At 71.2% G+C, this 57671-nt stretch carries 47 protein-coding genes, 1 tRNA gene and 3 pseudogenes (2 of these 51 cut by a window edge); 29 read left to right on the plus strand and 22 right to left on the minus strand.

What is annotated here, in order from left to right; translation table 11 throughout:
- From ABZZ74_RS00260 to ABZZ74_RS00270, 3 genes are all read left to right on the plus strand, one after another.
- A protein-coding gene (locus ABZZ74_RS00260; RefSeq protein WP_356760572.1) for an IclR family transcriptional regulator crosses the window boundary here: on the plus strand, positions 1-198 show its end. 558 nt of this gene lie to the left of the window's left edge; only the last 198 of its 756 coding nucleotides appear in the window; the start codon falls outside the window, past its left edge; its stop codon occupies positions 196-198.
- An 88-nt stretch (positions 199-286) separates the two neighbouring features.
- Positions 287-1471 (plus strand): sensor histidine kinase, encoded by a 1185-nt coding sequence (locus ABZZ74_RS00265; RefSeq protein WP_356760573.1) that lies wholly within the window; start codon positions 287-289, stop codon positions 1469-1471.
- Positions 1468-2136 (plus strand): response regulator transcription factor, encoded by a 669-nt coding sequence (locus ABZZ74_RS00270; protein WP_356760575.1) that lies wholly within the window; start codon positions 1468-1470, stop codon positions 2134-2136. Before ABZZ74_RS00265 ends, ABZZ74_RS00270 begins: the two co-directional genes overlap by 4 nt.
- On the opposite strand, the gene ABZZ74_RS00275 is transcribed toward ABZZ74_RS00270, so the two are convergent.
- A complete protein-coding gene (locus ABZZ74_RS00275) occupies positions 2133-2534 on the minus strand; it encodes a VOC family protein (RefSeq protein WP_356760577.1) in 402 nt (133 codons plus the stop codon). The genes ABZZ74_RS00270 and ABZZ74_RS00275 overlap by 4 nt on opposite strands.
- A gap of 205 nt (positions 2535-2739) precedes the next feature.
- On the opposite strand from ABZZ74_RS00275, the gene ABZZ74_RS00280 reads away from it, so the two are divergent.
- The 3 genes from ABZZ74_RS00280 to ABZZ74_RS00290 all read left to right on the plus strand — a co-directional run bounded on the left by ABZZ74_RS00280 (position 2740) and on the right by ABZZ74_RS00290 (position 7763).
- Entirely contained in the window at positions 2740-4839 is a 2100-nt protein-coding gene (locus ABZZ74_RS00280) for an MMPL family transporter (RefSeq protein WP_356761081.1), read from the plus strand.
- A 140-nt stretch (positions 4840-4979) separates the two neighbouring features.
- Positions 4980-6218: an Ig-like domain-containing protein gene (locus tag ABZZ74_RS00285; protein WP_356760578.1), complete on the plus strand. Its 1239-nt coding sequence runs from the start codon at positions 4980-4982 to the stop codon at positions 6216-6218.
- Between the two features lie 156 nt (positions 6219-6374).
- Positions 6375-7763, plus strand: a complete 1389-nt coding sequence (locus tag ABZZ74_RS00290) for a glycoside hydrolase family 16 protein (protein ID WP_356760580.1) — start codon at positions 6375-6377, stop codon at positions 7761-7763.
- Between the two features lie 52 nt (positions 7764-7815).
- Here ABZZ74_RS00290 and ABZZ74_RS00295 read toward each other — a convergent pair whose 3' ends face one another.
- Entirely contained in the window at positions 7816-8721 is a 906-nt protein-coding gene (locus ABZZ74_RS00295; RefSeq protein WP_356760582.1) for an AraC family transcriptional regulator, read from the minus strand.
- A 146-nt stretch (positions 8722-8867) separates the two neighbouring features.
- On the opposite strand from ABZZ74_RS00295, the gene tkt reads away from it, so the two are divergent.
- From tkt to ABZZ74_RS00335, 8 genes are all read left to right on the plus strand, one after another.
- Entirely contained in the window at positions 8868-10961 is a 2094-nt protein-coding gene (tkt, locus tag ABZZ74_RS00300; protein WP_356760583.1) for a transketolase, read from the plus strand.
- A gap of 22 nt (positions 10962-10983) precedes the next feature.
- Positions 10984-12168, plus strand: coding sequence for a transaldolase (gene tal / locus ABZZ74_RS00305; protein ID WP_356761083.1), 1185 nt, complete (start codon positions 10984-10986; stop codon positions 12166-12168).
- Positions 12165-13709, plus strand: coding sequence for a glucose-6-phosphate dehydrogenase (gene zwf, locus ABZZ74_RS00310; RefSeq protein ID WP_356760585.1), 1545 nt, complete (start codon positions 12165-12167; stop codon positions 13707-13709). Before tal ends, zwf begins: the two co-directional genes overlap by 4 nt.
- Positions 13706-14632 carry a glucose-6-phosphate dehydrogenase assembly protein OpcA gene (gene opcA, locus ABZZ74_RS00315; protein WP_356760587.1) on the plus strand — a complete coding sequence of 309 codons (927 nt, stop codon included), beginning with the start codon at positions 13706-13708 and terminating at the stop codon, positions 14630-14632. The genes zwf and opcA overlap by 4 nt, the downstream gene beginning before the upstream one ends.
- Position 14633: 1 nt before the next feature.
- Positions 14634-16286, plus strand: a complete 1653-nt coding sequence (gene pgi / locus ABZZ74_RS00320; protein WP_356760589.1) for a glucose-6-phosphate isomerase — start codon at positions 14634-14636, stop codon at positions 16284-16286.
- Between the two features lies 1 nt (position 16287).
- Positions 16288-17166: a phosphogluconate dehydrogenase (NAD(+)-dependent, decarboxylating) gene (gnd, locus tag ABZZ74_RS00325; protein WP_356760591.1), complete on the plus strand. Its 879-nt coding sequence runs from the start codon at positions 16288-16290 to the stop codon at positions 17164-17166.
- Between the two features lie 7 nt (positions 17167-17173).
- On the plus strand, positions 17174-17767 hold the full coding sequence (locus tag ABZZ74_RS00330; protein ID WP_356760592.1) for a histidine phosphatase family protein: 594 nt from the start codon (positions 17174-17176) through the stop codon (positions 17765-17767).
- Positions 17768-17881: 114 nt separating this feature from the next.
- Entirely contained in the window at positions 17882-19345 is a 1464-nt protein-coding gene (locus tag ABZZ74_RS00335) for a membrane-associated oxidoreductase (protein WP_356760593.1), read from the plus strand.
- Here ABZZ74_RS00335 and ABZZ74_RS00340 read toward each other — a convergent pair.
- Both ABZZ74_RS00340 and ABZZ74_RS00345 read right to left on the minus strand, forming a co-directional pair.
- Positions 19332-21128, minus strand: coding sequence for a TIM barrel protein (locus tag ABZZ74_RS00340; protein WP_356760595.1), 1797 nt, complete (start codon positions 21126-21128; stop codon positions 19332-19334). The two genes, ABZZ74_RS00335 and ABZZ74_RS00340, sit on opposite strands and share 14 nt — an antisense overlap.
- 16 nt (positions 21129-21144) lie before the next feature.
- Positions 21145-22020 (minus strand): shikimate dehydrogenase, encoded by an 876-nt coding sequence (locus tag ABZZ74_RS00345; RefSeq protein WP_356760596.1) that lies wholly within the window; start codon positions 22018-22020, stop codon positions 21145-21147.
- Between the two features lie 143 nt (positions 22021-22163).
- On the opposite strand from ABZZ74_RS00345, the gene ABZZ74_RS00350 reads away from it, so the two are divergent.
- Entirely contained in the window at positions 22164-22829 is a 666-nt protein-coding gene (locus ABZZ74_RS00350; RefSeq protein ID WP_356760597.1) for a TetR/AcrR family transcriptional regulator, read from the plus strand.
- A 187-nt stretch (positions 22830-23016) separates the two neighbouring features.
- On the plus strand, positions 23017-24357 hold the full coding sequence (locus ABZZ74_RS00355) for an MFS transporter (RefSeq protein WP_356760599.1): 1341 nt from the start codon (positions 23017-23019) through the stop codon (positions 24355-24357).
- Positions 24358-24431: 74 nt separating this feature from the next.
- Here the strand turns inward: ABZZ74_RS00355 and ABZZ74_RS00360 are convergent, their stop codons facing one another.
- The gene (locus ABZZ74_RS00360) at positions 24432-24842 is read right to left on the minus strand and encodes a VOC family protein (protein ID WP_356761085.1); all 411 of its coding nucleotides are present in this window, start codon (positions 24840-24842) and stop codon (positions 24432-24434) included.
- Positions 24843-24993: 151 nt separating this feature from the next.
- Positions 24994-25431: a PPOX class F420-dependent oxidoreductase gene (locus tag ABZZ74_RS00365; RefSeq protein ID WP_356760600.1), complete on the minus strand. Its 438-nt coding sequence runs from the start codon at positions 25429-25431 to the stop codon at positions 24994-24996.
- Between the two features lie 172 nt (positions 25432-25603).
- On the opposite strand from ABZZ74_RS00365, the gene ABZZ74_RS00370 reads away from it, so the two are divergent.
- Positions 25604-26833: a serine hydrolase domain-containing protein gene (locus ABZZ74_RS00370; RefSeq protein ID WP_356760602.1), complete on the plus strand. Its 1230-nt coding sequence runs from the start codon at positions 25604-25606 to the stop codon at positions 26831-26833.
- Positions 26834-26839: 6 nt separating this feature from the next.
- Here the strand turns inward: ABZZ74_RS00370 and ABZZ74_RS00375 are convergent, their stop codons facing one another.
- Genes ABZZ74_RS00375 through ribA form a run of 4 tightly spaced genes read right to left on the minus strand, consistent with a single transcriptional unit; the run spans position 26840 to position 30852 of the window.
- Positions 26840-27994 carry a saccharopine dehydrogenase family protein gene (locus ABZZ74_RS00375; RefSeq protein WP_356760604.1) on the minus strand — a complete coding sequence of 385 codons (1155 nt, stop codon included), beginning with the start codon at positions 27992-27994 and terminating at the stop codon, positions 26840-26842.
- Positions 27987-29045: a saccharopine dehydrogenase gene (locus ABZZ74_RS00380; protein ID WP_356760605.1), complete on the minus strand. Its 1059-nt coding sequence runs from the start codon at positions 29043-29045 to the stop codon at positions 27987-27989. The genes ABZZ74_RS00375 and ABZZ74_RS00380 overlap by 8 nt, the downstream gene beginning before the upstream one ends.
- The gene (locus ABZZ74_RS00385; RefSeq protein ID WP_356760607.1) at positions 29042-30181 is read right to left on the minus strand and encodes an FAD-binding oxidoreductase; all 1140 of its coding nucleotides are present in this window, start codon (positions 30179-30181) and stop codon (positions 29042-29044) included. The genes ABZZ74_RS00380 and ABZZ74_RS00385 overlap by 4 nt, the downstream gene beginning before the upstream one ends.
- An 11-nt stretch (positions 30182-30192) precedes the next feature.
- A complete protein-coding gene (gene ribA, locus ABZZ74_RS00390; RefSeq protein WP_356760608.1) occupies positions 30193-30852 on the minus strand; it encodes a GTP cyclohydrolase II in 660 nt (219 codons plus the stop codon).
- Positions 30853-30890: 38 nt separating this feature from the next.
- Between ribA and ABZZ74_RS00395 the strand changes: the two genes are divergently transcribed.
- Positions 30891-31655, plus strand: coding sequence for a creatininase family protein (locus ABZZ74_RS00395; protein WP_356760610.1), 765 nt, complete (start codon positions 30891-30893; stop codon positions 31653-31655).
- 122 nt (positions 31656-31777) lie between these two features.
- On the opposite strand, the pseudogene ABZZ74_RS00400 reads toward ABZZ74_RS00395, so the two are convergent.
- From ABZZ74_RS00400 to ABZZ74_RS00420, 5 genes and pseudogenes are all read right to left on the minus strand, one after another.
- Positions 31778-32923, minus strand: a pseudogene (locus ABZZ74_RS00400) (lysylphosphatidylglycerol synthase transmembrane domain-containing protein); the annotation flags it as partial.
- A complete protein-coding gene (locus tag ABZZ74_RS00405; RefSeq protein WP_356760611.1) occupies positions 32920-34059 on the minus strand; it encodes a class I SAM-dependent methyltransferase in 1140 nt (379 codons plus the stop codon). The pseudogene ABZZ74_RS00400 and the gene ABZZ74_RS00405, both read right to left, overlap by 4 nt.
- Positions 34056-35246 (minus strand): glycosyltransferase family 4 protein, encoded by a 1191-nt coding sequence (locus ABZZ74_RS00410; RefSeq protein ID WP_356760613.1) that lies wholly within the window; start codon positions 35244-35246, stop codon positions 34056-34058. Before ABZZ74_RS00410 ends, ABZZ74_RS00405 begins: the two co-directional genes overlap by 4 nt.
- Positions 35243-35641, minus strand: a complete 399-nt coding sequence (locus ABZZ74_RS00415; RefSeq protein ID WP_356760615.1) for a 6-carboxytetrahydropterin synthase — start codon at positions 35639-35641, stop codon at positions 35243-35245. The genes ABZZ74_RS00410 and ABZZ74_RS00415 overlap by 4 nt, the downstream gene beginning before the upstream one ends.
- Positions 35642-35806: 165 nt before the next feature.
- On the minus strand, positions 35807-36790 hold the full coding sequence (locus ABZZ74_RS00420) for a dehydrogenase (protein ID WP_356760617.1): 984 nt from the start codon (positions 36788-36790) through the stop codon (positions 35807-35809).
- A 108-nt stretch (positions 36791-36898) separates the two neighbouring features.
- Here ABZZ74_RS00420 and ABZZ74_RS00425 point away from each other — a divergent pair, with 108 nt between their 5' ends.
- Positions 36899-37678, plus strand: a complete 780-nt coding sequence (locus tag ABZZ74_RS00425; protein WP_356760619.1) for a CDP-alcohol phosphatidyltransferase family protein — start codon at positions 36899-36901, stop codon at positions 37676-37678.
- 254 nt (positions 37679-37932) lie between these two features.
- Here the strand turns inward: ABZZ74_RS00425 and ABZZ74_RS00430 are convergent, their stop codons facing one another.
- From ABZZ74_RS00430 to ABZZ74_RS00445, 4 genes are read right to left on the minus strand one after another with little or no spacing between them, the layout of a single operon-like run.
- Positions 37933-39297 (minus strand): GH1 family beta-glucosidase, encoded by a 1365-nt coding sequence (locus tag ABZZ74_RS00430; RefSeq protein WP_356760620.1) that lies wholly within the window; start codon positions 39295-39297, stop codon positions 37933-37935.
- A 29-nt stretch (positions 39298-39326) separates the two neighbouring features.
- Positions 39327-40166 carry a carbohydrate ABC transporter permease gene (locus ABZZ74_RS00435; RefSeq protein ID WP_356761087.1) on the minus strand — a complete coding sequence of 280 codons (840 nt, stop codon included), beginning with the start codon at positions 40164-40166 and terminating at the stop codon, positions 39327-39329.
- 7 nt (positions 40167-40173) lie between these two features.
- Entirely contained in the window at positions 40174-41163 is a 990-nt protein-coding gene (locus ABZZ74_RS00440) for a sugar ABC transporter permease (RefSeq protein ID WP_356760622.1), read from the minus strand.
- A gap of 5 nt (positions 41164-41168) precedes the next feature.
- Positions 41169-42485, minus strand: a complete 1317-nt coding sequence (locus ABZZ74_RS00445) for a sugar ABC transporter substrate-binding protein (protein ID WP_356760624.1) — start codon at positions 42483-42485, stop codon at positions 41169-41171.
- Between the two features lie 211 nt (positions 42486-42696).
- Here ABZZ74_RS00445 and ABZZ74_RS00450 point away from each other — a divergent pair, with 211 nt between their 5' ends.
- A complete protein-coding gene (locus ABZZ74_RS00450) occupies positions 42697-44466 on the plus strand; it encodes a coagulation factor 5/8 type domain-containing protein (RefSeq protein WP_356760626.1) in 1770 nt (589 codons plus the stop codon).
- Between the two features lie 45 nt (positions 44467-44511).
- Here ABZZ74_RS00450 and fusA read toward each other — a convergent pair whose 3' ends face one another.
- Entirely contained in the window at positions 44512-46554 is a 2043-nt protein-coding gene (fusA, locus tag ABZZ74_RS00455) for an elongation factor G (protein WP_356760628.1), read from the minus strand.
- Positions 46555-47065: 511 nt separating this feature from the next.
- Between fusA and ABZZ74_RS00460 the strand changes: the two genes are divergently transcribed.
- The 3 genes and pseudogenes from ABZZ74_RS00460 to ABZZ74_RS00470 form a co-directional block, all read left to right on the plus strand.
- Positions 47066-47521: a TerB family tellurite resistance protein gene (locus ABZZ74_RS00460; protein ID WP_266962873.1), complete on the plus strand. Its 456-nt coding sequence runs from the start codon at positions 47066-47068 to the stop codon at positions 47519-47521.
- Between the two features lie 32 nt (positions 47522-47553).
- Positions 47554-48049: pseudogene (locus ABZZ74_RS00465) on the plus strand (hypothetical protein); the annotation flags it as partial.
- A gap of 164 nt (positions 48050-48213) precedes the next feature.
- Positions 48214-48513 (plus strand): annotated as a pseudogene (locus ABZZ74_RS00470) (hypothetical protein); the annotation flags it as partial.
- On the opposite strand, the gene ABZZ74_RS00475 reads toward ABZZ74_RS00470, so the two are convergent.
- A tRNA-Leu gene (locus ABZZ74_RS00475) sits at positions 48475-48562 on the minus strand. The pseudogene ABZZ74_RS00470 and the gene ABZZ74_RS00475 overlap by 39 nt on opposite strands.
- Before the next feature lie 195 nt (positions 48563-48757).
- The gene (locus tag ABZZ74_RS00480) at positions 48758-49075 is read right to left on the minus strand and encodes an ANTAR domain-containing protein (RefSeq protein ID WP_356760630.1); all 318 of its coding nucleotides are present in this window, start codon (positions 49073-49075) and stop codon (positions 48758-48760) included.
- 427 nt (positions 49076-49502) lie between these two features.
- On the opposite strand from ABZZ74_RS00480, the gene ABZZ74_RS00485 reads away from it, so the two are divergent.
- The 6 genes in view from ABZZ74_RS00485 to ABZZ74_RS00510 are tightly spaced (at most 8 nt apart) and all read left to right on the plus strand, a layout consistent with a single transcriptional unit that may run on beyond the window.
- A complete protein-coding gene (locus ABZZ74_RS00485; protein ID WP_356760631.1) occupies positions 49503-51923 on the plus strand; it encodes a glycosyltransferase in 2421 nt (806 codons plus the stop codon).
- Positions 51920-53431, plus strand: a complete 1512-nt coding sequence (locus ABZZ74_RS00490) for a glycosyltransferase family 39 protein (protein WP_356760633.1) — start codon at positions 51920-51922, stop codon at positions 53429-53431. The genes ABZZ74_RS00485 and ABZZ74_RS00490 overlap by 4 nt, the downstream gene beginning before the upstream one ends.
- Positions 53428-54684 carry an alkaline phosphatase family protein gene (locus tag ABZZ74_RS00495; protein WP_356760635.1) on the plus strand — a complete coding sequence of 419 codons (1257 nt, stop codon included), beginning with the start codon at positions 53428-53430 and terminating at the stop codon, positions 54682-54684. The genes ABZZ74_RS00490 and ABZZ74_RS00495 overlap by 4 nt, the downstream gene beginning before the upstream one ends.
- 8 nt (positions 54685-54692) lie before the next feature.
- The gene (locus ABZZ74_RS00500) at positions 54693-55670 is read left to right on the plus strand and encodes a hypothetical protein (RefSeq protein ID WP_356760637.1); all 978 of its coding nucleotides are present in this window, start codon (positions 54693-54695) and stop codon (positions 55668-55670) included.
- Entirely contained in the window at positions 55667-56764 is a 1098-nt protein-coding gene (locus ABZZ74_RS00505; protein ID WP_356760638.1) for an endo-1,3-alpha-glucanase family glycosylhydrolase, read from the plus strand. Before ABZZ74_RS00500 ends, ABZZ74_RS00505 begins: the two co-directional genes overlap by 4 nt.
- A protein-coding gene (locus ABZZ74_RS00510; RefSeq protein WP_356760639.1) for a fibronectin type III domain-containing protein crosses the window boundary here: on the plus strand, positions 56761-57671 show its 5' portion. 580 nt of this gene lie beyond the right edge of the window; the window shows 911 of its 1491 coding nt (coding positions 1-911); its start codon is at positions 56761-56763; its stop codon lies beyond the right edge, outside the window. The genes ABZZ74_RS00505 and ABZZ74_RS00510 overlap by 4 nt, the downstream gene beginning before the upstream one ends.

A 57671-nucleotide genomic window follows, 5' to 3' on the forward strand; every position in this document is an offset into this window, starting at 1 on the left:
GTGAGCAGCCGGCAGGTCACCGACGACGCCCTGTCGGTGGCCGCACCGGTACGCGGACCGGGCGGCGCGGTGACGGCCGCGGTGTCGGTGGTGGTACCGCAGACCGACGCCCAGATCCCCGTCCTCATACCGGCGGTACGACTCGCGGCACGAGGAATCTCCCGAGCCCTGGGCTGGCGGCCGCCGAAGGAGCCGTAGGGCTGCAGGGCTCATATCCCTCTCACCGGCGAGGCGCGCGCCGCCGCTCGTCGGGATACTGGAACGGCCCTTGTCCGAGGAGCCGCTCATGTCCCCGTCCTCATGGATCCCGCGGATCGCCGCGCGTGTGCGTGCCGCGAATCCGTACGTCGTCGACACCGCCCTCGCCGCGCTCGTGCTGTTCGCCGTGTCCCTGCAGTGGCTGTTCCCCGACGAGGGCGACGACCGCCTCAGCTGGCAGGGCTGGCTGCTCGGCGCGGCGACCGCGGTGCCGCTGGTGTGGCGGCGGCGCGCGCCCTTCGCCACCGCGGGGGTGATCTCCGCCGCGACGCCCGCGATGGCCGTCTACCACGCGCCGCCACCGGACGTGGTGTGGGGCGGCCTCGTCGTGCTGTACACGCTGGCCGCCCGCTCGCCCGCCTGGCAGCGCCGCCTGATGCTGGCGGGCTGGCTGCTCGGCACGACGCTGACCATGCAGCACAAGGAGAACGCCCGGCCCTTCGAGTACGCCTTCCATCTGCTGACGATCCTGTGCGCGTACGGGCTCGGCACACTGGCCCGGGTGCAGCGCGCGTACACCGACGCGATCGAGGACCGGGCTCGGCGTCTGGAGGGCGAGCGGGCCGCTGACACCGCACGGGCCATCGCCCAGGAACGGGCCAGGATCGCCCGGGACATGCACGACGTCCTCGCCCACGCGGTGAGCCTGATGGTGGTGCAGGCGGAGGCGGGACCGGTCGTGGTGCGCAGCGATCCGCAGCGCGCGGAGGCCTCCTTCGACGCGATCGCGACGGCCGGCCGGGACGCGATGGCGCAGCTGCGGCGGATCCTCGGCGTGCTCAAGGAGGAGCCCCGCGACGGCACTTCACCCCAGCCGGGGACGGCGGCCCTGCCCGCGCTGGTGCGCCGGGTCGGTGAATCCACCGGTCTGCGCGTGGAGTTGCGCACGACGGGCGAGCCGCGACCGCTGCCGCCGGACGCGGAGGTCGCCGCCTACCGGGTGACGCAGGAGGCGCTGACGAACACGGTGAAGCATGCGTACGCTGCCTCGGCGACGGTCGAACTGGAGTGGACGGAGGACGCGTTGACCCTGACGGTGACCGACGACGGACGGGGCCCGGCGGGACCGGGCGGCGGACACGGGCTCATCGGCATCCGGGAGCGGGCCTCCGCCTGCGGAGGCAGCGCGGACACCGGACGGGGACCTGACGGCGGCTTCCGGGTCGCCGTACGGCTGCCCGTCGCGGCGGACCGGCAGGCGGCGCTGGGGTGAGCATCCGCGTGGTCGTCGCCGACGACCAGGAACTCGTGCGCAGCGGGTTCAGCATGATCCTCGAAGCCCAGCAGGACATCGAGGTGGTCGCGGAGGCCGGGGACGGCGCCGAGGCGGTCGCGGCGGTGCACCGGCACGCGCCGGACGTGCTGCTCCTCGACATCCGCATGCCGGAGATGGACGGCCTGGAGGCGGCCCGGCGGGTGTGCGCGCAGTCCGTGTGCAAGGTCGTGATGCTGACGACGTTCGATCTCGACGAGTACGTGTACGAGGCGCTGTACGCGGGCGCCAGCGGCTTCCTCCTCAAGGACGTGCGCCGCGACGACCTGGTGCACGCCGTGCGGGTGGTCGCGGCCGGTGACTCCCTGCTCGCTCCCACGGTGACCCGGCGCCTGGTCGCGGACGTCGTCCGGCGCCGCCGGGAGGAGGCCGCCGCCTCGGCCACCCCGCAACGCCTGGAGGTCCTGACCGCCCGCGAGGTGGAGACCCTGCGGCTGCTGGCCCGCGGTCTGTCCAACGCCGAGATCGCCACGGCCTTCTTCGTCAGCGAGCACACCGTCAAGACCCACGTCAGCAACGTCCTGGCCAAGCTCGGCCTGCGGGACCGGGTGCAGGCGGTGATCTGCGCGTACGAGACGGGGCTGGTGGCGCCCGGAGCTCCCTAGCCGAGCTCCTCGAAGAGGGTCAGCTGGAGCGCGCCCGGGGCCTCGAGCCGCGAGTTCAGGGAGTTCCAGGGCGTGCGGGTCGGCTCGGCGAGGACGTCGGCTCCGGCGGCGGCGAGCCGTGCCGTGACGGCGGTGGAGTCGTCCACCTGGAAGGCGACCCGGATCGGCCCGGCCATGCGCCGCCCCACCTCCACCTCGTCGATGAAGGCGGCGTGACCCGGGTCGGTCAGCTCCAGGGTGGCCCGGCCCGCCTCCAGGATGGCGACCCGGCCGTCGGGGGACGAGAAGGCGGCACGCTCGGGCATGCCGAGGACGTCCCGGTAGAAACGCAGCGCCTCGTCGTAGTCGGACGCCGTGACGACGAGACGGAGTTCGCGGACAGGGGATTCCTCGGACACGGGGCGCTCCTCGACGGCGGGGTGTGGTGAGTCGGTCAACCTCCGCCGCGACCGGAACGATTCCCGCCTCCCCCCGGAGAGTGAGCCGCACCCCCGTCTCCCCCGGGCGGCCGAGGACTCGAAACCGCTCGCTCCGGCGATCCGGGAGCGCACCCGGCCGCACGAGCCTGAGGGCATGTCCACCGACGCCCCGCAGGGAGGGACCGTGCTCTCCGTCCTCGCCCGGACGGCCACCCGCCGTCCGCTCACCGTGATCCTGTTCTGGCTGCTCTTCCTGCTGCTCGGCTTCGGGCTCGGGACGGGCGTCTTCGGGCAGCTCTCCGACAACGTGCCCGACGTCCCCGGCACCGAGTCCGAGCACGCGGCCCAGTACCTCGACCGGACCGATCCGACCGGTGAGTCGATCACCGGGGTCGTGGCGGGCGTCGCGGTGAGCGGCGCCGGCCTGCGCACCCAGGTCGAACGGGCCGTCGCGGACGTGCGTCGCGTTCCCGGGGTGGCCGCCGTACCGGATCCGTACACCACCCGCGGGCTCACGGCGCGCGACGGGCGCGCCCTGATCGTCCCGGTCACCCTCGAGGGCGGTCTCGGCGACGACGCCGAGGAGAAGGCCGTCGACGCGGCCGCCGCGCGCATCAAGCGGATCGAGGCGCCCGACGTGCACGTCAGCGGCGGCCCGTTGCTCGGCAAGCAGCTCGGCGAACGGGCCCAGGAGGACGTGCGCGACGCCGAGTTGATCTCCCTGCCCGTCGTCCTCGCCCTGCTGCTCGTGGTGTTCGGCGGACTGCGCGCGGCCGGGCTGCCGCTCGTGATCGCGGTCAGCGGGATCGCGGGCGCGTTCCTGGCGCTGTTCGGCTTCAGCCAGGTCACCGACATCTCGGTGTACGCGATCCAGGTCACCACCATGCTGGGGCTCGGACTCGCCGTGGACTACGCCCTGTTGATGCTGGTCCGCTTCCGGGAGGAACGCCGGCACACCGAGGACGTGGTCGAGGCCGTGCACCGTACGGTCGCGGCGGCCGGGCGGACCGTGCTGTTCTCCGGGCTCACCGTCGCCGTCAGCCTCACCGGACTGCTGGTCTTCCCGAGCGTGTTCCTGCGCAGCATGGGCCTCGCGGTGGCGGCGGTCGTGGTCGTCGACATGCTGGCCGCGGTGACGCTGCTGCCCGCGCTGCTGACACGGTTCGGCGCGCGGATCGCCCCCGCGAAGACACGGCCGGAGGGCGAGGAGGGCCGCTTCTTCGCCCGCCTCGCGCGCTTCGCCGCCCGCCGCCGGATCGCCGTGCTCGCCACCGTCGTACCGGCCCTGCTGGTCCTCGCCCTGCCCGTCACCGGCATGCGGATCGAGATCGGTGACGCCACCCAGCTGCCGTCGAGCACCGAGGCACGGCAGTTGTACGACACCGTCGGCGCCCACTTCCCGCCCGGCACGGGCGTCTCGCCGGTCACGGTCGTCCTGAAGCCCGGCACCGACGCGGCGACCGCCGACCGCATCCGCGCCCTCTCCCCGACCGCCGAGGTCCGTACCCTGCCGGACGGGGCGAGGGTCGTGCAACTGCAGCCCTCCGGCCGGGTCGACGGCGCGGCGGCGACCGGTCTGGTGCGGCAGGTGCGGGAGCTGCGCGGCTCGGAGCCCGTGCAGGTCACCGGGTCCGCCGCCCGGCTCGTCGACTTCCGCGCGATGCTCGCCGACCGGGCGCCCTGGGCGGCCCTGACCGTGCTCGTCGGCATCTTCGCGCTGCTGTTCGCCTTCACGGGCTCGGTGCTGATCCCGCTGCGCACGATCCTGACCACACTGCTCAGCCTGGGCGCCGCGCTCGGTGTGGTGGTGTGGGTCTTCCAGGACGGTCATCTGGCCGGCGCGCTGGGCGCCGAGGGCCTGGGCGCCCTAAGCCTGACCGCGCCACCGCTGATCGTGGCCATCGCCTTCGGACTGGCCATGGACTACGAGCTGTTCATCCTGGCCCGGATGCGCGAGGCGCGCCGGCTGACCGGGGACGACCAGGAGGCCGTGGTGACCGGTCTGCGCCGCTCCGGGCGCGTGGTGACCTGCGCCGCGCTGCTGCTGGCCGTCGTCTTCGGCGCCTTCATGACCGGCGGCTTCTCCCCGATCCTGCAGATCGGCCTCGGACTGACCCTCGCGGTGCTGATCGACGCGACGGTCGTACGGATGCTGCTGGTCCCGGCGACGATGGCGCTGCTGGGGCGGCGGGCGTGGTGGGCGCCGAGGCCGCTGCGGCGGGTGCACGAGCGGTTCGGGGTGAGCGAGGAGGCTCGAAGGCCGGTCGAGCCGGCGCACCTCTGAAGCAGGAAGGCACGGAACGGCCGGGCCCCCGGGGAGTCCTCACCGGAATCTCAGGAAGCGGCCCGGCCTTTCAAAGGATCAGCACATCCGCGCGGCGCAGGATCCATCCGGACAAGGTGGAAATCCCAGGAAGGCCTGCCGTGGGCGTCTCGCACATATCGAACCGGTCCCCGCAGCGGTCGGGGAGGTGGTCCCGGCGCGGTGTGCTCGGCGCGCTCGGCGTCGTACCGGCCGCCGCCGTACTGAGCGGGTGCAGCGGTTCGGCGGGCGCCTCCGAGGACACGGCCACGCCCGCCGCGTCCGCGAAGGCGGCGGCGAGGAGGCCGACGGTCTCGGTCACCCCCGCCGACGGCACCAGGAAGGCCGGCTTCGCGAACCCGGTCGAGGTCACCGTGACCGACGGCACGCTCGCGTCGGTGAAGGTCACCGGCAACGACGGCTCGACACTGGCCGGTTCCTTCAACGCGGCCAGGACCAGGTGGACGTCCGCGAGAAACCCGTACTCGGGCACGAAGTACACGGTGACCGCCACCCCGAAGGGCGGCTCGGCGCGGACCACGACCTTCACCACCAAGTCGCCCGGCGAGACCTTCGTCGGCTACTTCACGCCCGAGGCGGACTCGACCTCCGGCGTCGGCATGCCCGTGTCGATCAACTTCACGCACGCCGTGAAGGACAGGGCGGCCGTGCAGAAGGCCATCACCGTCACCGCCGAGCCCGCCGTCGAGGTGGTCGGCCACTGGTTCGGCGACACCCGGCTGGACTTCCGGCCCGAGACGTACTGGGCGCCCGGTACGAAGATCACCCTCAGCCTGCGGCTGAAGGACGTGCAGGGCGCCGAGGGCGTCTACGGCGTCCAGCACAAGGACGTCACCTTCCACATCGGCCGCGCCCAGATCAGCACCGTCGACCTGGCGAGCAAGGAGATGGTGGTCAAACGGGACGGGGAGACCGTCGCCACCTATCCGGTCTCCGGCGGCAATGCCCAGCACACCACCTGGTCCGGGATCATGGTGATCAGCGAGCGGTTCCAGCAGACCCGGATGGAGTCCTCCACGGTCGGACTCGGCGACGAGTACGACATCCCGGACGTGCCGCACGCCCAGCGCCTGACCACCTCCGGCACCTTCGTGCACGGCAACTACTGGGCGTCCACCTCGGTCTTCGGCCACGAGAACACCAGTCACGGCTGCGTCGGTCTGCACGACGCGAAGGGCGCGAAAGACCCCTCCGTGGACGGCTACAAGTTCTACAGGAGCTCGATGCTCGGCGATGTCGTCATCGTCAGGAACTCCGGCGAGCGGACGGTGGATCCGGCCAACGGGCTCAACGGCTGGAACCTGTCCTGGGCCCAGTGGAAGGCGGGGAGCGCCGTCTAGCACAAACGGCATTCATGGGGTGAACTCACCCGCGCCGGAAGGACTTTCCTTGTTTTAAGTCTTGACGACCGGTGTGGGCGGGAGCACATTGGGGCCACTTTGAGAGCGCTCTCAATCGGCACCCCGCAGCCAACCCCGTACCCGAGAGGCACCCCCATGAGTGCAAGCTCCGGCATACCGAGACGGCGACGCGCGCTCGTCGCCGTCCTCAGCACGCTCGGCCTGGCGGCCGCGCTCGCCACGGCCGCCACCCAGTCCGCCGACGCCTCCGCCCCCACACCCCCGGCGGGCTGGACCCAGGTCTTCCTCGACGACTTCAACGGCTCGGCAGGCACCGGCGTCTCCACCTCCAACTGGCAGTACGACACCGGAACCTCGTATCCGGGCGGCCCCGCCAACTGGGGCACTTCCGAGGTCGAGACGATGACCAGCAGCACCAGCAACGTCGCCCTCGACGGCAGCGGCAACCTGAAGATCACCCCGATCCGGGACGCGGCCGGCAACTGGACCTCGGGCCGTATCGAGACCAACCGCACCGACTTCCAGCCCCCGGCGGGCGGCAAACTGCGCGTCGAGGCCCGGATCCAGATGCCCAACGTCACCGGGAACGCGGCGGCCGGCTACTGGCCGGCGTTCTGGATGCTGGGCGCGCCCTACCGCGGCAACTACCAGAACTGGCCGAGCGTCGGCGAGCTCGACATCATGGAGAACGTCAACGGCATCAACAAGACCTGGGCCACCATGCACTGCGGCACGGCCTCGGGCGGCCCCTGCAACGAGACGACGGGCCTGGGCAATTCGACGGCCTGCCCCAACACGACCTGCCAGTCGGGCTTCCACACCTACACCATGGAGTGGGACCGCTCGGCCAGCCCCGAGGCGATCCGCTTCTACGTCGACGGGGTCAACTACCAGACGGTGACGGCCGGTCAGGTGGACGCGACGACCTGGGCCAACGCCACCAACCACGGCTTCTTCGTCATCCTGAACGTCGCGATGGGCGGCGCCTTCCCGGCCGCGTTCGGCGGCGGACCGACCAGCGCCACCGAGTCCGGACACCCGATGCTGGTGGACTACGTCCAGGTGCTGTCGTCCAGTGGGAGCGGTACCACCACACCTCCGCCGTCCGGCAACCGTGACGCCTACAGCGCCATCCAGGCGGAGTCGTACGACAGCCAGTCCGGCGTCAGCACCGAGACCACCTCGGACACCGGTGGCGGGCAGGACGTCGGCTACATCGCCAACGGCGACTGGGCCCTCTACAAGGGCGTCAACTTCGGCTCCACGGCAGCCAGGCAGTTCTACGCCCGGGTGGCGAGCGGCGCGGCGAGCGGGGTGAGCGGTCTGGTCCAGGTACGCCTCGACAGCGCCACCAGCACACCCGTCGGCAGCTTCGCCGTCGCCAACACCGGCGGCTGGCAGTCCTGGACGACGATCCCGGCCAACATCAGTGCGGTCACCGGCACCCACGACGTCTATCTGACCTTCTCCAGCGGGCAGCCGGCGGACTTCGTGAACGTGAACTGGTTCGACTTCGGTCACTGACGGCACGGTTCACGCAGAGAGGGGCCTCACGCCTGGAGCGTGGGGCCCCTCTTCAGTGCATCTCGGCCCGGAACGCCGCCGGTGTCATGTCCGTGTGCTGCTGGAAGAACTTGGAGAAGTTCGCGGCGTCCGGGAAGCCGACGGCCGCGCCGACGCGGCCGATCGGGAGGTCGGTGTGGGCCAGGAGGCGCTTGGCCTCCAGGACGACCCGTTTGTCGATGAAGCCCTTGGGGGTCTCGCCGGTGGCGGCGCGGACCGCGCGGACGAGGGTGCGGCGGGAGTAGCCGAGCGAGTCGGCGTAGGCGCTGACGCTGTGATTGGTGGCGAAGCCCTTCTCCACGGCGTCCCGGAAGAGAGTGAAGGTGGTGTCCGACTGACCGCGGGCCGCCTGGGCCGAACTCGCCGCCAGATGGGCGAGACGGAGCAGGAACGCCGTCAGGGAGTGGCGCAGGACCGCCGTGTGAAGACTCAGCGGAAGTGTCGTGGTGTCCTCGTACTCGTATCGCAACTGCGTCAGGGCCGAGCGCAGGGCGGCCAGTTGGGCGTCGTCCGGGCGGAGCAGGGGCGGGAGGTCGTAGCGGTAGAGGCCCGTGGCCTCCACCGTGGCACGGGGCAGGAAGCCCGGCTGCATGGTCAGCACGGTTCCGCGGTACTCGCTGACCTTCGGGAAACGGTGGACCTGGCCCGGGCGGATCCACAGCACGTCCCCCGCCGTCGCCTCGTACTCGGCGAAGTCGATCATGTGGCGGACGGGGCCGTCGTCGAAGAGCATCACGACATGGAAGTCGATGCGGTGGACACGGTGCAGCGGGGCATCCGCGTGCCAGGTGCGTCCGGCTCCCATGGGGCCGACCTGCATGCCGACCCCGCACACACTCAGCTCGACCGGGAAGGGGAACGTTCTGATCACGTCCACGCCCCCTTCACCGTCGCCGCCTTGGATGGTTCTGTCCGCCATGTCCCTCTCACGCCGCCCGGCTGGTGCTGTCGGTGTCCCACTTTCACCACAGGCTGGCACACGAGGACCTACCACCGTAAAAGTCAGACTTTTAAGTTTGAACGCGTCAGGCCAGAACCACCGCTGCGATCAAGGACTTCTTGAAGATGAGCACGCAGACACCGGACAGCTTCGAATGGACCGAACTCGACCGACGCGCCGTCGACACCGCTCGGTTGCTGGCCGCCGACGCCGTACAGAAGGTCGGCAACGGCCACCCGGGCACCGCGATGGCGCTCGCACCGGCCGCGTACACGATCTTTCAGAAGCTGATGCGCCACGATCCCGCGGACCCCGAGTGGACCGGCCGGGACCGTTTCGTCCTCTCCCCCGGCCACACCTCGCTGACCCTCTACACCCAGCTGTTCCTGGCCGGGTACGAGCTCGAGCTCGATGACCTGAAAGCCTTCAGGACCCACGGGTCCAAGACGCCCGGTCACCCCGAGTACGGCCACACGGCGGGCGTGGAGACCACCACCGGTCCGCTCGGCCAGGGCGTCGCCAACGCCGTCGGCATGGCGATGGCCGCCCGCTACGAGCGCGGTCTGTTCGACCCTGAGGCCCCCGAGGGCACCTCCCCCTTCGACCACACCATCTGGGCGATCGTCTCGGACGGCGACCTGGAGGAGGGCGTCTCCGCCGAGGCCTCCTCCCTCGCCGGGCACCAGAAGCTCGGCAACCTGGTCTTCCTCTACGACGACAACCACATCTCCATCGAGGGCGACACCGCGACCGCCTTCTCCGAGGACGTCCTGAAGCGGTACGAGGCCTACGGCTGGCACACCCAGCGCGTCGAGCCCGCCGAGGACGGCGACATCGACGTACCGGCCCTCTACGCGGCGCTCAGGGCCGCCCAGGCCGAGACCGGCCGGCCCTCCATCGTCGCGATGCGCACGATCATCGCCTGGCCCGCGCCGAACGCGCGCAACACCGAGGCCGCCCACGGCTCGGCGCTCGGCGCCGACGAGGTCGCCGCCACCAAGCGCGTCCTCGGCTTCGACCCCGAGCAGTCCTTCCAGGTCGACGCCGCCGTCCTCGCCCACACCCGCGAGGCCCTGGACCGCGGCGCCGAGGCGCACGCGGCCTGGGACAAGCAGCTCGACAAGTGGCGCGGCGCCGACCCGCAGCGCGCCGAGCTGTTCGACCGGGTGGTGGCCGGCCGGCTGCCCGAGGGCTGGGAGGAGGCGCTGCCGGTCTTCGAGGAGGGCAAGTCGGTCGCCACCCGCGCCGCCTCCGGCAAGGTGCTGCAGTCGCTGGGTGCCGTGCTGCCCGAGCTGTGGGGCGGCTCCGCCGACCTGGCCGGCTCGAACAACACCACCATCGACAAGACCAGCTCCTTCCTGCCGAAGGGCAACCCGCTGCCCGGGGCCGACCCGTACGGCCGTACCGTCCACTTCGGCATCCGCGAGTTCTCGATGGCCGCGGAGATGAACGGGATCGCCCTGCACGGCAACACCCGCGTCTACGGCGGCACCTTCCTGGTGTTCTCCGACTACATGCGCAACGCGGTGCGGATGTCGGCGCTGATGCAGCTCCCGGTGACCTACATCTGGACGCACGACTCCATCGGTCTCGGCGAGGACGGCCCGACGCACCAGCCGGTCGAGCACCTGGCCGCGCTGCGCGCCATCCCGGGTCTGAACGTGGTCCGCCCGGCCGACGCCAACGAGACCGCCGTCGCCTGGGCCGAGATCCTCAAGCGGCACGCCACGAACCCGGCCCCGCACGGACTCGCGCTCACCCGTCAGGGCGTGCCGACGTACGCCCCCAACCCCGATGCGGCGAAGGGCGGTTACGTCCTGAAGGAGTCCTCGAAGGGGACCCCGGACGTCGTCCTCATCGCCACCGGCTCCGAGGTGCAGCTCGCCGTCGCCGCGCGGGAGCAGCTGGAGGCCGAGGGGATCGGCACCCGCGTGGTGTCGATGCCGTCGGTGGAGTGGTTCGAGGAGCAGCCCCGCGAGTACCGCGAGAGCGTGCTTCCGCCGTCGGTGAAGGCCCGCGTCGCGGTCGAGGCGGGCATCGGTTTGACGTGGTACCGCTTCACGGGTGACGCAGGACGCATCGTCTCCCTGGAGCATTTCGGCGCCTCCGCCGACGCGAAGACCCTGTTCGCCGAGTTCGGCTTCACCCCCGAGAACGTCGCCGCAGCGGCCCGGGCTGTGTTCAATTCAACGACGGGCCTCGCCGCCGCCCGCGGTTGATCCGATCGCCAGAAAGAAGATGATCAGTACCATGACCGAAGCAACCGCCACCGCGGGAGCACTCAAGCGCCTCACCGACGAAGGCGTCTCCATCTGGCTGGACGACCTCTCGCGCGGGCGCATCGAGACCGGCAACCTCGCCGAACTCGTCCGCGACAAGCACGTCGTCGGCGTCACCACCAACCCGTCCATCTTCCAGGCCGCCATCGGCTCCGGCGAGGGCTACGAGGAGCAGCTCGCCGACCTGGCCGTGCGCGGCGTGACGGTCGAAGAGGCCGTACGGATGATGACCACCGCCGACGTCCGCGCCGCCGCCGACGTCCTGCGGCCCGTGTACGACGCGACCGGCGGCCGGGACGGCCGGGTCTCCATCGAGGTCGACCCGCGTCTGGCCCACGACACCAAGGCCACCGTCGCCGAGGCCAAGCAGCTCTCCTGGCTCGTCGACCGGCCCAACGTCATGATCAAGATCCCGGCGACCCGGGCCGGCCTCCCGGCGATCACCGAGGTCATCGGCCTCGGCATCAGCGTCAACGTCACGCTGATCTTCTCCCTGGAGCGCTACCGCGAGGTCATGGACGCCTACCTCGCCGGTCTGGAGAAGGCGCAGGCCAGGGGTCTCGACCTCGCGGCCATCCACTCGGTCGCCTCCTTCTTCGTCTCCCGCGTGGACTCCGAGATCGACAAGCGGCTGACCGGCCTGAGCTCCCCCGAGGCGACCACCCTCAAGGGCCGGGCCGCGCTGGCGAACGCGCGACTGGCGTACCAGGCTTATGAGGAGGTGTTCGGCTCCGCCGGCGACCCGTCCCGGTCGTCGGACCGCTGGACCGCCCTCGCCGGCGCCGGCGCCAACCGGCAGCGCCCGCTGTGGGCCTCGACCGGCGTGAAGGACCCCGCGTACAAGGACACCCTGTACGTGGACGAGCTGGTCGCCCCGGGCACCGTGAACACGATGCCGGAGGCCACCCTCGACGCCACCGCCGACCACGGCGGGATCACCGGTGACACGGTGACCGGCGGCTACGCGCAGGCGCGCGCCGACCTGGCCGCCGTGGAGGCCCTCGGGATCTCGTACGAGGAGGTCGTGCAGCAGCTCGAGGACGAGGGTGTCGCCAAGTTCGAGACGGCCTGGCAGGACCTGCTGGAGGCCGTCGCCAAGTCCCTGGACAGCAAGTCCCCGGACAGCAAGGGAGTAGAGGCGGAATGACCGAGATCCCTGCCACCGTCGACTGGGAGAACCCGCTGCGCGACCCCCGCGACCGGCGCCTCCCCCGTATCGCCGGCCCCTCCGGCCTGGTCATCTTCGGCGTCACCGGTGACCTCTCCCGCAAGAAGCTGATGCCGGCCGTCTACGACCTGGCCAACCGCGGTCTGCTGCCGCCGGGCTTCTCGCTCGTCGGGTTCGCCCGCCGGGACTGGGAGGACGAGGACTTCGCGCAGATCGTGCACGACTCCGTGCGCGAGCACGCGCGCACCGAGTTCCGTGAGGAGGTCTGGCAGCAGCTCGCCGAGGGCATGCGGTTCATCCCCGGCGACTTCGACGACGACACCGCCTTCAAGCAGCTGAAGTCGGCCGTCGAGGAACTGGACGCCTCCCGCGGCACCGGGGGCAACTTCGCCTTCTACCTCTCCGTGCCGCCGAAGTTCTTCCCGAAGGTCGTCCAGCAGCTGAAGAAGCACGGCCTGGCGAACGCGCCCGAGGGCGCCTGGCGGCGCGCGGTCATCGAGAAGCCGTTCGGCCGCGACCTCGCCAGCGCCCGTGAGCTGAACGCGGTCGTGCACGACGTCTTCGAGCCGGACCAGGTCTTCCGCATCGACCACTACCTCGGCAAGGAGACCGTCCAGAACATCCTGGCGCTCCGTTTCGCCAACGAGATGTACGAGCCGATCTGGAACCGGTCCTTCGTCGACCACGTCCAGATCACGATGGCCGAGGACATCGGCATCGGCGGCCGCGCCGGCTACTACGACGGCATCGGCGCCGCCCGTGACGTCATCCAGAACCACCTCCTGCAGCTCATGGCCCTGACGGCCATGGAGGAGCCGGCCGCCTTCGACGCCGAGTCGCTGCTCACCGAGAAGCTGAAGGTCCTCAAGGCCGTGAAGCTGGCGGACAACCTCGGCGCCCACACCGTGCACGGGCAGTACGCGGCGGGCTGGCAGGGCGGCGAGAAGGTCCGCGGCTACCTGGAGGAGGACGGCATCGACGCGTCCTCCACGACCGACACCTACGCGGCCGTCAAGCTGAACATCGACAACCGCCGCTGGGCGGGCGTGCCGTTCTATCTGCGCACCGGCAAGCGGCTGGGCCGCCGGGTCACCGAGATCGCGGTCGTCTTCCAGCGCGCCCCGCACTCGCCCTTCGACTCCACCGCCACCGAGGAGCTCGGCGAGAACGCGATCGTCATCCGCGTCCAGCCCGACGAGGGCATGACGGTCCGGTTCGGCTCCAAGGTCCCGGGCACCTCGATGGAGATCCGGGACGTGTCGATGGACTTCGCCTACGGCGAGTCCTTCACCGAGTCCAGCCCCGAGGCGTACGAGCGGCTCATCCTGGACGTACTGCTCGGCGACGCCAACCTTTTCCCCCGCCACCAGGAAGTGGAAGAGTCCTGGAAGATCCTCGACCCGATCGAGGAGTACTGGGCGAAGAACGGCAAGCCCGCGCAGTACGCCTCGGGCACCTGGGGACCCGAGGAAGCCGACGAGATGCTCGCACGAGACGGACGGAGCTGGCGCAGGCCATGAAGATCGACCTGACCGACACCACGGCAAGCAAGATCAACAAGGCGCTGGTGCAGGGTCGCCGCGCCATCGGTACGCCTGCCGTGGGCATGGTCCTGACGATGGTGATCGTCACGGACGAGGAGAACGCCTACGACGCGATCAAGGCGGCCGAGGAGGCCTCGCACGAGCACCCCTCGCGCACCCTGGTCGTCATCAGGCGGCAGGCACGCACCCCGCGCGACCGCGTCGCCTCCAAGCTCGACGCCGAGGTGCGCGTGGGCTCCGACGCCGGCACCGGTGAGACGGTCGTGCTGCGCACCTACGGCGAGGTGTCCGACCACGCCGACTCGGTCGTGCTGCCGCTGCTGCTGCCCGACGCGCCCGTCGTGGTGTGGTGGCCGGTGGACGCGCCCGAGGTGCCCTCGAAGGACCCGCTGGGCGCGCTGGCGCAGCGCAGGATCACCGACCTGTACGCCGTGGAGAACCCCCTTGAGGCCCTGGAGACCCGGGTCCGCTCCTACGCGCCCGGCGACACCGACCTCGCCTGGACCCGGCTGACGCCCTGGCGCTCGATGCTGGCCGCCGCCCTGGACCAGGCGCGGGCGCAGATCATCTCGGGCGCGGTGGAGGCCGAGGCCGAGAACCCCGCCGCCGAGCTGCTGGCGCGCTGGCTGGAGGCACGACTGAACGTGCGGATCGACCGTGTTGTCACGGCCGGCCCGGTCGTCACCGCCGTGCGCCTGGGCACCACCGACGGCGAGATCGTCATCGACCGCCCCGAGGGCCCGCTGGCCACGCTGTCCCTGCCGGGCCAGCCCTCCCGCACCCTCGCCCTGAAGGTCCGCACCACCTCCGAGCTCATCGCCGAGGAGCTGCGCCGCCTCGACGCCGACGAGATGTACGCGATCGCCCTGCGCGGCGAGAGCTTGAAGGAGACCGTCTGACATGTCCGACACCCCAAGTCTCACCCGGCGTCCCGAGTGGACCGCCCTGGAGGACCACCGCGCCCAGGGCGAACCCCGGCTGCGGGAGCTGTTCGACACCGACCCGGGGCGCGCGGAGCGGTACGTCGTACGCGTGGGTGATCTGCGCATCGACTACTCCAAGCACCTGATCACCGACGAGACCCTGACCCTGCTCCGGGAACTGGCCACCGCCACCGACGTGTTCGGGCTGCGGGACGCCATGTTCCGCGGCGAGAGGATCAACACCACGGAGAACCGCGCCGTGCTGCACACCGCCCTGCGCGCCCCGCGCGACGCGGTGGTGGAGGTCGACGGCGAGAACGTGGTGCCGAAGGTGCACGCCGTGCTGGACAAGATGAGCGGCTTCGCCGAGCGGGTCCGCTCCGGCGGGTGGACCGGCCACACCGGCAAGCGGATCCGCAACGTCGTCAACATCGGCATCGGCGGCTCGGACCTCGGCCCCGCGATGGCGTACGAGGCGCTGCGGGCCTTCACGGCACGGGAGTTGACCTTCCGCTTCGTGTCCAACGTGGACGGCGCCGACCTGCACGAGGCGGTGCGCGACCTGGACCCGGCGGAGACGCTGTTCATCGTCGCCTCCAAGACGTTCACCACGATCGAGACGATCACCAACGCCACCTCGGCCCGTTCCTGGCTGCTGGAGGGCCCGGACGGTCTGCACGACGACAAGGCGGTCGCGAAGCACTTCGTCGCCCTGTCGACGAACGCCGGCAAGGTCACCGAGTTCGGCATCGACCCGGACAACATGTTCGAGTTCTGGGACTGGGTCGGCGGCCGCTACTCCTACGACTCGGCGATCGGCCTCTCCCTGATGATCGCCATCGGCCCGGACCGCTTCCGCGAGATGCTGGACGGCTTCCGGATCGTCGACGAGCACTTCCGGAGCGCCCCGGCCGAGGCCAACGCCCCGCTGATCCTCGGCCTGTTGGGCGTCTGGTACGGCAACTTCCACGACGCCCAGTCGCACGCCGTGCTGCCGTACTCGCACTACCTCTCCAAGTTCACGGCGTATCTGCAGCAGCTGGACATGGAGTCCAACGGCAAGTCGGTGCAGCGTGACGGGCGTCCGGTGGAGTGGCAGACCGGACCGGTGGTGTGGGGCACGCCCGGCACCAACGGGCAGCACGCCTACTACCAGTTGATCCACCAGGGCACCAAGCTGATCCCGGCGGACCTGATCGGCTTCGCCCGCCCGGTGGACGAACTGAGCGCCGAACTCAAGGCGCAGCACGACCTGTTGATGGCCAACCTGTTCGCGCAGGGCCAGGCGCTGGCCTTCGGCAAGACCGCCGACGAGGTGCGCGCGGAGGGTGTGCCCGAGGAGCAGGTCGCGCACCGCACCTTCCAGGGCAACCACCCCACCACGACCATCCTGGCCCGCGAGCTGACCCCGTCGGTCCTCGGCCAGCTGATCGCCCTCTACGAGCACAAGGTGTTCGTCCAGGGAGCGATCTGGAACATCGACTCCTTCGACCAGTGGGGCGTCGAGCTCGGCAAGGTGCTCGCCAAGCGCGTCGAACCCGCCCTGACCGAGGGCGCCGACGTCCCCGGCCTCGACCCCTCCACCACCGCACTCGTGGCCGCCTACCGCGACCTGAAGGAAGGCAACTGACATGCAGCTCGGACTGATCGGTCTCGGCAAGATGGGCGGCAACATGCGCGAGCGGATCCGCCGCGCCGGCCACACCGTCATCGGCTACGACCGCAACCCCGACCTCTCCGACGCGACGAGCCTCGCCGAACTGGTCGACAAGCTGGAAGCGCCGCGCGTGGTCTGGGTGATGGTCCCGGCCGGCGCCGCCACCCAGTCCGTCGTCGACGAACTCGGCACCCTCCTCTCCCCCGGCGACACGGTCGTCGACGGCGGCAACTCCCGCTGGACGGACGACGAGAAGCACGCCGAGGAGCTGGGCGCCAAGGGCATCGGCTTCGTCGACGCGGGTGTCTCCGGCGGTGTGTGGGGCCTGCAGAACGGCTACGCGCTGATGGTCGGCGGCGACAAGGAGCACGTCGAGCGGCTCCACCCGATCTTCGAGGCGCTCAAGCCGGAGGGCCCGTACGGCTATGTCCACGCGGGCAAGGTCGGCGCCGGGCACTTCTCGAAGATGGTCCACAACGGCATCGAGTACGCCATGATGCAGGCCTACGCCGAGGGCTGGGAGCTGCTGGAGAAGGTCGCCTCGGTGGACAGCGTCCGCGAGGTCTTCCGGTCCTGGCAGGACGGCACGGTCATCCGTTCCTGGCTGCTGGACCTGGCGGTCAACGCCCTCGACGCGGACGAGCACCTCGACAAGCTCAAGGGCTTCGCGCAGGACTCCGGAGAGGGACGCTGGACTGTGGAAGCAGCCATCGCCAACGCCGTCCCGCTGCCGACGATCACAGCCTCCCTCTTCGCGCGGTTCGCCTCCCGCCAGGACGACTCCCCGCAGATGAAGATGGTCGCGGCGCTGCGCAACCAGTTCGGCGGCCACGCCGTCGAGTCGAAGGAGTAGTCCGGCCGTGGGGGACCTTCTCCTGGTCCGCCACGGCGAGACGGAGTGGAGCGTGTCGGGACAGCACACCAGCTTCACCGACCTGCCCCTCACCCAGCACGGTGAGGAGCAGGCCAAGTCCCTCGCTCCACTCCTCTCCCAGCGGACCTACGCACTCGCCCTGACCAGCCCGCTCGGCCGCGCGATACGCACCGCCGAACTCGCGGGCATCCCCTCGCTCGAGGTCGAACCCGACCTGCACGAGTGGAACTACGGCGCCTACGAGGGCGTCACCACCGTCGAGATCCACCGCACCCGCCCGCACTGGGACCTGTGGCTGCACGGTGTCCCGCCCGGCCCCGACGGCCACCCGCGCGAGTCCCCGGCCGAGGTGGGCGACCGCGCCGACCGGGTGCTGGCCCGGGTGGACGCCGCCCTCGCCAACCGCTCGGGAGACGTGATCCTCGTCGCGCACGCCCACTTCCTGCGCGTCCTGACCGCCCGCCGACTGGGCCTGCCGCCCGCCGAGGGACGGCTGTTCCAGCTCTCCACGGGCACGGTCAGCCGCCTGTCGACCGAGCACGGCCGCCCGGTCGTCGCCGAGTGGAACACCCGGCCGTAACCCTCCCGGCCCGGACCACGCCCGCCTCCGCGCTCGCTCAACACCGCAGACGAGCGGACGCGTTGGTGTCGTGGCCCGGGCCGCTGTCGTGTGGGGGCGTTAGAGTCCCGCCCTGTGGAGATCAACGAACTGACGCCGGCCGAGCGGCGGGTGTGGCGGGCGTTCGCCACGGGGGAAGCGGTCGACTTCGGTACGGGGAACGACGAGGACCCGGCCGAGGGCATGCGGTGGGGACCCGAACGGACGCTGCGGGCGGCCGTGTTGCGGGCCCTGCTGCTCAACGGGCCCGAGGAGCCGGGTGAGATAGCCGCGCTGAAGGTGGACGGCGCCCGGATCACCGGCGTCCTCGACCTGCGGTACGGCACGACCGACCACGCGGTCCGGCTGAGCCACTGCCACTTCGAGGAGGTCCCGCAGCTGTACGGCGCGCGACTGCGCCAGCTCAACCTGAGCGACTCGGTGCTGCCCGGGCTGTCCGCGGCGACGGTCCGGGTCGAGGGGGTGCTACGGCTCACGGACTGCCGGTTCCTGGGGCCGGTACGGCTGGGCGGGGCGCACATGGCCGGGGCGCTGTTCGTCGACCGGAGCGCGTTCGAGGCCGCCGACGCCGAGGAGCCGGTGCTGCAGCTGAACCAGGTGACGATCGGGGACGACCTGTGGGCACCGGGCCTGCGGGCACACGGTCAGGTCCGGCTCACCGGAGCGTCCGTGTCCGGCGCGGTGAACTTCCGCGACACCGAGTTCGACCACCCCTCGGGCACCGCCCTCGACGCACAGAACCTCACGGTGGGCAGCGACGTCCGGGCTGCGTGCCTCACCGCGCGCGGGCGGGTGGACTTCCGGGGCTCCCGCATCCCCGGCTGCCTCGATCTGCTGCACGCCCGCCTCTCCGGGCCGGGCGGGACGGCCCTGCGGGCCAGCAGCAGCGTGATCGGCGAACTCTGGCTGCGTGGCGGTGACCGTGTGGACGGCGCGCTGAACCTGCGCCGGTCCCACATCGAACTCCTCACCCTCGAACCGGCGATGCTGCCCGGCAAGGTGTACGTCAGCGAGCTGACCTACACGGCCCTCACCCCGCACGTGCCCGCCGAGCGCCGCCTGCCCATGCTCGAGCGCGACGGCGACGGCTATGTCCCTTACGCCTACGAGCAGTTGTCGGCCGCCTACCGCCGGGTCGGCGACGACCACGCCGCCCGGCTCGTCCTTCTCGCCAAGCAGCGCCGTCTGCGCTCGACCCGCGCCTGGTACGGCCGCGTCTGGGGCTATGTCCAGGACGCCACCGTCGGCTACGGCTTCCACCCGCTGCGCGCCGCCGTCTGGCTGCTGTCGCTGCTGGCCGTCGGCTCACTCGCGTACGCCCTGCACCACCCGCGCCCGCTGAAGGCGTCGGAGGCCCCGCACTTCAACCCGGTGTTCTACACCCTCGACCTGCTCCTGCCGGTGATCTCCTTCGGCCAGGAGGACGCCTTCGCGCCGAGCGGCTGGTACCAGTACCTCGCCTACGCCCTGATCATCACCGGATGGATCCTGGCCACCACGGTCGTCACCGGCGTCACCCGGACCGTCAGCCGCCAGTGAGGCGGCGGGCGGCATGCTGGGCGGCGAGGCGGACGGGGGCGTTCGAGGCGCCGTACCCGCGATACCCGCCGTCGCGCTGGACGAGTTCGAAGAAGATGCGGCCGACGGTCCTGGTGTAGCAGTGCCGGAACTCGCCGTGCGCGTCACGGTCGTAGAGGACGCCGAGTTCCCGGTACGTCTCCAACTCGCCGTCGGCGAAGTCGAATCGGGCGGCGAGGTCGTCGTAGTGGTTCGCCGGTATCGGCAGCAGCGCGCCACCGGCCGCGCGGAACCGGCGCGCGGCCGCCACCACGTCGTCGGTGGCGAGGGCGATGTGCTGGGCGTGGACGGTGGCATCGGCGGGTGCCGGGCCGACGGACAGGGCGATACGGACGCTTCCGTCGGCGGCGGTGACGGCGCGGCTGCGCAGCAGGCCGTACGGGTCGGCGACGTCCACGCTCTCCTGCGCGGACAGGCCGAGCACGCCGCGGTGGAAGAGGGCGGCCTCGTCGAAGTGGTGCCAGGGCTGGACGAGGGCGAGATGGTCGACGCGGGTCACGGCCGTGTCGGGTCCGGCGCCGGGTACGTCCTCGAAGTCGGCGCGCCAGTTGGGGAGTTCGGGATGGTCCGTCGCGCAGAAGAAGAGTTCCGTGCCGTCGGGCGCCGCCACGGCCTCCAGCGGGGCGTCCTCGGCCGCCCGCCGGCGGGGCAGCACCGGTGCCAGTAGCGCCTCGGCGCGACGGGCCGCTCCGGCCGGGTCCGGTGACTCCAGGCCGATCGCGGCGAGTGTGGTGCCGTCGCGGCGGGCTGCGGGCCCGGTGTTGACCAGGACGCGGGCCTCGCCCTGCTGCCACAGGTCGACCGGCTTGCCGCGGTGCCGTGCCGTGCGGGCGAAGCCGAGGGCGCCCAGCACCTCGGCGACCGGCTCGGCGTCGGGGGTGACCAGCTCGGCGAAGGCGACGCCGGTGGGGACGACCGGGGCGGGCAACTGGGCCAGGCCCACCGTCTCCTGCAGGACGAGGAGGGAGCGGTGCGCGTCCACGGCGGTCGGCCCGGCCTCCGCCTGGCGGAAGACGTCGTTGAAGACCTCGAGGGAGAGGGATCCGGCGTATCCGGTGCGCAGCACGTGCCGTACCAGCCCGGCGACGTCGAAGCCGCCCTGGCCGGGGAAACAGCGGTAGTGGCGGCTCCACTGCAGCACGTCCATGGCGAGCAGCGGGGCGTCCGCGAGCTGGAGGAAGAAGATCTTCTCGCCGGGGATCTCCTCGATGCCCTTGGGGTCACTGCCGCGCGAGAGGATGTGGAAGCTGTCGAGACAGGTGCCGAGCGAGGGGTGGCCCGCCGTCGCGACGATGTGCCAGGCATGGTCGAACGTGCTGACGTGCCGTCCCCAGGCCAGCGCCTCGTAGGCGACGCGGATGCCGAACTCCCCTGCCAGGTCGGCGAGTCGGGACAGCTGTTCGGCGGCCAGGGCGTCGTCGTCGACGGCCGACGGGGAGACGCTGGAGCAGACGAGCACCGTGTCGGCGCCGAGGCGCCGCATCAGCTCGAACTTGTGCCGGGCGCGCCGCAGATTCCGCCTGAACTCCTCCTCGGGCACGGCCTCGATGTCCCGCAGGGGCTGGTAGAGGTCGATGCCGAGTCCCAGGTCGGCGCAGCGGGCCCGGATCTCCTCGGGGGCGAGGGGGCTGGCGAGCAGGTCGTTCTCGAAGATCTCGACCCCGTCGAAGCCGGCCCGGGAGGCGGCGGTGAGCTTCTCCGTGAGGGATCCGCTGAGAGAGACGGTGGCGATGGACGTACGCACCTTCGACTACCTCACTTCACTTCGGGGCGGTGACGGCGCCCGCCAGTTCCCCGATGTCCGAGAGCATCCGGGCCGCGTCGGGTTCCCGGCCGGTGAACAGGCGGAACGCGTCCGCTGCCTGGAAGACGGCCATCCCGCCCCCGTCCAACGTGGCGCACCCGGCGGCACGGGCCGCGCGCAGCAGCTCGGTCTCCAGCGGCCGGTAGACCACCTCGGCGACCCACAGGCCGGGACGCAGCAGCTCCGCGGCGAAGGGCAGGCCCGGGTGCGCGGCCATCCCGGTCGGTGTGGCGTGGACGATGCCGTCCGCGCCGGGGAGCAGGTCGGCGAGCCGGTCCGGCGTGGCGGCGGCGGCCCGTCCCGCGCCGAAGTGCCGGTTCAGCCCCGCCGCCAGATCCACCGCCCGCTCGGCGAGCGCGTCGACGACGGTGACCCGACCGGCGCCGAGGGTGAGCGTGGCGTGCGCGACGGCCGCGCCCGCACCGCCCGCGCCCAGCTGCACGACCCGCTCCAGGGGCACGTCGGGCAGCCCGCGGGCGAAGGACGCGGCGAACCCGGTGACGTCGGTGTTGTGCCCGGTCGCCCGTCCGTCCTCGAAGACGACGGTGTTGACCGCGCCCAGCGCCTCGGCCTGCGGGGCGAGGGCGTCCAGGTGCCCGATGACCAGTTGCTTGCAGGGGTGGGTGATGTTCAGCCCGTCGAAACCGAGGTCGCGGGCGGCGCGCACCAGGTCGCCCACGGACCGCGGGGGCAGGCCCAGCCGGTCGATGTCGATGAGCCGGTACAGATAGCGCAGGCCCTGGCGGTCCGCCTCCCGCTCGTGCAGCGCCGGGCTGAGCGAGGGCCCGATGCCGGCGCCGATCAGTCCGACGAGAAACGAGTCCTTGGCCACACGGACCTCCTGAGCCGATGGTTAATGTACGAACCAGTACGTTAGCTATATCAGTCGCCCGGCGCCCAGGGAAGGTCCCGGTACCGTCCGCCCGGGCGCCTTCTAGAATCTGCGGCACCGGTCCCACCCCCCGAAGGAACCCGATGACCAGCGTCGACGAACCGGCACGACCCGGCGGACGGATCCGTGACGCCGCCCGCACCCAGGCCGAGATCCTCGACGTGGCCACCCAGGAGTTCGCCCGGGCCGGCTACGACGGCGCCCGCGTCGACGAGATCGCCGCCCGCACCCGCACCACCAAGCGGATGATCTACTACTACTTCGGCGGCAAGGAGCAGCTCTTCACCGCCGTACTGGAGCGGGCGTACGGCGTGATCCGCGAGGCCGAGCAGGCCCTGGACGTCGAGCATCTGGACCCGGTGGCGGCCATCCGGCGGCTGGCCGAGCTGACCTTCGACCACCACGAGCAGCACCCGGACTTCATCCGGCTGGTCAGCATCGAGAACATCCACGGCGCCGAGCACATCGCGGCCTCCGGGAAACTCGGCAGGATCGGCTCCCCGGCGCTCGACGTGATCCGCCGCATCCTGGCCGCCGGGCAGGAGTCCGGGCTGTTCACGGCGGACGTCGACGCCGTCGACCTGCACGCGATGATCAGCTCCTTCTGCTTCTTCCGGGTGTCCAACCGGCACACCTTCGGCGCCCTCTTCGGCCGCGACCTGGTGGACCCGGCGCAGCGCGAGCACTACCGCGCCATGCTGGGCGACATGGTGATCGCCTACCTGACCGCGGAGCGCACGGCGGACTGAGGGTCGCGGGGCGCGACCCCTTGACACGCGGGAAACGCGGGCGCAACATCCCACCCACCGCTACTAACTATCCAGTGGGTTAATTAGCCGCTTGATCCGGCTCCCCGCTCGCTCTTCCCTCCCCCCTCTCCGTCTCCCCTTCCCCGTTCGCTCCGCTTACGTTGGAGCCCCCCGAAGGAGCAACGCCGTGTCCGTCCCCGCCGAAGCCGTCGGGCAACCGAAAAAGGCCGCAGCAGCCGCCTGGATCGGCAGCGCCCTGGAGTACTACGACTTCTTCATCTACGGCAGCGCCGCCGCGCTGATCTTCCCGAAGGTCTTCTTCGACGCCTCCGACCCGGCCAACGCGACCCTGCTGTCGCTGGCCACCTTCGGCGTCGCGTACGCCGCGCGGCCCGTCGGCGCGCTCTTCCTCGGTCACTTCGGTGACAGGGCGGGCCGCAAGAGGATCATGGTCTTCACGCTGATCCTCATGGGGCTGTCGACGTTCCTGATCGGCTGCCTGCCCACCCGTGCCCAGGTGGGCTCGCTCGCGCCGGTCCTGCTGGTGCTGTGCCGGGTCCTGCAGGGCGTCTCCGCCGCCGGCGAGCAGGCCAGTGCCAACTCGATGACCCTGGAACACGCCCCGCCGCACCGGCGCGGCTTCTTCACCAGCTTCACCCTCAGCGGCACCCAGGGCGGCCAGCTCATCGCCACCCTGGTCTTCATCCCGGTCGCCGCCCTGCCCGAGGACCAGCTGCTGTCGTGGGGCTGGCGCGTCCCGTTCTGGGCGAGCGTCGCGGTCGCCGTCGTCGGGTACGTCATCCGGCGCCGCCTCGAGGAGACACCGGTGTTCGCCCGGCAGGCGGCGAGCGAGGGCGTCGTGAGGATGCCGCTGTTCGTGCTGCTGCGGGAGCACTGGGGGGATGTGCTGCGGGTGATCGGGGGCGCGCTCATCGCCTCGGTCTCCACGATCTTCACGGTGTGGGCGCTGGCCTACGCCACCAGCGACTCCGTCGGCATGTCCCGCTCGTCCATGCTGTGGGTGGGGGCGCTCGCCAACGCGGTCGCGCTCGCCGCCATCCCGCTGTGGGCGCGCCTGTCGGACCGGATCGGCCGCCGCCCGGTGTTCCTGGTCGGCGCGGTGGGCAGCGCGGTCACCATGTTCCTGTACCTGTGGGCGATCTCCACGGGCGACTACCCGCTGGTGCTGTTCCTGGGCGTCGTCGCCTTCGGTGTCGTCTACAGCGCGGCGAACGGTGTCTGGCCGTCCTTCTACGGCGAGATGTTCTCCACCCGCGTCCGGCTGTCCGGCATGGCCGTCGGCACCCAGATCGGCTTCGCCGTCGCCGGTTTCGCGGTGACCTTCGCGGCGGAGATAGCGGGCCCGGACGGCACCGACTGGTCCTCGGTGGCCCTCTTCACCGCGGCCCTGTGCGTCCCGCCGGTCATCGCGGCCCTCTCGGCCCGGGAAACCCACAAGGTCCCGACGGAGCAGCTGGGCGAGCGCACGGCCCGGTCGGCGTCACAGCCGGAGACGGTCACGGCCTGACCCCGCACCGCCGAACCGCCGCACGCGCCGGGTTCCGTTCCCGGCACGTGCGGCGAACTCCTGTCCGGCCCCGGTCACGCGTTGGACCAGCCCCGTTCGCACAGGACCAGCCGGTACCCGTCCGGATCCTCGACGGTCACTCCCCACCGGTTCCAGTAGGGATTGGGCGAGGACACCCGCTTGCCGCCGTGCGCCTCCAACCGGTCCACCAACTCCTCCGGCACCGGCCCGTCGACGTAGACGACCAGCAGGTCCTCCTCGGTGGGCCGGGGTTCCACCGGCCGGGTGGGCTCGTGCACCAGCTCCAGGTGCCATCCCGCGTCCGGCCACCCGACCATGAGCAGATCGTGCTCACCGGCCTCCGAGCCGCCCTCGGTCCGCCACACCACGCTCAGCCCGAGCCCCTCGACCCAGAACCGCTCGGCGGCCACGAGATCCCTCGAGGGCCGGGCGACACGAACATGGCTGCGTCCGTCGACGGGCATCATGACCTCTTCCCGAGCTGCGCTGTCTTCCCCGGTGAGCCTAGGCAGCCCCGGAGCCCCGGGCCATCGGTCGTGCGCCCTGCGCCCGCAGCCCTAGGACCGCGTGACCGTCTCAGCCCTGGTTGGCGCCCTACGGGATGCCGTAGCCCTCTCAGCCCTTGATGGCGCCCTTCGGGATGCCGTACGCGCGATCCACCTTCAGGCGCACCACCAGTCGGCCGTCGCGGACCATCGAGGCGCGGTAGTCGTCCCAGTCGGGGTGTTCGCCCAGGACGTCCCGGTAGAGCCGGATCAGTTCCTCGACCGTGTCGTCCTGGGGATCCTTCGCGACGGGCGAGAGCTCCGCGGTGCCCTCGACGACCGTGTAGGCCCAGCGGTCCGGGCTGGAGACGTGGTAGGAGGCGCGCGGGTCCCGGCGCAGATTGCGGGTCTTGGCGCGGTCGTCCGTGACCGAGATCCGGACGATGCCCTCCTCCGGGTAGTAGTGGTGGCTGACGTTCGACAGCTGGGGGCGGCCGTCGCGCTTGAGAGTGACCAGCACTCCGCCACGGTGTTCGGAGAGCAGCTCGAGCAGTGTGTCCTGAGTCATACCGCAGTCAACCCGTCCGGCGGATGCCCGCATTCCCAAAACGCTCCCTCACGGAGATCAATCCCGGTCAACAGGGGGACCCGGCCCGTGTTCCTGCGCAACGATGAGTTCTGGGGCCGGTGTGACGCGGCACGCCGCACCGGGCCCCGACGAGCGCATTCGGAGGAGAGCGATGGCACAGCTGCGACAAGAGGTGGACCCGGAAGAGGCCGGGCTGGACGTGAAGGCACTGGACCGCCTGGACCAGCATCTCGCCCACTTCGTCGACGAGGGACGCCTGCCCGGCTACCTGGTGGCCGTGGCCCGCTCCGGACGTGTCGCCCACCTCACCACCCACGGCCGGCGCGACGTCGCGGCCGGGCTGCCCGTCGAGCCGGACACGCTGTGGCGGATCTACTCCATGACCAAGCCGGTCACCACCGTCGCCGCCCTGATCCTCGTCGAGGAGGGCCGGCTCTCACTGGACGACCCGCTCGCCCGGTACCTGCCGGCCTTCGCCGAGCCGCGGGTGTACGAGAGCGGCTCCGGGGCCGATGTCCGCACCCGCCCGGCGTCCGGGCCGATCCTGATCCGCCACCTGCTGACCCACACCGCGGGCCTGACCTTCGGCTTCTACCACTCCCACCCCGTCGACGCCCTGTACCGCGCGGCCGGCCTGGAGTCGTCGGTGGTGCCGGGCACGAACCTCGCCGAGACGGTCGACGTGTACGCGGGTCTGCCGCTGCAGTTCGAGCCGGGCACGGAGTGGAACTACTCGGTGGCCACCAATGTGCTCGGCAGGGTTGTCGAGGTGGTCTCGGAGCAGCCGCTCGACGCGTTCTTCGCTGAGCGCGTCCTCGGCCCGCTCGGCATGACCGACGCCGGATTCCACGTCACCGACGAACAGGCGCCCCGGCTGGCCGAGTTGTACGGCGAGACCGAGGGTGGCGGCATCGAGCCGGTCCCGGGGCTGCCGTTGCGCGGACGCCCCCGTCTGCTGTCCGGCAGCGGCGGCATGGTGGCCTCGGCGCACGACATGCACCGCTTCATGGAGTTCCTGCGCCGTCGCGGCGAACTCGACGGCGTCCGTCTGCTGAAGGCCGAGACGGTCGACCTGATGACCGAGAACCATCTGCCCGGCGGCGCCGACCTGCGCGCCTTCGGCAGCCGTCCGGTCCACGACGAGCCGAACAACGAGGGCGTCGGATTTGGACTCGGTGTCTCCGTCGTCATCGACCCGGACCGCACCCCGACCCCGTCGAGCCTCGGCACCTACGGCTGGAGCGGCGCGGCCTCGACGACCTTCTGGGTCGATCCGCGCCGCGAACTGACCGTGCAGTTCATGACCCAGGTCCGGCCTAAGACCCCGCTCGGGGTCATCCCGGACCTCAGGCGCCTGGTGCACGAGGCGGTCACCGGCTGAGCCCGCCTACTGGTCGGCACGCAGGCTGAACTCCAGCCCCTCCTCGGCCAGTTCACCGAGCCACCGCTCCGACCGGGCGGCCGTCTCCGCCGCCCGGTTCAGGCCCGCGGGCAGGGTGCCGTCGAGGATGTGGCGGACGCCCAGGGCCAGGGGACGGGAGACGCAGCGGGCCATCGCGCTCTCCCGCGCGTCGCCGACCAGGTCGAGGAGGTAGCTCCCCGACCAGCTCCGCCCCTCCTCCGCCCGCACGTCCAGTGACACGGCGAGCACGACCCGGTCCCGGTCGGCGTCCGTGGTCGGGTAGCGGTCGGCCAACTCCCGTGCCAGCGCGGCGATCCGGGCGTCGTCCCCGCCCTTCAGCTCCTCGAACACCGACTCCCAGGCCCGCAGCCAGCCCTCCAGCCGCAGCGTGCCGCGCACGAAGGACCGCGCCTGCCAGGCGGCCGGCAGCCCGTACTGCTCGACGAAGGGGACGCTGTCGCGGTTCGGGTACACCTCGAAGGTCTCACCGTCCAGGACGTGCGGCCGGGTGACCTCCCAGGGCCGGTGGGCGGTGACGGCCACTCCGTCCTCGAGGTAACGCGCGGGCGACCGCAGGGCGTTGAGGACGCCCGCGGGTGCCCAGCTGAAGCGGTACCTGAAGTCGTTCGGGACGGCGGGGATGCCTCCGCAGTAGGACGTGAAGGCGTACGAGGCCGCCGTGGCGTCGCCGACGACCTCACGGGCGCGGGCGACGAGGCTGTGAGCGAAGAGGTGGTCGATGCCGGGGTCGAGCCCGGCCTCCGTGAGGACGACCAGGCCGGCCTTCGCGGCCTGGGGGACCTGCTCCAGGACGGCGTCGGAGACATAGCTGGAGCAGGCGAAATGGGCGCCGGCGGCCACGCAGGCCGCCAGGACGCCGGTGTGCTCGGGCGCGGGCAGCATCGACACGACGACGTCGCCGGGCGCCAGTTCGGCGGTGAGCGCGGGGAGCGTGTAGGCGCGGGGTTCGGCGCGTCCGGTGAGGCCCAGCCGGCCGAGGGCCTCGGCGGCGCGTTCCTCGGTGCGGTGCCACAGCCGTACGCGAGGGGCGCTGTCGCAGAGCCGGGCCAGACCGCTGCCCGTGGACAGTCCGGCGCCGATCCAGTGGACGGTGCCGCTCGCGGCGACGCGGTCAGCCACGGAACTCCCCTTCCTGGATGCCGAGTTCACGGCAGGCCTGGTGGAACCGGTCCAGACAGCGGCCCCACGGCCCGCCGACCCCGAACTCCAGCAGTTGCAGTACAAGCGCCGCGGAGAAGTCGGTGCTGGACTCGCGCGGGAGCAGGGAGGGCAGGTTGTCGATGGCGATGAGGTCGAGCGGGGGTTCCTTGCGCAGGCGTCGGGCCGGATCCGTCCAGTCGGTGGTGCGGTCGTAGACCGGCAGGACGTTCAGGGGTGAGCCGACGTCGCAGGTGACGTCGCAGAGGGTGCGCAGGCGGCGGGCGGGGTCGTCGAGGTCCTGCTCGCGCACGAAGGGCGGGACGGGGCTGATGGCGAGGACGCAGTTCACCATGAGGTCGTGGGCGAGCAGCGCCGGGCGGTCCAGGTCGCGGGTCTCGGCCAGGTCCCAGCAGGTCGGCTCGATCCCGGCCGTGTGGAGGGCGACGCGGGCTCCCCGGCCGCTGCGGCCCAGCGCGCCGATCACCAGGGCCGTGAACTTTTCGTCCCCTTCGGCGCGTTGGAGCGTCTCGTCGAGCTCCTCCTTCGAGGTGGGCGTGAGGGGGGCGACCAGCCTGCCCCGGTGCTGGAGCACGGCGAGGGCGGCGCCGAGGTAGCCGGCCCAGAAGCCGAAGGCGGCCAGCCGGCGGCCGTCGTCGTCCACCAGGTACTCGAGGTCGAGGAGTCGACCTCCCCCGGCGGCGAACCGCCGCAGCAGGGTCTCCGCTCCCGGCTGCCGCTTGTAGGCGTGGCCGAAGAAGATGTGACGGTGAGTCAGTTCCGCTGGTCCGGTTGGGAGTTCCTTGAGGCCCAGGATCACGGCGTCACGGGGCGCCGACACCCACGTCCCCGAGGGCGCGACCGCGCAGCCCGCCGCCTGGTACTCCTCGATCGGGAAGATCCGCTGCGGGGACTCCTCCACCGTCAGCGTCACTCCGGCCTCGACGAGCCGACGCGCGTCGGACGGCACGATCGGTGTGCGTCGTTCGGTCGTGCGGTCCTCGTGGCGCAGCCACAGGTGGAGCTCTGTCATACGAGGTTGGCCTCCGGGCGCGGGGCGTCGGCCGCGAAACGGTCGGCGCTCAAGGGGCTGACGTCCACGAAGGGTACGCGGCCCAGGTACAGGTCGCGGATCACCTCGCCGACGGCGGGTCCCTGCAGGAAGCCGTGCCCGGAGAAGCCGGTGGCGTACAGGAAGCGGGAGACGGAAGTGGCCTCGCCGATCAGGGCGTTGTGGTCCGGGGTGATCTCGTACAGGCCCGCCCAGGTGCCGGTGCGGCGCAGGTCGAGCAGGGCCGGGGCGCGCTGTTCCATCGCGGCGGCCAGGCGGGGGATCCAGCGGTCGTGGGGGTCGGTGGCGAAGCCGGGCTGCTCGTCGGGGTCGGACATGCCCAGCAGGAGACCGGGGCCCTCGGCGTGGAAGTAGAGGCTGGTGGTGAAGTCGATCGTCATGGGAAGGTCGGGCCGCAGTCCCGCGACGGGTTCCGTGACGGCGATCTGGCGACGCAGCGGCACCACCGGCAGCTGGACGCCGGCCATCGCGCCGACCGCCCGGGACCAGGGGCCGGCCGCGCAGATCACCGTGTCGGTGGCGATGCGGCCGAGGGTGGTGGAGACGGCGGTGACGGTGGTGCCCTGCCGTTCGATGCCGGTGGCCTCGGTGTGCCGCAGGATGCGCACGCCCAGGGCGCGGGCGGTGGAGGCGTAGCCGTGGACGACGGCCTCGGGGGTGCAGTGGCCGTCGTCCGGTGAGAAGGCGGCGGCGAGCAGGCCGTCGGTGCTGATCAGCGGCGACAGCTTGCGGGCCTCCTTCGGGGTGATCAGGCGGCTGGGCACGCCGAGGGAGTTCTGCAGCCCCACGCCCGCCTCGAACGAGGCGACCTCCTCCGGCGTCGACAGCAGGAACAGATAGCCGACCCGGTGCAGCCCGATGTCGTACCCGATCTCCTCCTGGAACCGGCCGAAGGCCTCCAGACTGCGCGCGCCGAGCTGGATGTTGAGCTCGTCGGAGAACTGCGCCCGTACCCCGCCCGCGGCCTTCGAGGTGGAGCCGGAGGCGAGTTCGTCCCGTTCGACGAGGACGAGGTCACGGACACCGGCGGCGGCGAGGTGGTAGGCGATGCTCACGCCCATCACCCCACCGCCGATGATCACGGCGCTGGCCCGCATCCGCACCGCGATCAGGACAGGTGGGCCACGGCGTCCAGATGCGGCAGCACATGATCGAGCCGTTCCCGCTTGGTGCGCAGGTAGGTGATGTTGCTCTCGCACGGCTGGATCAGCAGCGGGACCGTTTCGGCGACCTTGATGCCGTGCTGCAGCAACGCCTCGCGCTTGCGCGGGTTGTTGGACATCAGACGGACCGAGTTCACGCCCAGGTCGTGCAGGATCTCCGCGGCGACGCCGTAGTCCCGGGCGTCCACCGGCAGTCCGAGCGCCAGGTTCGCCTCGACCGTGTCCAGGCCCTCCGCCTGCAGCGCCATCGCCCGCAGCTTGGCCAGCAGACCGATGCCGCGGCCCTCGTGGCCCCTCAAGTACACGACGATGCCGCTGCCTTCGGCGACGACGGCCTTCAGCGCGGAGGCCAGCTGGTCGCCGCACTCGCAGTGCTGGGAGCCGAACGCGTCACCGGTCAGGCACTCGGAATGCAGGCGCGTGAGAACGTCGTCCGCGCCGATCTCGCCGTACACCAGGGCGACTTGTTCGTCGCCGCGGTCGTGATCCATGTAGCCCACCGCCCGGAATTGCCCGTACACCGTGGGCAGCGGTGCATTCACGATCCGTTCCACACCCGTGCGCTGCGGGGACTTCTTGCCGAGGACGCCGATTTTATCTGTCATGATCTGATTCCTAAACAGAGACGAAAGGCCGTGAAGAAATGAGTGGTTCGGGCGCGCGTACGGCGGCGGACGGGCTGGTGCCGGCGGACACTACGGAAGAGGTACGGACCAGAGCGGCGGGTGTCTCAACGCAGGTCGCCGTCCTTCCGGTGGGCAGCTTCGAACAGCACGGTCCGTTCCTTCCGCTGGCGACCGACACGCTGGTCGCCTGTGCCGTGGCCCGGGAGATCGCCGCGGCGTACCCGGTGCACCTCCTCCCCCCGGTGACGATCTCCTGCTCGCACGAGCACGCCGCCTGGCCCGGTACCGTCAGCATCTCCTCGGTCACCCTTCACGCGGTGGTTCGGGACATTGCGGACTCGCTGCGCCGCTCCGGCGTCGACGTCCTGGTGGTCGTCAACGGGCACGGCGGCAACTACGTGCTGGGAAACGTCGTCCAGGAAGCCTCCGCGCGCGGCGAGCGCATGGCGCTGTTCCCGGCCGCCGAGGACTGGGAAGCGGCTCGGCTGCGGGCGGGGGTCACCACCTCGCTGCTGACCGACATGCACGCGGGAGAAATCGAGACCTCCATCCTTCTGCACGCTCACCCGGAATTCCTCCGGCCCGGTTATGAGACCTCCGATTTCGTCGCGGACGACCGTCGCCATCTGCTCACCCTCGGTATGTCCGGCTATACCGATTCGGGCGTCATCGGACGCCCTTCGCTCGGTTCCGCGGAAAAGGGGAAGGAACTGCTGGCGAGCCTCGCGGATTCCTTCGGCGCGTATTTCTCGCTGCTCACGTCGGCGGACGACCGCGGGTAGTCGGCGCCCGCGTCGGTCCCGGCGCGCAGGCCCTCGTACCAACGGGCGACGAGGACGGCCGCGCCGGGCAGGGCGGCGACGAAGCTGAGCACGCCGTAGACCACGGCGACGGCCACGCCGCTGCTCGCGCCGAGTCCGGCCGCGCCGAACGCCCAGGCGGTGGCGCCCTCGCGGGGCCCGAAACCGCCGACGTTCAGCGGGATTCCCATGGCGAGCAGCGCCAGTACGGCCAGCGGCAGCAGGACGGCGACGGAGGCTCCGGAGCCGGCGACGCGGGCCGCGAGCACGAACATGGCGAGGTGTCCGGCGAGGACGAGGAGCGAGGACAGGGCGACCCCGGGCCCGTTGCGGCGGGAGAACAGTCCCTCGCGGGCCTCGGCGAGCGTCGCGCGCAGGGCGCGGCCGCGGCGGGAGGGCGCCCGGTTCATCCGCAGAGCCAGGACGACGGCGAGCGCGCCCACCACGGCCAGCGCGACCAGCGGGGCGAAGCTGCGCACCTCGGCCAGCACCGGGGACGGCAGGGTCAGCAGCACCGCGCCACCGACGACGGCCAGCGCGATCTGTCCGGCGACCCGTTCGAGCACCACCGTCCGCACACCGCGGCCGAGGTCACCGGCGTTCTTCCCGTGCCGCACCGCACGGTGCACGTCCCCGAGGACACCGCCGGGCAGGGCGGCGTTCAGGAACAGGGCGCGGTAGTAGTCGGCGACGGCCGCGCCGAGCGGCAGCTCGATCCTGAGCCCCCGGGCCACCAGCGCCCAACGCCAGGCGCTGAGCACGGTGGTGACGGCGCCGATAACGAGGGACAGCACCAGCGTCGTGGCGTCGATCCGCCGCAGCCCGTCCAGCAGCACGCCGGTGCCGAGATGCCACAGCAGGGCGCCGAGGATGACGGCGCCGGCGACCGAGCCGAAGTGGGTGCGCAGAGCACGGGAGTTGAGACGGTTCAGGAGGCTCCGCCACCAGGGCGCCGCGGACGGGGTTCCGGTCCGCGCGGAGGAGACGATCACGCCGATGCGGTCCGCGGAGACGGCGAGTTCGCCGGCCCGCGCCCGCAGGGCCGCGTCGCGCGCCGCGAGACAGTCCTTGCCGTCCTCCCACACCTCGACCACGACGGACGGCACACCGCCGCCGGCCGCGCCCGCGGGTGCCGGAAGGACCGGCCCCTCGGCGCGCACGCCCCTCGGCGCCCCGGACACCACGTCCACGTCCCGCCCGGCCTTCGTCGCGCCGCGCACCACGAACGCCCGCACCGTCTCCACGCTCATGACGCCCCGCCCACCGGCCGGGACAGCGCCAGCAGGTCGCTGTGGTGGACGGTGACGTGGAGCTCGCCGGCCTCGCAGGCGGCCAGCCGGTCGCGCAGATACCGTTCTGCGCGCGATGCCAGCTCCGGGCGCTCCTCGACGGCCGCGCCGACCCAGCCGCGCAGCCACTGGGCGGTCAGCGCCGCCTCGCCGGGGCCGAGCCGCCAGGGGCTCGGGTTGACCCGTACCGTGGCGCCCCGCTCCGAGAAGGCCTCGCAGGCCACCGTGACCGCGTCCGGGCCGAGCAGCCCGTCGCGGCGCTGGTGGGCGTTGAAGGCCTCCATGATCTCCTCGTCCATCGGGTCGGGCGGGGAGAGTTCGACGCGGCCCGCGACCGAGAGGGTCAGCAGGGCCGGGGAGCCCGCACCGGTGCAGGCGGCGGCGAGGGTGTCGATCTCCTCGCGGGTGAGGACGTCGAGCAGGGCCGAGGCGGTCACCAGGGAGGCGCCGGCGAGGGCGTCCGGGGTGAGCCGGGCGACGTCGCCGCGCCGGGTCTCGACGGTGACCCTGCTGCCGTCGGCGGCCGAGCGCGGGGAGGCGACGGCGGCGAAGTGCAACAGGTAGGGGTCGCGGTCGTGCAGGATCCAGTGCTGGGCGCCGTCGAGGCGTGGCGCGAGCCAGCGGCCCATCGAGCCGGTGCCGCAGCCCAGGTCGTGGATGACGTACCCGGCCTTGCCGGGCAGATTGGCGAGCCGGATCCGCAACGGGTCCAGCAGATCGTGCGCCCGGGCCCCGGCGTCGGCGGGCTCCCGCAGCTCCAGCCACTCGGGCGCGTAGCGCGGCGGCTCGTCCGGCCCGGTCTCCCGCAACCGCACGGTGGCCCGCTCCCCGGGCCCCTGGACGGGCCCGGAACCGGGGATCACGCCCCGCGCGGCGGCGTCCGCCACCGGGCTGCCACCGTTCCCGGCCACCTGGCGGCCGCCGTCCGCCGCCGGACCGGTCCCCGGCTCGTGGCGGTCCGTCGCGACCGTCCGGTCCTCAGCGTTCGTGCGGGTGTCCGCCGCCTGCGTTGCCATCTGCTGCCCCCGAACCGTTTCCTTCGGACCCGGCTGTGCCGGGATCTTTCCGCCGGTCTGCGCCGGTGCGGTCCTGTTCATGCCGCCCTCCTGGGTTCGCTCGGCAGCCGGCCCAGTACTCCGGCGAGGCTGCGGGCCGTGGTCGCCCAGCCGTCCAGGGCGGCCCGCCGGCCCCGGGCGGCGGCCTTCAGCCGGCGTCGTACGTCGGCCTCGCCGAACCAGCCGCGCAGTTCGGCGGCGAGGGCGGCGGGGTCCTCCGGCGGCACGAGGATGCCGGGCACCCCGCCGTCGGGGGCGCGGCCGACCGCCTCGGGCAGGCCCCCGACATCCGTCGCGAGCACCGGGATGCCGCGTGCCAGGGCCTCGGTGACCGCCATGCCGTACGTCTCCGCGTAGGAGGTCAGCACCATCAGGTCGGCGGCGTGGTAACTGGCGTCGAGCTCGGCACCGGCCTGCGGACCCGCGAGGTGGATGCGGCCCTCCAGACCGTTCTCCCTGATCAGCTGCCGCAGATGGGCGACGTACTCCGGGTCCTGCCCGAGTCCGCCGACGCACACGCAGCTCCACGGCAGGTCGGCCGCCGCGGCCAGCGCCTGCACCAGCCGGTGCTGCCCCTTGCGCGGGGTCACCGCGGCCACGCACAGCAGCCGCGAGACACCGTCGGTGCCGGAGGCGAGGGGCGCGATGTCGGCGCCGGGGGCGGCGACATGGACCCGCTCGGGCGCGAGCCCGTGGTGCGAGACGAGCCGGCGGACCGCCCAGTCGCTGGTGGCGACGACCGCGGGCACGGCCCGCAGCACGTCCCGCTCCTTGGCGTCCAGCTCGGCGGCCACCGCGGGCTCGAGGCCCGTCTCGTCGCCGAGCGGCAGATGCACCAGCACGGCGAGGTTCAGCCGCTCCGTTTCCGGTACGACGATCTCGGGCACCCCGCAGGCGACGATCCCGTCCAGCAGGACGACCGCCCCGTCGGGGAACTGGCGCAGCGTCCGTGCCAGTTCCGCGCGGGCCGCCGCCCCGGGCCGGGGCCACTCGCCGGCCACGGCGTGCTTGTGGACCTGCCAGCCGAAGCCGGGCAGATCCAGGCTCACCCGCCGGTCGTAGGCGTTGCCGCCGCTCGGCGCGGCGGGGTCGTCGACGCCGCCCGGCATGACGAAGTGCACCAGGCGCAGGGACATGGGCAGGATCTCGGCCTTCTTGACGGCGGCGTTCTGCACGGGCACATAGCCCAGCGCCGGGTTCCCCACCTTCTCCAAGGTCACGTCGGTCACAGGGCACGCTCGTAACTCGCCCAGGCGATGTGCGACTCGTGCAGGGTGACGGCGATCTGGGCGATGCCCTTGGCGCCCTCACCGAGCGCGCCCTTCTCGATGCGCTCTGCGAGCCGGTCGGCGATGACCTTGGCGAGGAACTCCGTGGAGGTGTTGGTCCCGGCGAACGCGGGTTCGTCGTCGAGGTTTCTGTAGTTCAGCTCGCTGACGACCGCGCCGAGTTCCTGGGTGGCCAGTCCGATGTCGACGACGATGTTGTCGTCGTCCAGCTGCTCGCGCCGGAAGGTGGCGTCCACCAGGAACGTCGCTCCGTGCAGGCGCTGCGCGGGTCCGAAGACCTCGCCGCGGAAGCTGTGGGCGATCATGATGTGATCGCGGACGGTGACACTGAACAACGGACGACCCTCCAGGTGCGGCGCGTCTGGTCCCCCGGCCATCGGCCGCCGGGGGATGCCGTGTAGTACGGCTCTTCGGTTCCCCGTGTTCAGCCCCGCCTCACTCTTTTCTCAGGTCAGGCGGTCTTGCGTGGCCGAAAAGTCGTCCCGGATTGAACGACTCCGTCAGGCTGTGTCCGCGTACCTGACCCGGTGGCACAGCGCCGGGATCTCCCCGGAGGCCAGCCTCGGCAGGACGTCGGGCAGTTCCTCGAAGGCGGACTCCCCCGTGACCAGGGCGTCCAGCCCCGGGTCGGCGAGCAGATCGAGGGCGAGCGCGAGCCGGTCGGCGTAGCTGCGGCTGGAGCGGCGGGCCGGGGAGACGGTGCCGACCTGGCTGCTGCGGATGACCAGGCGCCGGGAGTGGAAGGCCTCGCCGAGCGGGAGGGCCACCTGCCGGTCGCCGTACCAGCTCAGCTCCAGCACCGTGCCCTCGGCGGTGAGCAGCTCCAGGGCCCGGGCGAGCCCCTGCTCGGTGGCGCTGGCGTGCACGACCAGATCGCACTCGCCTAGGGCGTCGGCGGGCAGCGCGAAGCCGACGCCGAGCGCCTCTGCGATCTTGGCCCGGCCGGGATCGGCGTCCACCAACTGGACGCGCACGCCCGGGAAGCGGGCGAGCAGCGCGGCCACGGAGCAGCCGACCATGCCCCCGCCCACCACGGCGATCCGGTCCCCGACCAGTGGCGCGGCGTCCCACAGCGCGTTCACGGCGGTCTCCACCGTCCCGGCGAGGACGGCCCGCTCGGCGGGCACGGTGTCCGGAACGACGGTCACGGCGGAGGCGGGGACGACGTACCGCGTCTGGTGTGGATACAGACAGAAGACCGTCCGCCCGACCAGATCCGCCGCGCCCGCCTCCACGACACCGACGCTGAGGTAGCCGTACTTCACGGGGGCGGGGAAGTCGCCCTCCTGGAACGGCGCCCGCATGGCCGCGTGCTGGCTTTCGGGAACACCTCCGCGGAAGACGAGCGTCTCCGTCCCCCGGCTGACCCCGGAGTAGAGCGCACGCACCAGCACCTCGCCCTCACCGGGTTCGGGCAGGTGGACGTCTCGTATCTCGCCCTGTCCCGGACGGCTGAGCCAGAACGCGCGGGCGATCAGGTTCATCTGACGTCCTCCTGAACGATCGGGAAGTGGTTCACGTACCGAGGTGTGCACAGGCCGCGCACAGTACGCGGCGTTGATCGACTCTGTCATACGGCCGGAGGGTGTGCGGTGGCCCTGAACAACACTTACGACGCGAGGCTGGTCCAGCAGGAGACCGCTGTGGGAGCGGGCGTTCAGATCCTGTTGCTGGCCCTGCTCGGCACGGCGATCGGCATGGGGCCGGCGGGTTGGCTGACCGGCCTCGCCTTCGCCGTCGCCACCTGGGCGGTGCTCTCCCGGGCGCTGCACCGCACCCGGCCGCGTTCCTTCGGCCCGGCCAACCGGGTGACGCTCGGCCGCGCGACCCTGGTGGGCGGGGTCACCGCCCTGGTCGCGGACTCCTTCGAGAGCTCCCCGCCGGTCACCGCCCTCGTCGGCCTCACGGCGGTCGCGCTGATCCTCGACGGCGTGGACGGCAAGGTCGCCCGCGCCACGAACACGTCCACGCCGCTGGGCGCACGCTTCGACATGGAGGTGGACGCGTTCCTGATCCTCGTCCTCAGCGTGTACGTCTCCATGGAGTTCGGCCCGTGGGTCCTGCTGATCGGCGGCATGCGGTACGGCTTCGTGGCCGCGGCCCGTGTCTGGCCGTGGCTGAACGCCGAGCTCCCGCCGAGCATGGCCCGCAAGACGGTGGCCGCGATGCAGGGCATCTGCCTGCTGCTGTCCGCCTCGGGCTACCTGCCGAGCACGGCGTCCCTGACGGTCGTCCTCATCGCCCTCGCCTCCCTGACCTGGTCCTTCGGCCGGGACGTCCGGTGGCTCCACCGCAACTCCCGCGTCCAGGACGCGGAGGTCGCGGAGATCCTGGAACTGGCGGCGGAGGAGCGGGAGGCCGTGGCGTCCTGAAGGACGCGGCGGTGACGCGCCGGACACACCGGGAAGCGGTCCGGCGACATCCTCGGGACGCGGACTGTGCCGATGTACGGCTGCGCCGCGCGAGGCCGTGCCGTCCGCCCCACCCGGCCGCGCGTCACTGACGCCTCAGGCCGCCTTCCGGGCCCGCACGATGAGCCGGACACCGAGGACAGCACCCCGGTGATGCCGGCGTTGCGGCCGGCGGTCGTGCCGTCCGCCCCACCCGGCCGCGCGTCACTGACGCCTCAGGCCGCCTTCCGGGCCCGCCCCCGATGCGCCCGGATGATGTCCGCGTACCGGTACCCGGTGCCCTTGATGGTCCGTTTCTGTGTCCGGTAGTCCACGTGCACCAGCCCGAACCGCTTGTCGTAGCCGTACGCCCACTCGAAGTTGTCCAGCAGCGACCACGCGAAATATCCGGCCAGCGGGGCCCCCTTGCGGACGGCGGACGCGCAGGCGGCGAGGTGGCGCACCAGGTAGTCCTGGCGTTCGGGGTCGTCGACGGTGCCGTCCGGGCGTACGACGTCCGGGTATGCGGAGCCGTTCTCGGTGACGTAGATCTTCCGTGCCCCGTACTCCTCCGTCAGGCGGAGCAGCAGCGTCTCGATGTCGTGCGCGTCGATCTCCCAGTCCATGCCGGTGCGCGGGACGCCGATGCGGCGGACCGAGCGGACGTGCGGCGCGGGGGCGGAGGGGTCGTCTGCGACGGTGGCCGGCATGTAGTAGTTCAGGCCGTGCCAGTCGAGCGGGGCGGCGATCCTGGCCAGGTCACCCGCCCGCTCGGGGAGGTCGACGCCGTACACCTCGCGCATGTCGGCCGGGAAGCCCCGGCCGTACACCGGGTCCAGCCACCAGCGGTTGACGTGGCCGTCCTGCCGGCGCGCGGCGCGTACGTCCTCCTCACGGTCGGTGGCGGCGTGCACCGTGGACAGGTTGGTGACGAGGCCGACCTCGGCGGACGGGGCGTCGGCGCGGATCGCCTCGACGGCGAGGCCATGGCCCAGCAGCAGGTGGTACGAGGCCCGGACGGCGGCCGTGAGGTCGGTCAGGCCGGGCGCCATCCTGCCCTCCAGGTGGCCGATCCACGCCGAGCACAGCGGCTCGTTGAGGGTGGCCCAGTGGGTGACCCGGTCCCCGAGGCGGGCGGCGACCACGGAGGCGTACTCGGCGAACGCCACGGCCGTCTCCCGCTCCGGCCAGCCGCCCCGGTCCTGGAGGACCTGGGGCAGGTCCCAGTGGTAGAGGGTGACCGACGGGGTGATGCCCGCTTCCAGCAGCGCGTCGGTCAACTCGTCATAGAAGGCCAGTCCCTTGGAGTTCGCGGGGCCGGACCCTCCCGGCACCACCCTCGGCCAGGCGATCGACAACCGGTAGGCGTTCGCACCCAGTCGACGCATCAGGCCTATGTCCTCGCGCCAGCGGTGATAGTGGTCGCAGGCCACATCTCCGTGGTCGTCGCCGTCGACCTTGCCGGGTGTGTGCGAGAAGGTGTCCCAGATCGACGGGGAGCGGCCGTCCTCGGCGACGGCCCCCTCGATCTGGTACGCCGATGTGGCCGTTCCCCACAGGAAGTCGTGCGGGAAGGCGGCAAGGTCGATGCGGTCGGACACGTAAGTCCCTTCGGACGCAGGAGAATCGGTCACTTGACGGCCCCGGCGGTCAGCCCCGCGACGAGATAGCGCTGCAGCAGCAGGAAGCCGGCGACCACGGGCACGCTGACGACCAGCGAGGCGGCCATGATCTGGTTCCAGTACACGTTGTTGAGCGTGGAGTAGCCCTGGAGGCCGACGGCGAGGGTGCGGGTGGTGTCGTTGGTCATGACGGAGGCGAAGAGGACCTCGCCCCAGGCGGTCATGAAGGCGTAGACGGCGACCGCGACGATGCCGGGGATCGCGGCGGGGACCACCACCCTCAACAGCGCGCCGATCGGGCCGCAGCCGTCCACCAGGGCGGCCTCGTCCAGGTCCTTCGGTACGGAGTCGAAGTACCCGATCAGCATCCAGATCGAGAACGGGAGGGAGAAGGTGAGGTAGGTGAGGATCAGGCCGCCGCGGGAACCGAACAGGGCTATGCCGGTGGCGTTGCCGATGTTGACGTACAGCAGGAACAGCGGGAGCAGGAAGAGGATGCCCGGGAACATCTGCGTGGACAGCACGGTGACCGTGAAGACGCGCTTGCCGCGGAAGCTGTAGCGGCTGACGGCGTACGCGGCGAACACCGCGATCACCACCGAGCAGACGGTCGCCGCACCCGCCACGATCAGCGAGTTCACGAAGTACCGCGCCAGCGGGACCGTCGACCAGATGTCGATGTACGGGCGGACCGTCAGACCGCTGGGCAGCCAGCGGAACTTGCCCGTGACGTCCGCGAGCGGCTTCAGCGAGCTGGAGACCATGACGTAGACCGGCACCAGCACGAAACCGGTGAGGAGGGTGAGGAAGACCCGGCGCGACCAGAGGAACGAACTCGGGGGCGCCATGGGGGACCTAGACATCGCCGGCCCTCCGTCCGCGCGAGGTGAGCGCCAGGTAGACGCCCGTGACGACCAGCAGGAACAGCAGCAGGAGTACGGACATCGCGGACCCGGTGCCGAAGTTCCAGGTGACGAAGGACGCTTGGTAGATGTGCACGGAGATGAGGTCCGCCGCCTCCGGGGCCGACTTGCCGAACAGGACGTAGGGGGTGTTGAAGTCGTTGAACGTCCAGAGGAACAGAACCAGGACCAGCACCTGGTTGACCGGGCGCAGGGACGGCAGCGTGATGCGGCGGATCTGCTGCCACATGCCGGCGCCGTCGAGGGCGGCGGCCTCGTACAACTCCCGTGGGATGTTCTGCAGTCCGGCCATGACGATGAGGAAGGCGAACGGCCAGCCCTTCCACACGGACACGGTCAGCAGCGCGTAGAAGCTGTTGTCGCCGATGAGCCAGAACGACGGCTTGCCGGTGAGGTGCAGCTGGTCGTGCAGGACGTGGTTCACCAGGCCGTTGTCGTGCTGGAACATGAACACCCAGGTGATGACGGCCGCGTAGACCGGCAGGGCGTACGGCACCAGGAACAGCGCCCGCAGCAGACCGCGGCCGGCGAAGGTGTCCTGCATGTAGACCGCCGCCGCCGTGCCGATCAGCCAGCACAGACCGACCGAGAGCAGGGTGAAGGCGACGGTGACGAAGAAGGAGTGCAGCAGAGCCTGGCCGACCGGGGCGTCGAAGTCCACGGAGACCCGGTAGTTGGACAGGCCCGACCAGGGCGCTGTGCCCCAGTCGCGGATGTAGAACTGGGTGAGTTCCTTGAAGCTCATCACGATGCCGATGACCATCGGCACCAGGTGGACGAGGAGTTCGAGGACCAGGGCGGGCAACAGGAGCAGGTACGGGAGCCCGGCGCGGCGGATCCGTCCCGTGCGGCGACGCGGTTCGCGCGCCGCCGCACCGGCGGAACTCCCCCTCACTGGCTCCTTGAGGGCGGTGGTGGTCATCGGGCTCACTTCGCCGGCATCTGCTGCTGGGCCTTCTCCAGCGCGGACTTCACCGAGGCGGTGGTGACGGCGCGTCCGGCCGCCGCGTCGGCGAAAAGGTCCTTGACCGCCGTACCGACCGCGGTCTCGAACTGCGACTCGTCGGCCACCTGTGGCAGCGCCGCGGCGCTCCTGGCGAGGGTGTCCTTCAGCACCGCGTTCGACGGGGAGTTGAAGGTGGCGTCCTCCTGCGCGGCCTTCACCGGCGGGATGGAGCTGTAGGCGGTGTTGAGGATCTTCTGTTCCTCGTCGCTGGTCATGAACTTCACGAACTTCGTGGCGCCGTCGAGGTTGTGGCTGTTCTTGAAGACGGCCAGGTTGATGCCGGCCACCATCGAGTTGACCTGTGTTCCGGTGCCCGGGGTGCCGGACTGCACGGGGACGGGTGCGATGCCGTAGGCGCTCGCGTCCATGCCCTGGGACTTGAGGTTGGCGGCGGCGGACTGCCACAGCAGCATGGCCTGCTTGCCCTTGGCGAAGTCGCTGACCGACTGGTTCTGCGCGTACTCGGCGTCGCCGGTCGGGATGACCTTGTCCTTGGCCATCAGGTCGACGTACTGCTTGACCGCCGTGACCACGCCGTCGTTCGTGAAGTCGGCCTTGCCGTCGGCGGTGAAGAAGTGCGCGCCGTGCTGCTTGGCGAAGACGAAGACGTGGTGGATGTTCTCCGACAGGTTCGAACCCTCCGCGCCCAGCGCGGACTTGCCCTTGGCCTGGATCTTCTTGCCGTCGGTGACCAGTTCCGCCCAGGTGGCCGGGGGTTTGGATATGCCGGCGTCGGCGAAGATCTGCTTGTTGTAGTAGAGGGCGTAGGCCATCGAGTACAGCGGTACGGCGGCCGGGTCCTTGCCCTCGGCGCCCGTGGAGCCGAGGGCCGCGTCGACGAAGCGGTCCTTGCCGCCGATCTTCGCGAAGTTCTTGGCGTCCCAGGGCAGCAGCGCGCCGGTGGCCTGCAGGGAGGCGCTCCAGGTGTTGCCGATGTTCAGGACGTCGGGGCCCTGGCCGGAGGTGGTCGCGGTGAGGATCCGGTTCAGCAGGTCGGACCAGGGCACGACCTCCAGCTTCACCTTGATCCCGCTCTGCTTCTGAAACTTGTCGAGTTCGGGCTGCAGGACCTTCTTGTCGACGGCGATGCTGGCGCCCTGGTTGGAGGCCCAGTAGGTGAGCGTCTTCGGGGAGTCGTTCGACCCTCCGCCGTTCGACGAACCGCCTCCGCAGGCCGAGGCGGCAAGGGCGAGTGACAAGGTGACGGCGCCTACGGCCCCGGCTCGGATGCTGCGCATGGTTCCCGGTGTCCCTTCAGGGAATGCACTCATGGCTTAATTTAGGACGTGAGTTAAACCTCAAGGGATGTCCTCGTCAAGGGGTACGGCACGGCTTGCGGAACTCTGGTCGCACCTCTTGACGCGGTCGTTCGGGTAGTTGAAGCATTCACCGGCGAGAGAGCGCTCCCAGACCCCACCAGGTTCACTTCCTGAACAGGAGAGCCGCCCCATGCCCCTGCCCGCCATCGGCCGCAGAACCGTCCTCGGCGCCGCTGCCGCCACCGCCCCCGCGGTGCTCGGCCTGTCCGCCCCCGCCTCGGCCGCCCCCAAGCCGCCCAGGAAGCCGCGCCTCCTCCCCGGCGGCGGCGACCTGGGCCCGAACGTCCTGGTCTTCGATCCGTCCACCCCCGGCATCCAGTCCAGGCTGGACGAGGTGTTCCGGCAGCAGGAGTCGGCGCAGTTCGGCACCGGCCGCTACGCCCTGCTGTTCAAGCCCGGCACCTACCACGGCCTCAACGCCCAACTCGGCTTCTACACCTCGATCGCCGGCCTCGGCCTGTCCCCCGACGACACCACCATCAACGGGGACGTCACGGTCGACGCCGGCTGGTTCAACGGCAACGCCACGCAGAACTTCTGGCGTTCGGCGGAGAACCTGGCGCTCGTCCCCGCGAACGGCACGAACCGGTGGGCCGTGGCTCAGGCGGCCCCCTTCCGCCGTATGCACGTCCGCGGCGGCCTCAACCTCTCGCCCACGGGCTACGGTTGGGCCAGCGGCGGCTACATCGCCGACAGTCGCGTCGACGGCCAGGTCGGGCCGTACTCGCAGCAGCAGTGGTACACCCGGGACAGCGCGATCGGCAGCTGGCTCAACGGTGTCTGGAACATGGTCTTCTCCGGCGTCGAGGGCGCCCCCGCGCAGAGCTTCCCGAACCCGCCGTACACAACGCTCGACACGACCCCGGTCTCCCGGGAGAAGCCCTTCCTGTACGTCGACGGCTCGGAGCTCCGGGTCTTCCTGCCTGCCAAACGCACCAACGCCCGCGGTGTCACCTGGGGCAGCGGCACTCCGCGCGGCACCTCGCTGCCGTTGTCGCAGTTCTACGTCGCGAAGCCCGGCGTCTCCGCGGCGACCCTCAACCAGGCGCTCACACAAGGACTGCACCTGCTGCTGACGCCGGGCGTCTACCACCTCGACCAGGCCATCCAGGTGAACCGCGCCAACACCGTGCTCCTGGGCCTGGGTTACGCGACTCTCGTGCCGGACAACGGAGTCACGGCCCTGCGGGTCGCCGACGTCGACGGCGTGCGCCTGGCGGGATTCCTGATCGACGCGGGGCCGGTCAACTCCCCGACGCTGCTGGAAGTGGGCCCCCGAGGCGCGTCCAGGGACCACTCCGCCAACCCGACCACCGTCCAGGACGTGTTCGTCCGCATCGGCGGCGCGGGCGCCGGCAAGGCCACCACCAGCATGGTGATCAACAGCCGCCACACCATCGTCGACCACACCTGGGTCTGGCGCGCCGACCACGGCGACGGCGTCGGCTGGGACACCAACCGGGCCGACTACGGCATCGTCGTCAACGGCGACGACGTGCTGTGCACCGGCCTGTTCGTCGAACACTTCAACAAGTACGACGTCCAGTGGTACGGCCGGCGCGGCCGCACCATCTTCTTCCAGAACGAGAAGGCGTACGACGCCCCGAATCAGGCCGCCATCCAGAACGGCCCGGTGAAGGGCTACGCCGCCTACAAGGTCGGCGACGACGTCACCGAGCACGAGGGCTGGGGACTGGGCAGTTACTGCTACTACAACGTCGACCCGACGATCGTGCAGCACAGCGGCTTCGCCGCGCCGAACCGTCCCGGGGTGCGCTTCCACGACCTGCTGGTGGTCTCGCTGGGCGGCAACGGCCAGTACGAGCACGTCATCAACGACACGGGCGCGCCGACGTCCGGTACCTCGACGACGCCGTCGACGGTGGTGTCGTACCCGTGAGCGAGGGGCGGCCCCGCCCGCGTACGGGAGGGGCCGCCCTGTCGGTCACCGGGCCGGCGACACGGCCGGGGCCGGCGCGTAGCCCGTGGGGCGTGCCGTGAAGGTGCCACGGCCCTGCGTCCGGCTGCGCAACCGCGTCGCGTAGCCGAAGAGTTCGGCCAGCGGCACGGTCGCCGTCACGACCGCCGAGCCACCGCGCACGACCGAGCCCGACACGCGTCCGCGACGTGCGGCGAGGTCACCGAGGACGCCGCCGACGGCGTCCTCGGGCACGGTCACGGCGACCTCGACGACCGGCTCCAGCAGGAGCATCGCGCAGGCGCGGAGGGCCTCGCGCAGGCCCAGCCTGCCCGCCGTGCGGAAGGCGGTGTCCGAGGAGTCCTTCACATGGGTCGCCCCGTCGGTCAGGGTGACCCGCAGCCCGGTCACCGGATGCCCGCCGAGCGGACCCTCCGCGAGGGCGTCCCGGCATCCGACCTCGACCGCCCGGACGTACTCCTGCGGCACCCGTCCGCCGACGACCGCCGACCGGAACTCGAACCCGTCCTGGAGCGGCTCGACATCAAGGACGACATGGGCGAACTGCCCTGCCCCACCGTCCTGTTTGACGTGCCGGAAGACGAACCCGGACACCCCGCGGCCGACCGTCTCGTGGTAACTCACCCTCGGACGGCCGACGTTGACCTCCAGCCCGTGGCCGAGCCGGAGTTTCTCCGCCGCGACCTCGAGATGCAGTTCGCCCATGCCGGACAGCACCGTCTGACCGGTCTCCGGATCCGTCCGCACGACCAGCGAGGGGTCCTCCTCGGCCAGCCGCGCGAGCGCGGAGGCGAGCTTGTCGGCATCGGTGCACCTGCGGGCCTCGACCGCGACGGAGACCACCGGTTCGGCGACGCCGGGCGGTTCCAGCACGAGCGGGGCGTCGGGGGCGCACAGCGTCGTGCCGGCGCGGGCGGACTTCAGCCCGCCCACGGCGACGATGTCCCCGGCGACCGCCCGGTCCACGCGGGCGTGGCGGTCGGCCTGCACCCGCAGGATCCGCCCGATGCGCTCGGTGCGCCGCGCACCCGTGTCCCACACGGCGTCTCCCTTCTCGATCGTTCCCGAATACACCCGCATGTACGTCAGCCGCCCGGTCGGGGTGGCGTTCACCTTGAACGCCAGCGCCGCGAACGGCGCATCCGGATCAGCCGCCCGCTCCTGCTCCGTGCCGTCGTGCGTGCCTCGTACGGCGGGCACGTCGAGCGGCGAGGGCAGGTAGGCCACCACGGCGTCGAGCAGCGGCTCGATCCCACGGTTGCGGTAGGCCGAGCCGCACAGCACCACCACGCCGTCACCGCTGCGGGTCAGGTCGCGCAGGGCCGCGGCCAGGGTCTGCGGCGAGAGGACCGTCCGCGAGCAGAACTCGTCGAACGCACCGGTGTGCAGTTCGGCCACCGCCTCTTCCAGCAGCCGCCGACGCCGCTCGGCCTCCTGTCGCAGTTCCTCCGGCACCGGTCCCTCTACGGCTGTGTCGGCGCCGTTGGCCCAGACCAGCGCCCGCATGCGGACGAGGTCGACGACACCGCGGAAGCCGTTCTCGGCGCCGATCGGCAGCTGCACCACCAGCGGTACCGGATGCAGCCGTTCCCGGATGGAGTCGACGGCGGTGTCGAGGTCGGCGCCCGCGCGGTCCATCTTGTTGACGAACGCGATCCTCGGCACACCGTGCCGGTCGGCCTGCCGCCACACCGACTCGCTCTGCGGTTCCACGCCGGCGACGGCGTCGAACACCGCGACCGCGCCGTCGAGCACCCTGAGCGAGCGCTCCACCTCGTCGGCGAAGTCCACGTGCCCCGGAGTGTCGATGAGGTTGATGCGGTGACCGTCCCAGGCGCAGCTCACGGCCGCGGCGAAGATGGTGATGCCGCGGTCGCGCTCCTGCGGGTCGAAGTCGGTGATGGTGGTGCCGTCGTGGACCTCGCCGCGCCGGTGGATGGTGCCGGTGGCGTACAGGATCCGCTCGGTGACGGTGGTCTTGCCGGCGTCGACGTGGGCGAGGATGCCGAGGTTGCGAACGACGGCGAGGGCGTTGAGGTTGGTGCGCACGGCCCGTTGGCCTTTCTGCTGATGTCCGAAGAACTGGACAGGGCAGCGCGATTCCCGGCGAGGACATGGGTGAGGGAGACATGGCCTGACGGCCCGTCAGTCGGCGGGCGTACGACAGGTGTCGGCTTGCTCAGATGCTCGTCACGGGCATCCGGTGCCGGCCGCGCAGCGGGCACCGGGCGGACGAGGACACGAGGATCACCTCGTACTGGGAACGGGGAACGACGACAGCGGTGCGGTACTGCACGGCCGGCTCCCCTCGTCACTCGTCCCGCGCGTCACGGCGACGCACGATGCGTGGCGAGTGTAGAGAAGCCGCAGGGGGCGGGGCACCGGGTTTTTCTCCGCCGGTGGCCTCGGCACTTTTCCGCATGTGACCTTGGTGAACTTCACCGGAACGTCCGGAACTTATCCCCCGGGCCATCAGTTTCCAGGTTGCTGTGGATACCGATGAGGCATCGAGCCGCCATCCGGGCGGGCCGAGCCCGCTTACTGAACGACTGGAGTTCTCATGGCCCTGTGGGACCGCATCAAGGAATCCGCGTCGACGATGCAAACCCAGCTCGTGGCGAAGAAGAACGACCTGAAGAGCGGCGCCTTCCGTGACGCCAGCATGGCCATGTGCGCCCTGGTCGCAGCCGCCGACGGCACCATCGACCCGGCCGAGCGGCAGCGTGTCGCCCAGCTGATCGCGACCAACGAAGTGCTGCAGAACTTCCCCGCCGACGACCTGCGCCGCCGCTTCGAGGAGAACCTGAACAAGCTGACGACCGACTTCGCCTTCGGCAAGGTCAGCGTGCTGCAGGAGATCGCCAAGGCCAAGAAGAAGCCGGCCGAGGCGCGTGCCGTCATCCAGATCGGCATCGTTATCGGCGGCGCCGACGGCGACTTCGACAAGACGGAACAGGCCGTCGTACGGGAAGCGTGCTTCACCCTGGACCTGCCGCCCCACGAGTTCGACCTCTGACGCGCTGATCACCCCACCGGGGCCCGCCCCCGCGCGACGCCTACTTCGACAACGCGAAGTATCTGGCGATCGTGCTGGTGGCGATGGGCCACGCGTGGGCTACTTCTCGCGCAGCTTCGACGCGAGCCTGCGGAAGATCAAGAGGCTGGTCACCGGCGTCGCCGTTCCGTACGTCGTCTTCGAGACGGCGTACACCCTCTTCACCCGCTGGACCGACCAGGCCCCGGACCGGCCGATCACCATCCTGGACCCGCTGTACGTGGTTAGCTGTTCATCTGGCGGCTGACGACCCCACTGTGGAGGCACGTGCGGTGGCCGCTGCCGGTCGCGCTCGTCGTCGCGATGCTGGCGACCGTGGCTCCGTCCATCGGCAACGACCTCGACCTGCAGCGTGTGCTGCAGGTCCTGCCGTACTTCGTGCTCGGCGTTTGTCTGCGGCCTGAGCACTTCAGCCTGGTGCGCCGCTGGAAGGTGCGCCTGCCGGCCCTGCCCGTGTCCCTCTGCGCGCTCGCCGCCTCGTACTGGGCGGGGCGCGCCCGCCTGGTACGGGCCCGTGATGACCCGCCGTGCAGCAGATAGCCGCACAGCGTGCCCGCGCCCAGAGCGGTGAACCACATCCGGCGCCCCGGCACCCAGGACCGAAGCACGCAAGGGTGACGGTGATCTCACCGAGCGGTTCATGGATCCACCCGGTGACGGTGCTGTGCACACCGCCCGTCCGGCGGATCTTCCGCTTCGTCGTGGAGCCGACAATGGGATGGGCGTTCACCGTGGGGTCACGGCGGGCCTCACGATGGTCATGGCCGCGGCCACCTTCTACGGCGGCCGACGCCTACGTACCGCCTGACGCGCCCGCCACTGGTCCCCCGCACGAAACCGCCCAGCCGCACGCGCTCCGAGACCCACCCCCGAAACGCGAAAGACCCCTGATGAACAGGGGTCCTGGCTGGTGCTGGTGTCCGAGGGGGGACTTGAACCCCCACGCCCGATAAAGGGCACTAGCACCTCAAGCTAGCGCGTCTGCCATTCCGCCACCCGGACTAGGTGTCTGTCGCCTGGCCGGGAGTGCTCCCCGCGGCGACATGGACAACAATACCAAGGTTTCGGAGTGCCCTTCACCTGCATATCCGGGCCGTGGAGGCACCTTTTCCGAGGCGCCCGGGCCGAGCAGCACGACACGTCACCGAAGGTGATCGCACGAATACGCCCACCCGCCGGACGCCGGCCTGCGGTGCTTCACGTGAGCGGCTGGACCCCTGTGCTGTCCGCGAAGTCAGCGGCCACCGCCCGCACCTTGCGCTGCTGCTTGCGCGAGAGGTCGACGAGCATCTCGAAAGCGGTGGCCTCGTCGCAGCCGCTGCGGGCCATGAGCATGCCCTTGGCGCGCTCGATCAGGGCGCGCCCCTCCAGGGCCTCTCTGAGCTGGCGGTTCTCGGTTCTGAGCGCCTCCACGTCGTCGATCAGGTCAAGGACCGCACGCATCGCTTCTCTGAGGGTCGCGGCGTGGTCCCGGTCCTCTCGGGCAGCAGAGCCGGTGGCTCCGTCGTGAGACATGGACGCCATGGTTGTCGCGGAATCACAGGTTCAGCAGAGGGTCTGGGAAGAATGAGGTGACTTTCACCCAGGCGTAATCAAGGCGCACATTGATTGCGTTTGACCGTGACAGATGGGGTGACAGTGCACACCTGAGCCCCAACGCGACCAAGTCAAGTAAACAACGGGCTAACTACCGGCGGATACAGGCCGAATCCCCGGCGAATGGCCCGAGCCCGCTGCTAGCCTCTGGCATCCGCTCCTGACCGTGGAGCCCGGTGCGCGTTCGCTTTCCACCGCGCACCTCCGGCACGTCCCGCACCTCCCCGCGTCGCGTCGAGACCGTACGCCCGCGAGGGTCACCGTTCGTTTCCTTCCGCCCGTGTCCGCGGGCGGTCGTCGGTGTCCGTCGCGCCGCTCGGCCGACGGCACGCGTTCAGGGGGCTCCATGGCGCACGCGATCGATTCCCTTCCGGCTGCCCACGACGGGGTGCCGAAGGGTCTCCGGGAACTCGGCGGCGGGGGTGACGGCGACGGTGCCGCACCCCGGCTGACCGTGCTCGTACCAACCCGCGACGAACAGGAGAGCGTTCCACTGCTGCTGGCCCGGCTCGGGCCGGCCCTCGCCCCGCTCGGGGCCGAGATCCTCTTCGTGGACGACAGCGACGACGGGACCGTCGAGGAGATGGCGGCGCTCGCGCCGGGCTGCCCCGTCCCGGTCCTGGTCCTGCACCGCCCGCCCGGCCTGCGTGCGGGCGGTCTGTCGGGAGCCGTGGTGGCCGGGATCCGGGCCGCGCGCGGCACCTGGGTGCTGGTCATGGACGCGGATCTGCAGCATCCGCCGCAGGCGGCCGCGCTGCTGGCCAGGACGGCGATGCGGGAGGGCGTCGACATCGCCGTCGGCACCCGGTACGCCGGTGCCGGACAGTCCGAGGGACTCGCGGGCGCCGGGCGGCAGGCGACGTCGTCGTCCGCGACCCGGCTGGTCAAGGCCGCCTTCCCGCGCCGGCTGGCCACCGTGAGCGATCCGCTCAGCGGACTGTTCGCGTTCCGCCGGGACGCGATCGACGTCGAGCGGCTGCGACCGGTCGGCTTCAAGATCCTTCTGGAGATCCTGGCACGGCATCCTGCCGCCCGGGTCGCCGAGGTGGCGTACACCTTCGCACCCCGCGAGGCGGGCCGGTCCAAGGCCTCGCTGCGGGAGGGGCTCGCCTTCGTGCGGCATGTCGCGCGGCTGCGTCGCGGAGTGGCGGGCGGACAGCGGCAGATGATGCGGATGGTCTCCTTCGGGCTGGTCGGGCTGTCCGGTGTCGCGGTCAACACGGCCGCGCTGTGGCTGTTCTTCGACGTGCTCGGAGTTCACCATCTGCTGGGTGCGGCGCTCGCGACGCAGTTCTCCACCGCCTGGAACTTCCTCCTCACCGATGCCGCCGTCTACCGGCACGGGCAGCGCAAGGGCGCCTGGTACGGGCGGGCAGGCCGCTTCTTCGCGATGAACAACCTGCTCCTGATCGCCCGGCTGCCGCTGTTGCAGTGGCTCGTGGTGGCCGGTGTGGGTGTACTCACCGCGAACGCCCTCACGCTCGTCCTGCTCTTCGTCCTGCGTTTCCTGATCAGCGACCGCATGATCTACAGCGGCGGCGAAAGGAAGGTCCAGCGGCGCGATCCCGTGAAGATGCTCGTCGACGCCGATGCTGCGACCGCACCGGTGAGCAGGAAGCGGTCCGTGTACCTGCCGTACCGTTACGACGTCGCCGGCACGGTCACCATCGGCTCCCAGATCCGGCTGCCGGAGCTGGAGTTCTTCCGGGCGCAGTGGATTCCGGACGGCGACGTCGACATCGCCGTGCGCGTGGGCGACGTCGGCCGGCGCAGGCCGCGCGGGCGGGCCGCGCTGACCGAGGACCACAGCGACACGGCGGCGCTGCGCTACGAGGAGCACCTGGGCCGGTTCGGGGCGAACTTCCGGGTACGGCTGGGTCCGCCGATCACGGTCGAGGTCGGTCCGCTGCTGGCCCGCTCACCGCACGTCGTGTACACGAACGTCGTCGAGGCACTGCTGCGCTTCGTGCTGATCTCGCGCGGGCGGATGCTGCTGCACTCCGCGTGCGTGGAGCTCGACGGGCGCGGGGTGATGCTGTCGGCACTGACCGACACCGGCAAGACCGCGACCGTACTGCGACTGCTGCGGGAGCACGGCGGGCGGTTCCTGTCCGACGACATGACCGTCGTGGACGCGACCGGAGGGGCCGTCTGCTTCCCGAAGCCGCTCACCATCAGCGCGCACACGCTGCGCGCCGTGCAGGCCGAGGACCTGACGCGGAAGGAGTGGCGGCGGCTGAACCTCCAGTCGCGGCTGCACTCCAAGGGCGGGCGGTCCATCGCCCTGATGCTGTCCCGCTTCAACCTGCCCATCATGGGCATCAACGCGATCACCCAGATCCTGGTGCCGCCGCCGAAGTACAGCGTCGACCGGCTGGTGCCCTGCCGGCTGGGGTCCAGCACCGAGGTGCGGGACCTGTTCATCATCGAGCGCGGTGCGCCCGACCTGTACGACCTCGACGCCGACGTGGCGCTGGAGCGGATGCTGGTCAACACCGAGGACGCGTACGGCTTCCCGCCCTACCGCTACCTCGCGCCCGCGCTGCGCATCGACGGTCTGGACCATGCCGAACTGCGGGCCCGGGAGCGGGAGATCCTCACCGGGTTCCTGTCCGGTGTGCGTACCAGGGTGCTCGCCTCGGACTGCTTCGGGTGGGCCGACGAGATACCCCGGCTGCTGGCCGGAGAGGAGCGGCAGGTGACCGTGCGTGCCGCCGAGGCCTGGCCCCGGTGGGGGCTACAGCCCAGGCGCAGCCCGGCCGCGTGACCGTCACCCAGCGAGCATCCCGCACCGCCCCGGCGCCGGCCCCCTCCGGCGCCGGGGTGCGGGCTGCCGCGCCACTTGCCGCCGTACTGCTGCTCGCGGCCTTCCTGCGGCTGTGGCACCTGACCGCGACCGGCTTCAACAGCGACGAGGCGGTGTACACGGGGACGGCGGCCTCGCTCGCCGGCGACGGTCGACTCGGGTCGCTCTTCCCGGTGTTCAGGGCACATCCGGTGCTCTTCCAGTCGCTGGTGTCGCTCGCGCTGCGCGTCCACGAGAGCGACTTCTCGGCGCGTGCGGTGCCGGCGCTGCTCGGGGTGGCGACGGTGGCGGTGACGTACGGGCTGGGGCGGCGGCTGTACGGGCGGCGGGCCGCGCTCGTCGGAGCGCTGCTGCTGGCCGTGATGCCGTACCACGTCGTAGTCAGCCGCCAGGTGCTGCTGGACGCGCCAATGACGCTGTGCGCGACGGGTGCGCTGTACTGCGTGGTGCGGTACGCCGAATCGCCGTCCCCGCGCTGGCTGTTGGCGGCCGGGGGCATGCTCGGCTTCACGGTGCTCGCGAAGGAGACGTCGATCGTCTTCCTGGGTTCGCTGTACGCGTTCTTCGCGCTGACCCCGGCCGTACGCACCCGCTGGCGGCACCTGCTGCCGGCGCTGGGTGTGATCGGCGTGGTGGCGGTGGCCCATCCGCTGTCGCAACTGCTGGCCGGGCATGCGCGGGCGGGCGGGAGCTACCTGCTGTGGCAGATGTTCCGGCGCGCCAACCACCCCTATTCCTTCTACGGCCGTGAAGTCCCGTGGGCCGTGGGCCCGTTGGTGATCGTGGCGGCCGTCGCGGGGCTGGTGTGGCTGCGGCGCGAGAACACCTGGAGGGAGCGGCTGCTGGCGTGCTGGGTCGTGGTGCCCGCGCTGTTCTTCACGGTGTGGCCGGTCAAGGGGTTCCAGTATCTGCTGCCCGTGGCACCGGTGTTCGCCGTGCTGGCCGGGCGGACGCTCACCTCGTTCTCCCGGTGGGGACGCCCGCGGCGGATCGCGGCGGCCGCGGCTGTCTGGCTGGTCGTGGCCTCGCTCGCGGCGCCGTCCTGGCTGCGCATCCAGCCGCAGACGAGCACCCGGTTCCTGGCCGGGACCGGCGGGCTGCCCGGCGGGCGGGAGGCGGGGCTGTGGGTGCGCGAGCACGCGCCGGAGGGCTCACGGCTGCTGGCCATCGGCCCGTCGATGGCCAACGTCGTGCAGTACTACGGGTTCTGTCCGGTCTCCGCCCTGTCCGTCTCGCCCGACCCGGCGCGCCGCAATCCCAGCTACCGGGCGGTCCCCAACCCGGACCGGGCCCTGAGGGACGGCGACTTCCAGTACCTGGTATGGGACGCGTACACGGCTGAACGCACACCATTCTTCACCGCCAAGCTGGAGCGACTGGTGGGGAGTTACCACGGGACGGCGGTGTTCACGGCGCGCAACCGGGGCGGGGTGAAGGTGGTCGTGATCTACCGGGTGAGGGTGTCATGAGGGTGCTCCTGGTGGCACTGATCCTGCTGGTGACCGCCAGCGGGACGGCGACGGCGTCAACTCCGCATCCCCGCACGCCGATTGAGCACTTCGTCTATCTCATGCAGGGCGACCGCACCTTCGACCACTACTTCGGCACCTATCCGGGAGCCGACGGACTGACGGCGGACATGCGCCAGCCGCTCGACCCGGCGCACCCCAACGCGGGCCTGGTTTCGCCGTATCCGCTGCATGGCTCGCCGCCCCTGTCGCCCGGGGCAGGGCCGCGCCTGGTGCGGCAGCAGTACGACGGCGGCCGGATGGACGCCTTCGTGGCGGCCTTCGAGCGGCAGGGCCGGGACGGGCGCATGGCCATGGGCCACTACGACCGTCGCGACCTGCCCTTCTACTGGAACGCCGCCGACCGTTACGGACTCTTCGACCACTTCTTCGCCTCCTCGCTCGACGGAACCCGCGCCAACCGGGCCCACTGGGTCACCGGCACGCCCGATCTGACCGGGCCCACCGTTTTCGACCGGCTCCAGGAGGCGGGGGTGAGCTGGAAGTTCTACGTCCAGAACTACGAACCGAAGCAGACCTACCGCTCCTCCGGCACCCTGACCACCCAGACCGTGCGCGTCCCGCTCCTCGACATCCCGCGCTTCGTCGACGACCGCACGCTGAACTCGCACATCGTCGATCTCGGCCAGTACTACCGGGACCTGGACCGCGGCACGCTGCCCTCGGTGGCGTTCATCGCGTCGTCGGGCGCGGGCGAGCGGTCCTCTCGTTCCGTACCGGCCGGGCAGCGACTGGTGCGGGAGCTCACCTCGCAACTGATGGTCAGTCAGTACTGGTCGTCGTCCGCGCTGTTGTGGTCGTACGACGGTTCCGGGGGCTGGTACGACCATGTGCGGCCGCCGGCCGGGCGGGGACTGCGGGTGCCGGCGCTGCTGGTCAGCCCGTACGTGGCACGGGGGAAGGTGCAGCACGAGCCCTACGAGGCGGCCAGTGCGCTGCGGTTCGTGACGGACAACTGGGGGCTGCGACCGCTGGGCGGCCGTGCGGCGCGGGCGCGCAGCCTCGCCGGCGCCTTCGACTTCTCGGCACCGCCCCGGCGGGCCGAGCTGATTCCCGGGGGCGTGCGGGAGGCGGCGCTTCCGGTGGGGCGGCGTCCGCCGCCGGCGCCCGTGTACGCGGTGTACGGCGGGGCGTCACTGCTGGTGGCGGGGTTGCTGTGGGGGGCGGTGCGGCCGAAGTGGCGTATGTCATGAGGTGGTTGATGTTGGCCGGGGTGGTGCTCGGGGGGCTGGCGCCGAGTCCGGCGGCGGCCGTCACGACGGTCACCCTCACCGTGCGGACCACTCCCCAACTGACCGGCGTGCGCTTCGCGTTCGACGGGCAGAGCGCCGTCACGGGGGCCGACGGGACGGCGCGCTTCATCGGCGCGCATGACTTCGCCGGACACAGGCTGACCGTCGTCGACCATCAACTGGCCCGGAAAGCAAGGAAGTTCACCTTCGCTCGGTGGGCCGGGCAGCGCGATCCCGACCAGGCGTTCCGGCGTACGGTGCAGGGCCTGCCGCTGCGCCGGGACTACACGGTCACGGCTGCGTTCACGGCCCGCTTCCGGGTGGCGGTGCGCTGCGTCGACCAGGACGGTCGCGCCGTACCGCGTGAGCGGGTGCCGTACGTGACCGTGCGCAGTGACACCGGGCACACCCAGCGGATGCCGGTGGGCCGACCGGTGTGGCTGGACGGACTGCTGCCGGTGTACCGCAAGAGCGTACTGACGTCTCGACGGGTCGGGTACGCACTGCAGTCGGCGGACTCGTACGGGACGAACACGGTGGACGCCGGGCGGCAGCGGTTCGAGCCGGCGTCCGACCAGGACGTCGTGTTCACCACGCCGTTCCACGATCTGACGGTGTCGGCACGGGACGCGGTCTTCGGGTCGGCCGCCGGGCGGTCGGCGCGGGTGACGCTCCCGGACGGTTCGGTGCGCGAGATGCCGTTCGGTGCGGACGGGGCAGCGACACTGCGGGATCTGCCGCACGGGCAGTACCAGGTGGAGGTCACCGGCGGCCGCGGGTTGCGGGCCGTGCAGCAGGTCCGGCTGTCCCGGACGCAGAGCATGCGGGTCCGGGTGGTCAGCCGGGCCGATCTGGCGGTGGCGACGGGCACCATGGGCGTGCTGGCGGCCGGGTTGCTGGTGATCGGGCGGCGGATGCGCCGGCGGCGGGGTGGTGAGCAGGGGTGAGAAGGGCGGGGCTGCTGGTCGCGCTTGTACTGGCCGTGGCCGGGCTGTTCCCCGCGTCCGCGGGCTCGGCCGAGGGACACCGGGTGCCGCTGCTGGCGTACTACTACCAGTGGTTCGAGCCGTCGTCCTGGCAGCGGGCCAAGACCGACTACCCCCGCCTCGGCCACTATTCGAGCGACGACGCCTCCGTGATCCGTACGCATGTCGACTGGGCGCGGTCGGCGGGCATCGACGGCTTCGTGGTGAGCTGGAAGTCCTCGGCCGTCAACAACCGCCGTCTGCGGCTGCTGTTGGACGTCGCGCGGACGCGTGACTTCAAGGTGGCGGTCATCTACCAGGGGCTCGACTTCCACCGTCGTCCCCTCGCGACGGACCGGGTAGCCGCCGACTTCCGTCTGCTGTCCGCCCGTTACGCGCGCGACCCGGCCTTCTTCCGGCTCGGCGGCAGGCCGCTGACGGTGTTCAGCGGCACCTGGGAGTACTCGACCGCCGATATCGGGCGGATCACCGGTCCGGTGCGCAGACGGATGCTGGTGCTCGGCACGGAGAAGAATCCGGCGGGTATCCGCAGGCTGGCGCATGTCACCGACGGTGACGCCTACTACTGGTCGTCGGTCAACCCCGGCACCAACAACCGGCACGAGACCAAGCTGCGCGAGATGGCCGACACCGCGCACCGGGCGCACGGCTACTGGATGGCGCCCTTCGCGCCCGGCTTCGACGCCCGGCTGGTGGGCGGCACGAAGTCGGTGCCGCGGGACGGCGGCCGGACACTGCGCACCGAGTACGCCGCCGCCGTGGCCTCGGGCCCGGACGTGCTCGGGCTGATCAGCTGGAACGAGTTCAGCGAGAACTCATACGTGGAGCCGTCCGTCCGGCACGGCACGCAGGCCCTGGACGTTCTGCGGAGGTTGCGCGGCGTTCCCGGCTCGGCCTCGCCAACGGTGCCCTCCGTCGGAGCCGCCCGTCATGACCCGCTCGGCTACTGGCCGGGCCTGCTGCGCATCACCGGCAGCGCGCTGCTGCTGGTGGGCGCGGTCACGGCCCTGGCCAGGCTGCGCGGGATCAGGATGAGAAAGGAAGGAAGAACATGATCACGAGACTCTCCTCCCCGCACGGCAGACTCTCTCTGCGCAATATCCGCGGCGCCGTGTTCGCCCTCGTCCTGGGGGCGGGCACGGCGCTGTCGTTCGCCCCGGCGGCGCACGCCGATCTGCCTGGCGTGGAGCCCCAGTTGACGCGCGCCCCCTATCTTTCGGACGCTGCGGCGACCTCCATCCAGGTGAGCTGGGCGACCACGACCCAGAGCCGCGGTTCGGTCCACTACGGCCCAGCTGGCAACTGCTTGGCGAACACGGCGACTTCGGCGACGCTGGGCAGTCCGATCACCGTCGGCTCAACCCGCGAGTACGCCAACTCGGTGACCCTGACGCGGCTGGGCGCGAGCACGGCCTACTGCTACCGGGTCTACACGGCATCCGGTACCGACCTGCTAGGCACCCTGCCGACCCCGAGCTTCACCACGCCCGAATCCGCGGGCTCCACGGCGCCCTTCACCTTCGACGTGCTCGGCGACACCGGCGAAACCACGAACGCCGGGGTCGATGACGGCTCGGTGAACGTGAACCAGGCCAACGTGATGAGCCGTATCGCGTCGAGCGATGCGCGGTTCGTCGTGCAGACGGGCGACAACACGCATCCGGGAACCTCGCAGACCCAGTACGGCGACCTCAACCAGACAGGCCCGGACGTGAGTTCGTGGTTCGGGCCGTCGTACTGGACCCAACCGGGCATGCGCATCCCGCTCATCGGCACCGTCGGCAACCACAGCATGACGAACACGTATCTGCAGGTGTGGAGGCAGTCGGCGCTGGCGGCGGCGTCCGGCGGAGCGTGGGCGCCGGTCGACTATCCGTCGTACCTGGGCTCGAGCGCGATCACCTATCCGACGACGTACTACGCCTTCACCACCGGCGGGGTCCGCTTCTACCTGCTCGACAC

The sequence above is a fragment of the Streptomyces sp. NPDC006476 genome (assembly GCF_040612015.1).
GTDB lineage: Bacteria > Actinomycetota > Actinomycetes > Streptomycetales > Streptomycetaceae > Streptomyces > Streptomyces griseorubiginosus_B.

Excerpts from the sequence above, each read along its gene's own strand:
- ABZZ74_RS00360 (WP_356761085.1), bottom strand. The coding sequence starts at position 24,842 with ATGCCCGTCGACGGACGCAGCCATGTTCGTGTCGCCCGGCCCTCGAGG.
- ABZZ74_RS00435 (WP_356761087.1), bottom strand. The coding sequence starts at position 40,166 with ATGGCGCCCCCGAGTTCGTTCCTCTGGTCGCGCCGGGTCTTCCTCACC.
- ABZZ74_RS00370 (WP_356760602.1), top strand. The coding sequence starts at position 25,604 with ATGGCACAGCTGCGACAAGAGGTGGACCCGGAAGAGGCCGGGCTGGAC.
- ABZZ74_RS00420 (WP_356760617.1), bottom strand. The coding sequence starts at position 36,790 with ATGAACCTGATCGCCCGCGCGTTCTGGCTCAGCCGTCCGGGACAGGGC.
- ABZZ74_RS00500 (WP_356760637.1), top strand. The coding sequence starts at position 54,693 with ATGTTGGCCGGGGTGGTGCTCGGGGGGCTGGCGCCGAGTCCGGCGGCG.
- ABZZ74_RS00450 (WP_356760626.1), top strand. The coding sequence starts at position 42,697 with ATGCCCCTGCCCGCCATCGGCCGCAGAACCGTCCTCGGCGCCGCTGCC.
- ABZZ74_RS00385 (WP_356760607.1), bottom strand. The coding sequence starts at position 30,181 with ATGCGGGCCAGCGCCGTGATCATCGGCGGTGGGGTGATGGGCGTGAGC.
- ABZZ74_RS00350 (WP_356760597.1), top strand. The coding sequence starts at position 22,164 with ATGACCAGCGTCGACGAACCGGCACGACCCGGCGGACGGATCCGTGAC.
- ABZZ74_RS00290 (WP_356760580.1), top strand. The coding sequence starts at position 6,375 with ATGAGTGCAAGCTCCGGCATACCGAGACGGCGACGCGCGCTCGTCGCC.
- ABZZ74_RS00445 (WP_356760624.1), bottom strand. The coding sequence starts at position 42,485 with ATGCGCAGCATCCGAGCCGGGGCCGTAGGCGCCGTCACCTTGTCACTC.
- gnd (WP_356760591.1), top strand. The coding sequence starts at position 16,288 with ATGCAGCTCGGACTGATCGGTCTCGGCAAGATGGGCGGCAACATGCGC.
- opcA (WP_356760587.1), top strand. The coding sequence starts at position 13,706 with ATGAAGATCGACCTGACCGACACCACGGCAAGCAAGATCAACAAGGCG.
- ABZZ74_RS00380 (WP_356760605.1), bottom strand. The coding sequence starts at position 29,045 with ATGACAGAGCTCCACCTGTGGCTGCGCCACGAGGACCGCACGACCGAA.
- ABZZ74_RS00480 (WP_356760630.1), bottom strand. The coding sequence starts at position 49,075 with ATGTCTCACGACGGAGCCACCGGCTCTGCTGCCCGAGAGGACCGGGAC.
- zwf (WP_356760585.1), top strand. The coding sequence starts at position 12,165 with ATGACCGAGATCCCTGCCACCGTCGACTGGGAGAACCCGCTGCGCGAC.
- ABZZ74_RS00295 (WP_356760582.1), bottom strand. The coding sequence starts at position 8,721 with ATGGCGGACAGAACCATCCAAGGCGGCGACGGTGAAGGGGGCGTGGAC.
- tkt (WP_356760583.1), top strand. The coding sequence starts at position 8,868 with ATGAGCACGCAGACACCGGACAGCTTCGAATGGACCGAACTCGACCGA.
- pgi (WP_356760589.1), top strand. The coding sequence starts at position 14,634 with ATGTCCGACACCCCAAGTCTCACCCGGCGTCCCGAGTGGACCGCCCTG.
- ABZZ74_RS00405 (WP_356760611.1), bottom strand. The coding sequence starts at position 34,059 with ATGAACAGGACCGCACCGGCGCAGACCGGCGGAAAGATCCCGGCACAG.
- ribA (WP_356760608.1), bottom strand. The coding sequence starts at position 30,852 with ATGACAGATAAAATCGGCGTCCTCGGCAAGAAGTCCCCGCAGCGCACG.
- ABZZ74_RS00395 (WP_356760610.1), top strand. The coding sequence starts at position 30,891 with ATGAGTGGTTCGGGCGCGCGTACGGCGGCGGACGGGCTGGTGCCGGCG.
- ABZZ74_RS00485 (WP_356760631.1), top strand. The coding sequence starts at position 49,503 with ATGGCGCACGCGATCGATTCCCTTCCGGCTGCCCACGACGGGGTGCCG.
- ABZZ74_RS00365 (WP_356760600.1), bottom strand. The coding sequence starts at position 25,431 with ATGACTCAGGACACACTGCTCGAGCTGCTCTCCGAACACCGTGGCGGA.
- ABZZ74_RS00495 (WP_356760635.1), top strand. The coding sequence starts at position 53,428 with ATGAGGGTGCTCCTGGTGGCACTGATCCTGCTGGTGACCGCCAGCGGG.
- ABZZ74_RS00265 (WP_356760573.1), top strand. The coding sequence starts at position 287 with ATGTCCCCGTCCTCATGGATCCCGCGGATCGCCGCGCGTGTGCGTGCC.
- ABZZ74_RS00460 (WP_266962873.1), top strand. The coding sequence starts at position 47,066 with ATGGCCCTGTGGGACCGCATCAAGGAATCCGCGTCGACGATGCAAACC.
- ABZZ74_RS00440 (WP_356760622.1), bottom strand. The coding sequence starts at position 41,163 with ATGACCACCACCGCCCTCAAGGAGCCAGTGAGGGGGAGTTCCGCCGGT.